Raw genomic sequence first — 55,267 nt, 5'->3', positions numbered from 1 at the left:
AGCCAGTGCCGCCCCTTCCATGTCGTAATCGTCGGCGCCGGCGCTGCAGGCGTCGAGCTCGCCCTCGCGGTGCGCCACCGCGGCATGCGCGAGGGCTGGTCGCACCTGCGCGTGACCCTGGTCGGAAGCGATGCGCTGCCGCTGGACGGCGCCCCCGCGCGTGCGCGCCGCGCGGTGCAGGGGCTGCTGGCGCAGCGCTGCATCGGCTGGCTCGGCGCGCGCCGCGCCACGTGCCTGCGCGCCGGGCAGATCGATCTCGACGACGGCGGCGCGCTGCCGTTCGACCTGTGCTGGACGGCGGCCGGCGCGGCCGCCCCGCGCTGGCTTGCGGCGAGCGGGCTCGCCCTCGATGCCGACGGCTTCGTGCGCGTGAATGCTGCGCTGCAGAGCGTGTCGCACCCCGCGGTGTTCGCGGCCGGCGACGTGGCCGCGCATCCACAGCCGCTGCCACGCTCGGGGGTCCACGCGGTGCGCGCGGGGGCGCCGCTCGCGCGCAGCCTGCGCGCCTGGTGCGCCGGGCAGGCACTGCCTGCATGGACGCCGCGTGTGCGCGCGCTGAACCTGCTGAGCACCGCCGACCGGCGCGCCATCGCGCTTTGGGGACCGTGGAGCTGGCACGGCACTTGGCCATGGCGCTGGAAGGACGCGATCGACCGGCGTTTCGTCGGCGCCGCGGGCCGGTGAAAGAAGCGTCCGTGCAAGTTCCGGTGTTTGTCCTACACACCCTTGCGCAGGACCGTCGCAAGGTGATCGGCCCCGCATTTTTTTGGGCTGATCGACTGGAGACACCATGATCACGATGGATGGGCAGCATGTGCAGAGCGGCACCGGCGAGACGGTGACCTACGAAATGAGCCTGATCCATGGCCTGGAGTCCAGCACCTACAGCGCCCGCGTGCTGCTCGCGGGCAACGTGCGGCACGAGCTCGAGGGCGGGACCGTGGTCGGCCCCGACCCCGATGCACGCACCGCGAGCGCAAGGCAATCGGTGCTCGCGCAGGTGGACAACCTCGACTTCGAAGCGCTCAACCGCCCGCTGAAGCCGCTGCGCGAACGGGCCTAGCCGCTGCCCCCGCTGCCGCTGCCGGTGCCCGTCGTGGGCGCCGCATCGGCCGCCCGGCCGAAGCGCGTGCGGTCGCGCCAGATCTCCACCAGCGCGACGGTCAGCGCCAGCACCAGCGGACCGATCACCACGCCGGGCGCACCGAACGCCACGAGGCCGCCCAAGATCGCGACGAACACCGCGAGTGTGTGCAGCCGCAGCCGGTCGCCGACCAAAATCGGATAGAGCAGGTTGTCGATCAGCGCGACCACCACCGACCCCCACAAGGTCAGCACCAGCGCCTTCTCCCAGCTGCCTTCGAGCAGCAGGAACAGGGCCGCGGGCACCCAGACGGCCGCCGCGCCCAAGAGCGGCAGGATCGACAGCAGGAACATCACCGTGCCCCAGAGCAGCGGCGCCGGCAGGCCGAGCCACCAGAACATCAGGCCGCCGAGCAGCCCCTGCACCGCGGCCACCAGCAGCGTGCCGAGCACGCTCGCACGCACCACCTCCGAGACACGCTGGAACATGCGATCGGTCTCGGCGCCCGTGAGCGGCAGCAGCGTGCGCACATACGCGAGTGCCTGCTCGCGGTCGCGCAGCAGGTAGAACAGCGCGAAGAACGTGACCAGCAGCTGCACGCCGGCCCAGAGCGATCCCGTGAGCAACCCCGACACGCGCGGCGCGACCTGCTTGGCGAGTTCTTCGCCCGACGGCGCCTGCCGCGCCACCCAGTCGACCACCGGCGCCAGCGCCGGCTGGGCCTGTACCGCCTTGTCGACGCGGCTTCGCACGGATTCGGAGCGCAGGCTGTCCCAGCCTTCGACCGCACTGTCCACTGCCGTGGGCGCAAAGGCCACCAACGGCGCGACCACGAGCGCGCACAGCAGGCCGGTCACCAGGCCGGCGCTGAGGTTCGGCTTCTGGAAGCGATCGCACAGCCGCCGGTGCAGGCGCGCACCGAGGATCGCGAGCGTCAGCGCCCACGCCATCGCGGGCATGAAGGGCTCGGCCATCTTCCAGCACAGGTAGAGCGCCAGCGCGGTGACCGCCATCAGCAGCAGTGCTGACGTCCTTGCGCGCGTGAACCAGCCGGTGTCGCGGCGCGGCGCTGCGTTGTCGGGGACGGGCGAGCTGGACGTTGGAACGGTCATGGGCGACGGGCTCGTGGAAAAAACGGGAGCAGCATAGCGGTGCCGGCCCGTGTTTAACAACTTGGCTAGATATTCGCAGCCAAAGCGCATTTCTAACATCTGAAAAATCTTCTGCTCCGAAAGCCGGGAGCGGGAGGGCCGCGTGTAACCTGCAAGGTCCAGAGCGCCTGCAAGGGCCACAGCCTCAAGGCTGCGCCCGCGGGCGAATGCCCGTCGAAGAACGGCGTCATCGGCGACATCACGGCCGGGAGTAAGCCATGCGCACGGCGTTTGCCTTGCGGCCGGGCACGGCGCCCGGCTTCATGCCGGTACCGAACTGGACGCTGCTGGAACAGCGGCACAACAAGCTCGCGCTCTGGCTCGCGCTCGACGCCGAGGAGCCGCCGTCGCCCGTGCAGGCGCTGGCCGCGCCGCAGACGGTGATGGTGTGGCGCAAGGACCTGCAGCCGCATTTCCGCAGCATCGCCGCGGACGAGCGCGATGCGCTGCAGATGCTGCACGGCGGCAGCCGCTTCGCCGACCTGACCGCGGGCCGCTGGCTGCAGCGCTGGCTCGACGAGGAACTGCTCGCGGCCGTGACCGGGCGCTGAGCCGGGCGCCAAATCACAACGCGGCGTGCTCGGCGACAAATTCCCTGAACCAAAGCTGGGCAGGATGCGCGTCGCTGCGCCTGTGCCAGATCAGGTCGAATACGACCTCGGGCAATGCAACAGGCGGCGGGAACAGCACCAACTTTCGACCGGCTGGCGAATGCAATGCAACCCGCTTCATCACCGTGGCCGTCATGCTTGTTCGAGCCACGATCGCCGGCACCGCGAACATCTGCGGCAGCGTCAACGCGATCTTGCGCTTCTTGCCTTGTTGCGCGAGAGCTTGATCCACGAGCCCGTACAGCTCTCCTTCGGGAGACACGAGAACATGGAACAACTCAAGGTAGGTCTTCATGCTCACTGGTGCATCCTTGGCGCTGCGCATTCTGGCCGCCGGATGGCCGCTGGCGACGATCGTGACGAACTCGTCCCGGAGCACGGGGCGCGTCAGTATCCGGCCATCGGCATGCGTAGGTGGCACGCCGATGGCCGCGTCGATCGCGCCAGCATCCAGCAAGTCGACCGCATGATCCCGGTTGTTGAACGCATGCACGTTCACCGATATGCCCGGCGCCTTCTTTCCAAGCGCCTGCAGCAGTGAAGGCAGCAGCACGAAGGCCGGGTAGTCCGACAGCCCCAGCTTGAACGTCAACGACGCCGTCCCGGGCACGAACTCGGGCTTCTTCACCAGCTTGGTTTCGATCTGCTGCAAGGCCTGCGAAATTGGTTCGGCCATGTCCCGTGCTCGCTGCGTCGGCAGCAAGCCATCGCTGCTGCGCAGGAACAGCGGATCGCCGAAGAGCGTGCGCAGCCGCGACAGCGCCGCGCTCATGGCCGGCTGGCTGACCCCGACCTGGGTGGCGGCACGGGTCACGTTGCGCTCGTTCATCAGGGCGTCGAAGGCCACGAGCAGATTCAGGTCGATGCCATGGAAATCCATAGGACGAATAACTCTATATATGGCTTATTTGTTGGACGCATCTTACTGCCCTGCACAGAATTGGCGTCGTCACGAATCACACATCCACGGGCAACACCATGAGCACATCCAGCATCGACCTCTCTGATCGGCTTCGCGCGGAGCGCCTGGCGGTCGAAACTTTCTACCGCGCCTTCAGCGACAGGAACCCCGATCTGGTGGACGAAGTCCTTGCGCCCACTTGGGACGACATTCCGCTGGCGCCTGGGCAAGGCCCCGGACCGGAAGGCATCAAGCCCATCATCCAAAGCGTCGTGCAGGCATTCCCGGACGTTCGAATCACTGTCCACGACATGGTCCAGGAGCCCGGCAAGATCGGCGTTCGCGCCGAGATCAGCGGCACCCATCAGGGAGAACTCTTCGACATCGCCCCCACGGGCAAGAAGGTGAGCTTCCGCCTGCACGAGTTCCACACGCTCGACGGCAAGCGCGTGACCACGACATGGCACATGGAGGACTGGTTCGGTCTGTTCCTCCAGCTCGGGCAGTTTCCGCCGCAAGCCAGGAAGGAATGAAGTCATCCATGAAAACCGCTCTTGTCCGTGCCTTCGGCGGCCCCGATGTCGTAGCGATCGGCGAAGCCCGTCTGCGCGATCCACAGCCACACGACGTCGTCGTTCGCGTCGAAGTGGCCGGCATCAACCCGCTGGACCTGAAGATCATCGCTGGCTACATGCAACAGGTCTTCCCGGTCGAGTTCCCCTATGCACCGGGCACGGACTTCAGCGGCGTGGTCGAGGCGGTCGGCGCGCAGGTGACTGGCCTGAATGCGGGTGACCGCGTGGTGGGGCGTACCGCGCCCAGCACGGGAGGCGCGCTCGGCAGGCGTCTGGTGACAGCCGCCGCGGATCTGTGCGTCATCCCGGCAGAGATGAGCTTCGAGCAGGCGGCAGCCATGCCAACTGCATTTGGTGCCGCCTGGCAAGGCCTCTTCGACGTTGGCCGTCTGCAGCGCGGGCAGCGGGTTCTGATTCATGCGGCGACGGGTGGTGTCGGCAGCATGGCCGTCCAGCAGGCCCATCATGCGGGCGCGCATGTTGTCGCCACGGCGTCTGCCAGGAACATCGAACTGGTGAAGAGTCTGGGTGCGGACGAGGTCATCGACTACCGCACCCAGGACTTTTCCCAGGTGCGCGACATCGACCTGGTGCTCGACACCATCGGCGGCGAGACGTTGGAGAAGTCGTGGTCGGTGCTTCGCACCGGTGGGCGTATCGCCAGCCTGGTGGCGTTCGGCATCCAGCCCAAGGACGGACACACGGGCGAGTTCGTGTTCTTCACGAGCGCGACCCCCTTTTTGCCGGAAGCGATCCGACAGTTCCAGGCCGGGCAGATCCAGATCATCACCGACTCGATCTTCCCGCTGGACGAAGCGCGTTCGGCGCTGGAGAAGCTGGCCACTGGACACGCGCGCGGCAAGGTCCTCATCCACGTGGGCAGCTGATTCCCGGCGGCTCGCCGCGCAACACGGATGCCGTGCCCATATCAGGTTTCAAGCCTTGCGTGATTTGCGCGAAAGGCTTGAAACCGGCCCTTTTTCGGCCGCGCGCGGCGTGGCAGCCTGCCCGCGGCAGTCGGCGCACTGCCCGTAGAGCGTCAGCTCGTGCCCGTCGACGCGGAATCCCTTCGGTGCCATGGCCGAGAAGTTGCCCGGGCAGGCGTGCACGTCGAACACGCGCGCGCACGTGCGGCACTGGAAGTGATGGTGATGGCCGTGCCGCGTCGACTCGTAGCGCGGCGCCTCGCCCGGCAGCTCGACCGCGCGGATCTCCTCGGCTTCGGCCAGGAGCTTGAGGTTGCGGTAGACGGTGGCGATGCTCAGCGCCGCCACCTCCTGCTGCGCGGCCTCGAGGATCTCCTGCGGCAGCAGCGGCCGCGCCGAGCCATCGATCACGCTGCGGATCGCGGCCTTCTGGCGCGTGCCGCGTTGCACCACGGCGGACGCCGCCGCGGCGCGGGCTGCTGGAACGGGTCGGGACGAAGAAGAGGCGGCCATCGGGGCTGAACGGGGCGAGAAGGAAAGCGAGTCTATCCCGCTCGGGCCGCTGCGCCAGGACGAGAGGAAATGAACCGCTATTGCGATTGCAATATCATTACGTTCCGCTCACCCCTTGCCGACCATGAACACGCGCCCGAAGAAATCCAGACCTCGCCTCTCCCTCCCACTGGCATTGAGTGTCGGCGTCGCCTGTTCGGCCGGCGCCGCTGCCGACGACAGGCCGGTGCAGACGCTCGGCGAAATCAGCGTCACCGCCGACGGCGAGGACAACGCGCCGCGGCAGATCCGCCGCACCCGCGTCACGAACGACAGCACCGGCCTGCCCGCGGCGCTCAGCGTCATCACGGCCGAAGAGATCGGCACGCTCAACGTGGGCCGCGACATCTCCAACGTGTTCCGGCGCGTGCCCGGCGTGGTCGCCAACAACATCGACCAGGGCGACACCGGCAACGGCTTTCGCATGCGGGGTTTTGCCACGCAGGGCACGCATGGCGCCGACACCGCCGTCTACGTCGACGGCGTGCCGCAGAACATGCCTTCGAGCCAGGCCGGCGCGGGCCACGGACCGGCCTTTCTCGAATGGCTCACGCCCGAAATGATCGGCCGCGTCGACGTGATCAAGGGACCGATCTCGGCACTCTACGGCGACCAGAACCGCGCCGGCGCTGTCAACATGGCGACGCCGACCGTTGCAGTGCCTTCGAGCGTGGCGCTCTCGCTCGAGCGCTACGGCGGGCGCCGCGCATCGCTGGTGCTGTCGTCGCAGCCCTTCGGCGAGATGCAGTCGCTGCTCGTCGCAGACAGCTACCGCACCGACAGCTTCCGCTTCGCGGGCCGGACCGAGCGCGACAACCTGTTCTGGAAGCTCTCCAGGCGTGTCGGCGACGGGCTCTACAGCCTGCGCGTCAACCACTACCGGTCCGAAAGCGCGGCGCCCGGCTACCTGCTGCTGCCCGACCTGCAGCGCGGCGCGCTGGACCCGCGCGCGACCCAGTTCAACCTGCCGGGCTACGGCAGCGGCCAGCGCACGGGGCTGGTGTTCAACCGCACGCCGGCCACGGGCGAGGCGGGCTGGTCGGCCACGGCCTATGCCGAGCGCTTCGAGCGCGTGCGCGGCATCGCGAACAGCAGCGTGCAGCACACGGTGGGTTCGGACGACCGGCATTTCTATGGCGGCCGGCTGGCGCAGAACTTCGTCTTCGGCGAGCACGCTTCACTGGTGGTCGGTGGCGAGCTGCGCCGCGACAGCGGCGATGCCGAGCGCCGCATCTGGCGCAACGGACAGCCGACAGCGAACTACATCAACGCCCAGAAGCTCGACCTGCTGACCTACGGCCTGTTCGCCCAGGGCCAGTACCAGCTCGCTCCCGGCTTCAAGCTGCTCGGCGGCGTGCGGCGCGATGCGTTCGACTACGACATCGGCAACCGCAAGCTGCCGGGCGCCTCCACGTCCTACGACGACGCAGTGACGACGCCGAAGCTCGGCGCCGTCTGGAGCATCACGCCCACGCTCGATGTGTTCGCCAACCTGGCCGAAGGCTTCCGCTCGCCGGCCGCTGAGCAGATCAGCAGCAGCGGCGCGACCGGCCCGCTCGGTGCCGCCGGCGGCACGGTGTTCGACGTGGCACCGTCGAAGGTGAAGTCGCGCGACCTCGGCTTCAGCTTCAGCCCCTCGCCCGACTGGACCACCTCGGGCGCGGTCTACCACACGCTCAACCAGGACGAGATCGTGGCGCAGCCCGACGGCTCCTTCAAGTCGGTCGGCGAGACGACGCGCAAGGGCTTCGAGTTCGAAACGCGGCTGCGCTTCGGTCCGCGCTGGTCGGCCTACGGCAGCTACGGCCGCATCATCGAGGCGCGCGTGAACAACCCGCTGCCCAACACCGGGGCGCGCCTGTCGGTGCCCGAGCACCAGGTGAAGCTCGGGGTCGAATACCGCCAGCGCCTCGGGGCGGGGCGCCTCACGCTCAATGCCGACGCCTACCTCACGGCCAAAAATCCGTACTACGTCGGCACGCCGCAGACGCAGCTGCGCATGATGCCGACCTACACGCGCTACGACCTCAAGGCCACCTACGACCGCGACCAGTTCCAGTTCAGCGTGTTCGCGGTGTTCCAGCCGCACCGCTACGCGAGCGACATTGCCTACGGGTCGGCCGCGGGGCTGCTGCTTTCGCCGCAGCCGCGCACGCAGTTCGGCGCGTCGGTGCGCTACTTCTTCTGAAGGCCGCGATGACCGCCGGCGACGAACCCATCCTCGCGCTGCGCGCGCTCACGGTCGAGCGCGGTGGCCGGCGCACCATCGACCGCCTTGACCTCCATGTGCCCTCGGGTTGCGTCTTTGCGCTGCTCGGCGGCAACGGCGCGGGCAAGACCACCACGCTCGACGTGCTGCTGGGCTTCGTCGTGCCGGCCTCGGGCGAGGCGCGCGTCGCAGGCTTCTCGCCCACCGGCGATGCGGCCGAGGTGCGCCGCAGGCTTGCCTACCTGCCCGAGAACGTGGCGCTCTACCCGTACCTGAGCGGCGTGGAGAACCTGCAGTACTTCTGCACCCTCGCAGGCATCGAACTGGCGCGCGAACCCGCGGGCGCGCTGCTGGCGCAGGCCGGCCTGCAGCTGCAGGCGCACGGGGCGCGCGTGTCGACCTATTCCAAGGGCATGCGGCAGAAGGTCGGGCTCGCGATCGCCCATGCCAAGGCGGCGCGGGCGATGCTGCTCGACGAGCCGACCTCGGGCCTGGACCCGGGTGCCGCGAACGATTTCGCCGAGCGCGTGCGCGCCGCGGCCGACGGCGGCATGGCGGTGCTGATGGCCACGCACGACCTCTTCAATGCGCGTCAGGTCGCCGACCGAATCGGCATCCTGCGCGAAGGCAGGCTGGTGGCCGAGTTCGACGCGCACACCGTGAACCATGCCGAACTCGAGCGCGCCTACCTTGCGCACACGCGCGGCGCAGGGGTGCCCGCATGATGCTGCTCGCGGTGGTGCGAAAGGAGCTGCGGGCGCTGCTGCGCGACGGACGCTTCGCGGTGCTGGCGCTCGCAACGGGACTGTTGCTGGCCGGCCTGCTCGCCGTGTCCGCGCAGCAGCACCGCCGGCTCGCCGCCGAGAAGGCCGAGATCGCCGCGGTGGTTCGCAGCCAATGGGATGCGCAGGGCGAGAAGCATCCGCACCGCGGCGCGCATTTCGGGCTTTATGCACTGCGGCCGGACTCGCCGCTCGCGGGCATCGATCCCGGCCTGGAGCCCTACCTCGGACAGGCGCTCTGGCTCGAGCCCCACCGCCGCAACATCACGCGCTTCCAGCCCGCGGCCGACGAAGCGCCGTCGGTGCGCTTCGGGCAGATGACGCCCGCCTTCGCACTGCTGGCACTGATGCCACTGCTGATCATCGCGCTCGCCTACGACGCGGTGAGCGCCGAACGCGAGAGCGGCACGCTGCGCATGCTGCACAGCGCGGGCCTGCGCGGTGGCCGGCTTCTCGCCGGCAAGCTCATCGCGCTGCTTGCGGTGGTGGCACTGATGCTGCTGGCCGCACTCGGCGGCGGGCTGCTGCTCGCGGCGGGCAGCGCTGCCGTCCCCGGCATCGATGCGCTCGGCCGCGGCGCCCTCTTGGCCGGCTCGTTCCTCGTCTACTACGGCGTGATCGCCGCGCTGGCGCTCGCGGTGTCGGCCTGGCTCCCGACCCGCCGGGCCAGCCTGTTCGTGCTGCTGGGCCTCTGGGTCGCCTTCGTCTTCGTCGTGCCGCGCCTCGGCGCCGCAGCGGCCGCGCAGGCCGTGCCGCTGCCCACGGCCGAACGCTTCTGGAGCGACATCCAGCGCGACTACACGCAGGGCCTGCCGGGCGACGCCGACCTGGCGGCGCGCGGCAAGGCGCTCGAAGCCGAGCTGCTGCGCCGCCACGGCGCCACGCGGCTCGAAGACCTGCCGTTCAGCGTGGCGGCGGTGCGGCGCCTGGCGCGCGACGCCTATGCCGATCGCGTGCACGCGCTGCACTTCGACGCGCTCTGGGCGCGCTATGCGCTGCAGGAGCGCTGGCTGCGCGCGGCCGGGGCGCTGAGTCCTGCGGTCGCGATGCGCGCCATCTCGATGAAGATGGCAGGCACCGACCTCGCGCACCAGCGCCACTTCGAAGAGGCCGCCGAAGCCTACCGCCGCCGCGTCAACACGGCCATCGACCGCTGGGACGCCGACCACACGCGCGGCCTCACCTCGTTCGACGACCGCTACGCAGATGATTCGCTGTGGCGCTCGGTCGAGCCCTTTCGCTATGCGGCGCCGGCCACCGGCTTCGCCTGGAAGGCCGCGCTGCCCGACATCGCGCTGCTGCTGGCCTGGGCGCTGGCCGCCGGTGCGCTCTGCATCGCGAGCCTGCGGAAGCTGAAGCCATGAAGGCCGCGATGCAATGCGTGCGGGCCGAATGGCGCCGCCTGGTTCGGCAGCGCTCCAACCTCTGGGTGCTCGCCGTGTTCGCGCTGCTGCTCGGCGCGAGTGCGGTGTGGTCCGGCCTCGCTGCACGGGAGCATCGGGCAGCGGCCGCGGCGCAGCAGGCACATTGGGAACAGCGCCGCGTGACGGTGCAGGCACAGGCCGGGGCCTCGCGCGATGCCGCGAAGGCCATGATGGACGCGTTCCAGTTCGCGCGCGGCGACGCGCCGCCGGCCACGCTGCCGGCGCTCGGCGGCCTCGCGCTCGGCACTGGCGGCTTCGAACTGCTCGCACCCGACGCCCGCGTGACGGTGGAAAGCCGCCACACCGACGCGCGCAAGGCCGAGCGCCTCGGCAACCCGCTGCTCGAGGGCTTCGGCCTGCCCGATTTCTCCACGGTGCTCGCCCTGCTGCTGCCGCTCGCCATCCTCGCACTCGGCCACGGGCTGGTGCAGGAGCAGCGCGAGCACGGCCAATGGCGGCTCGTGGTGGCGCAGTGCGCGCGCCCCGGTCGTGTGCTGGCCGTGGCGCTGGCCCTGCGCGGCGCCGCGGCATGGTGCGTGGCGGCAGCCGCTTCGGCGCTCGCTTTTGCGCTCGATCCCGGTGCCACGGCCCAGGCCCTGCTCGGCTGGCTCGCCGCCGTGGCGATGTTCTGCGCCTGCTGGACCGCGCTGGCCGGCCTGTTCAACCTGCTGCCGCTGTCCTCGGGTTCGGCCGCGCTCGGGCTGCTCGCGTGCTGGCTGATGTCGACCTTCGCGGTGCCTGCGGCCCTGGCCGCATGGGCCGACCGCGAGGCGCCGATGCCTTCGCGCCTGGCCGCCATCGCGGCCGTGCGCCAGGCCCAGCAGGAGGCCGAAGTCCATATGGACGAGCATCTCGCCGACTGGTATGCCGCGCACCCCGAAGCCGTTCCGGCGGGGCGCACGAGCCACACCTGGCCGGTGTCTTTCCTGCCGCGCTATCTGGCGCAGGAGCGCATGGTCCGGCCGCTGATGCTGCACTTCGATACGGTGCGCGCGCGCCGCTTCGCGTGGCTCGCCGACCGGAGCTGGCTCTCCCCGAGCCTCGCGCTCGCGGTGCTCGCCGACCGACTCGCCGGCATCGACGCGCCGCGCCACCTGCAGCACGTCGAGCGCGTGAATGCCTACGAGGACGACTGGCGCGACTTCTTCGTGCCGCGCGTCATGGCCTACCGCGGGCTCTCGGCCGGCGACTTCGACCGGCTGCCGCGCTTCGAGCCAGTGGCGGACGGCCGGCCTGCCGGCATGTACCGGCCGATCCTGTGGCTCGGGCTGCTGGCGCTGGCACTGTGCGGCTGCATCGCGCTCGCACGCCGGTCGCTCGAAAAACCCTAGCAGCCGTCGTCGGCATCGGATGACACGCGCATGCGCCCAAACGCCGCATGGCGAACGCACGCGGCTGGCTACGGTGGTCTCTTCTTCAAGGAGTGCACACACATGACCACCAACGACGAACACGCCAGGCTCTGGGACATGATCAAGGACACGCGCTACGGCATGCTGACCCATCGCCATGGCGATGGCCAGCTGCACAGCCATCCGCTGACCACGCAAAGCAAGGGCATCGACGAAGCCTCGACGCTCTACTTCTTCGTGCCGAAGAACGGCGACATCGCGCGCCATGTGGCCAGCGACCCCAGCGTGAACATCGCGTATGCCAACACCGACGACGACCACTACGTCTCGGTAGTGGGCCGCGCCATGCTGCGCGACGACCAGGCCCTCAAGGAGAAGCTCTTCAACCCCGCAGCCAAGGCTTGGTTCCCGGGCGGTGTGACCGACCCGAACCTGGGCCTGCTCGCGGTCGAGATCGTCGGCGCCGAATACTGGGACGTGAAGGAAAGCAAGATGGTGCAGCTGCTGAAGATGGCTAAGGCGGCCATTACCGGCAACGAGACGCCGTCGCTCGGCGAACACAAGAAGCTCGACATGCGCTGAACCTGCGGCGCGTTGACGCGCCGATCTTTCGTCGACATACTACCGGGTATCTTTTTATGGAGATGCCCGCCGATGAACCGATTCGCCCGCCGCCCGCCTGAGCACGCCCTGGCATGCGCGTACTGATCCTCGGTGCGGGCGGATTTCTCGGCGCAAGGCTCGCGCGCCGGCTCGCAAGCGATGCGCGGCTCGGCACGCAGCCGATCGACGAACTCGTGCTGTCCGACCTGCGTCCGGTGCCCGCGCCGGCCGATGCCGCCTGCAAGATCGTGACGGTGCACGGCGACCTGCGCGACAGCGCGCTGCTCGACAGCCTGTTCGCGCGCCCGCCCGACGCGATCTTCCACCTCGCCGCCACGCTGACCGTGGACGCCGAGACCGATTTCCGCCGCGGCCTCGAGACCAACCTGCTCTCGCTCATTGAACTGCTCGAGCGCTGCCGCGTGCAGCCCGCCGCGCCCCTGCTGCTGTTCGCGAGTTCGATCGCCACCTTCGGCGGCACGCTCCCGCCGGTGGTGGGCGACGAGGTGCGCCAGGCGCCGAGCACCTCCTACGGCACGCACAAGGCCGTCACCGAACTGCTGCTGGCCGACTACAGCCGGCATGGCTTCGTCGACGGCCGCGCGCTGCGGCTGCCGATCGTGGTTACGCACCCCGGGCCGCCGAGCGGCAGCATCTCCGACCAGGTCGCGTCGCTGGTGCGCGAGCCGCTGCGCGGCCAGCGCACCACCTGCCGCATGGCGCCGGACAGTGCGCTCGCGCTGGCCTCGGTCGACAAGGTCATCGAGGGCTTTCTGCGGCTGGCCGCGCTGCCGGCCGAGGCGATCGCCGGCCACCGCACGATGAACCTACCGGGCCTGTCGGTGACACCCGCGCAGCTCGTGGAGGCGGTCTCGCGCCGGCTCTCCGGCGGCATCGGCGACCGCGTCGCATGGCAGCCCGATGCGCAGGTCCAGCGCATCGTCGACGGCTGGCCCGCGGGCTTCACGTCGGAGCGTGCGCTGGCGCTCGGTTTCAAGCCCGACGACTCGGCGGATGCGCTGGTCGCGGCCTTTCTCGCACACGAAGGCGTACAAGCATGAGCGCCGCACCTGACCAACACCCGGTCTGCATCATCGGCGCCGGCTCCTCGGGCATGGCCGCCGCGAAGGCATTGCATGCGCGCGGCGTGCCGTTCGAAGGCTTCGAGATAGGCTCCGACATCGGTGGCATGTGGCGCTACGAGAACGACAACGGGCTCTCGTCGGCCTACCGCAGCCTGCACATCGACACCAGCCGCGGCAATCTCGGCTACCCCGATCATCCGATCCCCGAGAGCTATCCCGACTTTCTCTCGCATGCCGAAGTGCTCGAATGGCTCGAGAGCTACGCCAGCCGCTTCGACCTGAAGCGCCACTTCCGCTTTCGCACCACCGTGACGAACGTGGCGCGCACGCCCGACGGCCTGTGGCGCGTCGAACTGGCGGGCGGCGAAGCGCGCAGCTATCGCGCGGTGATCGTCGCGAGCGGGCATCTCTGGGACCCGCGCATGGCGGCCTTTCCCGGGCACTTCGACGGCGAGCAGCTGCATTCGCACCACTACCGCACGGCAGAAGCCTATGCGGGCAAGAACGTGCTCGTGGTGGGCATCGGCAACTCCGCGGTCGACATCGCGGTGGACGTCTGCAAGAACGCGCGCCGCACCTTCCTGTCGACGCGGCGCAGTGCCTGGATCCTGCCGAAGTACATCATGGGCCGGCCCGTGGACCGGTGGTCGGCTCTCTTCGCGCGCACGCTGCGCCTGCCCACGCCGGTCACGCGCACGCTCGTGCGCTGGCTCTCGTACCTCGTGGTGGGCGACCAGGCGCGCTTCGGCGTGCCGCGGCCCGCGCATGCGGTCTGGCGCGAGCACGCCACGCTGAGCCAGGAGCTGCTGCCCTACTGCGGCCACGGCTGGATCCGCATGAAGCCGAACGTGCAGGCGCTGCAGGGCGAGCGCGTCGCATTCGACGACGGCAGCAGCGAACCCGTCGATGCCATCATCCTCGCGACCGGCTACCGCCCCAGCTTCGCCTTCCTCGACCCCGCGCTGTTCGAGGTGGGCGAAGACGTACCTCCCCTCTACCGCCGCATGGCGCCACCGCACTTGCCGGGCCTGTTCTTCCTCGGGCTGGTGCAGCCGGTGGGGCCGACCATTCCGCTGGTCGAGGTGCAGTCGCGCTGGCTCGCCGCGCTGCTCGGCGGCGCGATGCGGCTGCCGGCCGAAGCGGCCATGGCGCGCGAGATCGAGCACCATGCCGCGGCCGTGCGGCGGCGCTACGTGGGCACCGCACGCTATGCGCTCGAGGTCGATGCCCGCAGCTACGCGAAGCAGCTCGCACGCGACATGGCGCGCGGCGAGGCGGCGGCATGACGACGGAACTCACCGCCGCCCGGCTCGAGATCCTCGAGGCCGCGGCCGAGTGCTTCATGGCGCAGGGCTTCCACGCGACCAGCATCGACGTGGTCGCACGGCGCATGGGCGCGACCAAGGGACGCGTGTACCACCACTACCAGTCGAAGGTCGATCTGTTCTTCGACGTGCACCGGCTCGGGATGGACCTGCTCTTCCACGCGGTCGAACCCGCGCAGGGCGCCGGTGGCGACCCGCTCGAGGTGCTCGCGGCGATGATGAAGGCGCATGCGCTGGCGCTGTTCGTGCATCACACCTTCGCCAGCGTGGTGGTGCAAGGCGTGCAGCTGCACCGCTTCGGCGCGCTCACGCCACGCCAGCGCGAGGAGCTCGACGCGCTGATCGCGTCGCGCGACCGCTTCGAGAAGCTCTTCAAGAAGCAGCTCGCCGCGGCGAAGAAGGCGGGGCGCGTCGACGGCGACCTCGACGTGTCGATCGCGGTCAAGACGCTGCTCGGCGGATTGCAGTGGTCGCTGATCTGGTATCGGCGCCGCGACGACGACGACGAGGTCGCGCTCGACCGGCTCGCGCAGCGCATGGTCGACACGCTGGTGCTGGGGCTGGCCGCCCGGTAGCGGCCCAAGGGCCGCCCGAGCCGGCCACCCGTACCTCATTCGCGCAGCACCATCGTCTCGAGCGCCGGATCGGCGGCGATTTCCGCATCGCTGAACGGCGGGACCACCAGCTGTTTGCGCGAGAACAGCGCCAACTGGTCATCCCGGTGCGGCGATGCCGGATCGCCCGACTGGCCGGATGCCAGCATCACGCGCGCATCGAGCCGGCCCTCCTGCCAGGTGACGACATGCATGTACGCGGTACCGGCCACGATGTCGCCGAAGCCCTCTTTCGTGAGCGGCGCACCCTGCAGCGCGTTGAGCACACCCTGCTCGCCCGAGCCGCCGTGCAGCGGCACGCGGCCCTGCGACGCAGGCCGCGCGAGCATGCGACCCCAGAGTTCGTCGCCGCGGAGGCCGAGCGCATCGAGCGACTGCGCCGCCTCGCGCAGCGCCGCCACGATGGCCGCACGCACGCCGGGCGCCGTCGATACCGGTCGAACGCGAAACGGTTGCGCGGAGTCGTAGGGCTCCGCATGCAGCCCCGGCACGGCGGCGAGCCGCGGCGCGAGTTCGTGGAACAGCAGCGCCCCGCGGCTTTCCGCATTGTGGCGCCGGTCCCATGCCGACAGGATGGCGCAGGCCGACTGCACCTGCGCGTCGCCCATGGCGGTGCCACAGGCAGCGAGCACCGCGTCGAGCAGGGTCTCGGCCATGTAGCTGCGGTTGCCGAACACCATGTCCAGCGCTTCGGCGCTGTCGATGCGGCCGTCGGCCAGGCCGTCATCGATCTGGCGCTGCGACATCAGCGTGCGCGGCCCTGGCGGCAACTTCGGGCTGCCGAGCAGCAGCGAGTAGCCGTCGAGTTGCCGGCCCACCACCGAGAGGCTGTAGCTGTCGTTGGCGTTCTGCACGATGCCGCGCGTGGCGAGGGCGGGAATCCGATCCGCGGGTGCCAGCCTCGCGCGGCCCTCGGTGTCGCGCACCGCGCAGGCACTGCGGCTGCCGTCGAGAGCGGCCGGCACGGCCGTCTCGTCGGGCGGCGGCATGGTGGCGCAGCCGCGGAGCGTCGCATCGTCGATGTCCAGCAGCGGCCCCGATTCGATGTACAGCGCGCCGCCCTGGCTGTCGCCGGCGATCAGGTGCGCGGTGATCCCTCGGTTGGCCGCCACCGCCTGCGCAAACCCAGCGACGTCGCGCGCCTTGGCCGCCGTGAGCATCTGGTCGAGGGCGCGCGCATTCGCGGTGCCCGGATCGGTGATGGCATGCCAGCCGGCCGAGCGGCCGGGCGCGGCCGGCAGCCGGTACAGCGGCCCGAGATGCGACACCGGCACGCGGTAGTGCTGCAGGCGCACGCTGCCGTCGTCCTGCCGCACGCGCAGCGCGATGGTCTTGGCAACGAGCGCGCGGCGCTGCCCGTCGACCGTGTACCCCGGCGCCGCGCCGTCCTGCACGTCGAGCGCGACGAGCAGCGGGTAGGTCACGGTCGACGGTGCCTCGATGCTCCACGCCAGGTGCTGCGTGAAGCCCGAGAGCGGCAGCGGCAGTCCGAGGAAATCGGCGCCCATCACGTCGAGCTCGCCCGGAATCGTGAGATGCATTTGGTGCATCAGGAGCCAATGGTCCTGCCACACCGTGTGCGGGTTGGCGACCATGATCGCGCTGCCGGTGCCGGTGGCGTCGGCGCCGAAGGCCCAGGCGTTGCTGGCCATGCGCTGCGCGGGGGGGCGGTCTGCGGCGGCCTTCGCGAGCGGCGGCGCGCCCAGCTGATCCCACGTCGACGCCGACGCATACGGCGCCACCGCCAGCGCTTTCCAGAGCGAGTTGACCTGCATCACGGCCCGCACCACGTCGCTGGCCTTCATCGGCGGCGGCGCCATGCCCTTGCAGGCGGTTGCGGCCGCCTCGATGCCGATGTCGCGCAGCCGGCGGTTGAAGCCGGCCGCATAGCCCTCGGCGAGCGCGCGGGCATCGGCCGACAGTCCCTGCCATGCCGCCTCGACCTCTTCGTCGGACAGCTGCACACGATAGAACAGGTCGCTGTCCAGATTCGGCGCCTGCAGGAACGCCACCAGCGCCATGCCGTCGGGCCCGAAGCGCTCCGAACGCTCGCCGCGCAGCGTCAGCACGCGTTCGGCCAACAGGCACAGCTGGTCGCGTGCGACCGCGTAGCCGTAGCCATAGCCGAGCCCGCCGTGGTCCGCGGCCTTCACGTGCGGCAGGCCGTATTGCGTCCAGCGCACCTCGGCGCTGAACCTGTCTTCGGGCGCGGGCGGTGCGACAGGGAAAGAGCCGCCGCGCCCGCCGCCGTCATTGCCGCCGCCGCATGCCGCGATCGCGCCTGTGACGGCGAGGGCGCATGCCGCCACACGCAGCCAGCCCGCTTTCACTGCGCGCCCCCCGACGGCGCATGGCTCTTGCGCGCGATCACCTGCATCTCGACCCAGGCCTTCGGCACCGCGATGCCCGCGAGCATTGCGGTGCCGGTGGGCTTGCAGGGCAGCACGTCGGACAGGGTCGCCACCACCGCGCCGAGGTGCTCGGCGCCCGCGACGATCAGCGTGTAGTTGACGATCTGCTCCAGCCGGCCTCCGCAGGCCTCGAGGTAGCGCGCGATGTTGCGCACCATCAGCCGGGTCTGGTCTTCGGCGCTCTCGGCGAGCTGCTGGGTGTCGTAGTCCATGCCGATGGTGCCCGAGACGAAGATCCAGTCGTCGTCGAACATCGCGCGGGTGTAGGGCGCGTTCACGAAAGGCAGCGGGAATTCGGCGGTCTGCATGCGGTGTCTCTCTTTCGGTCGATGAAGGGGATGGGCGAGGATTCAGGCGCGCGTCATCTCACGCACGATGGCGTGGGCATGAATCTCGGTGGTGTCGAAGAGCGGCACGTCGCAGTGCAGCCAGGGCCGCGTGCCGCTCAGCTCGGTGCAGCCCAGCACCACGCCCTCGGCACCGCGTGCGATCAGCGCCTGGCAAAGGGCCGAGACGGTCCGGCCTTCTTCCGGCGTGGCCTGGCCGTGCGCCAGCGGGCCGAAAATGGCGGCGTCGAGCGTGCGGCGTTCGTCCGCGTCGGGCAGCACGAGTTCGAAGCCGGCGTCCTTGGCGAGCATCTGGCCGAAGAAAGGCGCATCGAGCGCGAAGCTCGTGGCCAACAGGCCCAGGCGGCGCAGCTTGGGGTGCGCGGCGGCGATGGCCGCGGCGGTCTCGCGCGCCACGTGCACCAGCGGCACGCCGGCCGCGGCCTCGACCTCGTCGGCGGCGAAGTGGCCCGTGTTCGCCAGGATGGCGATCAGCTCGGCGCCCGCGGCGCGTGCCTGCTGCGCCGCGGCCTCCATCTGCGCCCTCGCCTCGCCCGGCCGCCCGGCCGCCATGGCCGCGTGCACCGGCGCGAAGTCGAGCGTCACGATCACGCAGCGTGCCGAATGCAGCCCGCCGAGCTGCCGCTGCACCCCTTCGTTCAAAAGCCGGTAGTAGCTGAGCGTGGAAGGCCACGCGACGCCTCCGATCAGGCCCGCGGTTTTCATGCGCACCGCGCCCTCAATCGAGCTTGAAGCCGAGTCGACGGATCACCGGCGCGTAGCGCACGATGTCGCCGTCGATGCGGCGCGCGAGCGCCTGCGCACTGGTCTCGGCGGCGGGCTCGAAGCCGAACACCAGCAGCTTCTGCACCACCTCGGGGTCGCGCAGCGCGCGGTCCACGCCTTCGCTCACGCGCTGCACGATCTCGGGCGGAAGCCCCGCGGGGCCGACGATGCCGAACCACACCGAGAAGTCCACGCCCTTGTAGCCCAGTTCGTCGAGCGTGGGCACGTCGGGCTGGCCCGAGAAGCGCTTCAGCGAGGTGAAGGCAAGGATCTTCGCGCGGCCGCCCTGCACGAACTGCACATAGGGGGCGATGCCGTCGAAGGCCGCGTCGATGTCGCCCGCGATCGTGGCCTGCGCGACCTCGGCGCTGCCCTTGTAGGGCACGCGCGTGGCCTCGATGCCGGCAGCGTGCTTGAACTCCTCGAGCGCCATCTGCGAGAGGATCGCGGCCGCGCCGATGTTCGTCTTGCCGGGCTCGGCCTTCGCGCGCTTCACGAGCGCATGCACGTCGGCCACCGACCCCGGCGCGCCCGCACGCACGATCAGCGCGTTGGGCGAGGTGATCGCCAGCGCCACCGGCGTGAAGTCGCGCCGCGGATCGTAGGGCAGGCGGTTGTAGAGCGTCGGGTTGAGCACGAAGGTCTGGTCGATGGACCACATCAGCGTGTAGCCGTCGGGCGCCGCCTTGATGAGGTCGTTCGCGCCGATCAGCGTGTTGCCGCCCGGCTTGTTGTCGACCACCACCTGCTGGCCCAGGTGCACCTGCAGCTTCGCGGCGATGAGGCGCGCCGTCACGTCGGCGCCGCCGCCCGCGACGAAAGGCACCACCAGCCGGACGGGCCGCGCGGGCCAGGCCTCGGCCGCGCGAAGCGGCGTTGCGAGCAGCGCCGCTGCGGCGGTTGCAGCCAATGCCAGGAAACGGCAGACACATCGAACATTCATGCCTAAACTCCGCGAAAACCAAAGTGTTGCAACGCTAACGCCCGATGGCCGGGTTTTCTATGCCGATCCGTTCGCAGACTGTGCCGATTCCTTCGCCGGCCGCGGGCCATGCGCTGCGCGAGGACGACTTCAACGCCGCGCTACTGCGCCTGCCGGTCGAGCGCCCGCTCGCGCTGCCCGGCCTGCACGACGGCGCCAGCCGCGCGGTGCGCTGGCCGCGCGACGGCGGGCGCATCCTGCGGCTGCGCACCACGCCCTGGGAAGGCGCGAGCGCGCTGTACTTCGACTTCCGCCTCAACCAAGACCTCGACGTGCAGCTGCCGCCCGGCGACGAACTGCTGCTCACCTTCTTTCTAGCGGGCCATGTCACGGGCCAGATCGGCAGCGCGCAGGGACGGGCGCTCGAGTTCCGCGTCGACCGCGCGCTTCTACGCACGCCCAACCGCGATGGCGGCTACCTCATCCACGTGCCCGGCGCCTGCCACAACAACTTCGTGCAGTTCCGGCTGCGCCGCAGCCTGCTGCCGCGCTGGCTGCAGGCGTTCGGCGTGCGGCTCGGGGCACGGCAGCTGGCCGAGCTGGTCGAGCGCGACGACGGCCGCGTGCTGTGCAATGCGGCGCTCACGCCACGCGTGCGCGACTGCCTGGCGCGCATCCGCGACGAACCGGCCGACCATGCGGCCTTCGTGCCGCTGTTCCATGCGCGCGCCACCGAGCTGCTGACCTGCGTGCTGCTCGACCTGCAGCAGCTGCTGCGGCCGGCGCGCTCGGGCGCGGTCTCGGGCGATGGCGGCGACGAGGCTGCGCGGACGGTGCAGCGGCTGCGCGACCTGGTGGCCGAGGCGCCTTCGCGCGCCTGGACCGTGGACGCGCTGGCGCGCCGCCTGGACATGCGCGCCACCCGGCTCCAGGCGCTGGTACGCGCGGCCGCGGAGCGCACGGTGCATGGACTGGTGGTGCAAGAGCGGCTCTTGCTTGCGGCGCGGCTGCTGCGTGAGACCCGGCTCGACGTGAAGGCGATCGCGGCCGAAGCCGGCTGGGATTGCCACGGCCGGTTCACCGCCGCGTTCAAGCGCCAGCACGGCGTGGCGCCGCGCGCGTTCCGGCTGGGGTCCGCGGAGACCGCCGAAGCGGCCGCGCCCTGAGCCATCGCGGCTGCCGACTTTGGCAAGGCGCAGCGCCAGCGATTATTTTGCTGTTCTTTCTTCGAAAATCGCCCGTCTGATTCGTCCTGGAGTTTCACCGACCCGACCCAGCTGCCACCGATGCCGAAAGAGCATTCGCCGACCACGCACCGCCTCGCCGCCGCCCCGGCGCAAACACCATCGCCCAAACCCATGGCGAACCTTCACCGGTCCGCCCTGTGCTTCGGCCCCTTCGTCCTGGACATGGCGGGCGGCCAGCTCATGCGCGGCCCCGACCCGGTGGCCTTGCAGCCCAAGGTGTTCACGCTGCTGTGCGCGCTCGCGACGCGTCCCGGCAGCCTGGTGGCCAAGAAGACGCTGCTGCAGGAGGTCTGGCCCGGGCAGGCCGTGGGCGACGCCGTGGTGAAGACGGCCATCAACCAGTTGCGCAGCGCGCTCGACGACGATCCCTCGAAGCCGGGCTATGTCGAGACGGTGCCGCGCCGGGGCTACCGCTTCATCGCCGCGATCGAGGGCATGCCTTCGGCCGCGCTCGCGGGCATGCCTGCCGGCGAGCGCCATGCGGCCGACGGTCTGATCGGCAGGGAAGCGGCGCGCGAGGCGCTTTGCTCGGCCTGGCGATCGGCGCAAGGCGGCATCGCGCAGGTGGTGTTCGTGGTCGGCGAGGCCGGCATCGGCAAGACGACGCTGATCGACCATTTCGCGCGGCGGGCCGGCGCGGCCATGGTGGCCCGCGGCCAGTGCGTCGAACAGGGCGGACGGGACGAACCGCACATGCCGGTGCTCGATGCGCTCAGCGGACTGTGCCGCGAGCACCCCCGCGCCATCCCGCAGATCCGCCGCATCGCGCCGACCTGGCTGGCCCAGATGCCGTGGCACGCGAGCGAGGCCGAACGGCTCGCGTTGCGGCAGGAGATCGAAGGGGTCGGCATGGGGCGCGTGCTGCGCGAGTTTCGCGAATTGCTGAACCGCCTCGCAGGTTCCGGTCCGGTCCTGTTCATCCTCGAAGACCTGCAGTGGAGCGACCTGCCCACGCTGCAGCTGCTCGAGCAGCTCGGAAGCCAGCGCGAGCACGCGCGATGGATGCTGCTGGCCACGCTGCGTCCGGCCGATGCGCCGGGCGGTCCGATGGCAGCCGCCGACCTGCACGCGCGCCTGCGCCTGCGCGGCCTGGCGCGCGGCATCGAACTGGCGCCCTTTTCCGCCGACGACGTGGCCGCGTACATGGCCGCGCGCTATGCGCCGCGAGCCGTAGCGCGGGATGTGGCACTGCGGCTGCACGCGCAGACCGGCGGCCTGCCGCTCTACCTTGCCAGCTGGCTGGAGGCCGCCGACCGCGAGCACGCGCGCGACCGGGGCCTGCACCCGCTGGATGCCGGCACCGAACCGCCCGCTCGGTTGACCGACGGACTGGCCCACTTCATCGAGCGCCAGCTCGGCCTGCTCGATGCCGAGGACCAGTCGCTCCTCGAAGCTGCATCGGTCCTGGGCGTGGAGTTCTGGAGCGTTCCCCTGGCGTCGATGCTCCAGCGCCCGCGCCTGTCGGTGCGCGCGCAAACCGACAGGCTCGCCCGGGTGGGTCACTGGCTGGTGCCGTTGTCGGTCGAGCGCCTGGCCGACGACAGCTTCGACGCGCGCCACGGCTTTCGCCACGCGTTGCACCGGCATGTACTCTATCGCCGCATCGGCGAAGCCCGTCGGGCCGAGCTCCACCGGCGCGCCGCGCGGGCACTCGAGGAAGCGGGAAGGATCGGCATCCCGACGGCGCCGGCGGAACTGGCCGACCACCACGAACGCAGCCACGATCCGGCCGCCGCCGTCCGCTACAGCGCCGAGGCGGCGGCACTGGCACTCTCGCGCTTCGCGCCGCAGGAGGCCGTCCGCCTCTCACGGCGAGCGCTGGCACTGCTCGAGCACTGCAACACTCTGCCCTCCGCCGAACGCGACGCGCTCGAACTTGCGCTGAACGGCCATCAGGCCGTCGCCTTCGCGCAGTACCTGGGCTTTGCGGCACCGGAGCGCGAGCGGTCGCTGACGCGCGCACTCGCGCTCTGCGAACGTGGTGCCCCGGCGGCTGCGCATGGCTGGCCCCATGGCGGCCTCGGATGGGTTCATCTGGCGCGTGGCGACCATGCGCTGGCGCTTCGAATGGCCGAGCGCGTGAAGGAGATCGGGCAGCGCTTCGACGAGCCTGCGGTGGTGGTGTGCGCGATGAACCTGCGCGGCGTCGCATTGTCGTTCCAGGGCGCCTACGCCGAAGCCGTGGACTGCATGCGCGAAGGGCTGGCGATCTGCGCGTCGCAGGAAGCGCGCATTGCCGGAGCGCCGCTGCCGGTCGATCCGATGGTTTCGCTGCTCGCCAACTCGGCGCATCCGCTGGTCGCGACCGGCGACATCGGCACCGCACTGCGTCACCTCGAACGGGCGCGCGAGCGCGCCGCCCGGCTCGGTGCGCCGATGGCCAGCATGGTCGCTGCCTGGGGCGAAGCGACCGCGGCCGCCGCCATGGACGACACCGTACGCGTGGCGCGCATGCTGCCCACGCTGAAGGCGGCGGCGGGCGCCGACGACATCGGGCAGGCCGAAGGGCCCGCCCTCTGGTTCGCAGCCTGGGTCGCCGGGAAATCGCGCCGGCCCTCTGCAAGTGCGCTGCAGGAGGTGCGGTCCGCGCTCGCCCGGCACCAGGAACGCGGGATGCGCGCAGGTGCGAGCCAGGTGCACTTCTATGCGGCCGACCTGGCACTGTGCGCAGGGCGGCTCGACGAGGCCCGTGCCGAGATCGATGCCGGCCTGCACTGCGCCGAACAACTCGGCGAGTACGGCTACCTTGCCGATCTCCATCGCCTCGATGCCCGCTGGCACGCCGCGCACCGGCACGACGCCTGCGTGCGGCACGCGTTCGCACGCGCGCTTCGCCACGCGGAGGCATCGCACAACGCCTGGGCCGCGCTCGCGGTGTGGATCGATGCCTGCGAACGGCACGATGCCACGGCGTCGGACCGGAACGCACTGGCGCAGGCGCTCGCGCTCGTGCGCGGCGGCGACGGGCTCGAGCGGGTGTTGCGCGCCAAGGCCCTGCTGCGGGGCGACGGCAGCGCCCACACGCTTACCGTTCGCTGACCGCTCAGGCGCTCGCGCCCGCCTAGGCTCGATCTTTTCGCGCGCACCGCGCGGCGGCCAAGCCACTCCGAACCTCGAACACGCCATGCAGACCCCCGACATCCGCATCGACAGTGATGCCCCCGTAGCCAGCGAGCTCATGTTCTGGAGCATCGTGGGGCATGAGGGGCTGTCGCGGGCCGCTGTCTACGAGCTCACGGTGCTGTCGAAGAACGGCCAGGTGCAGCCGAAGGACGTTCTGGGCCGTGCCTTCGATGTCCGCATCGACTTCGTCGATGCCGACGATCGCCCGCACGCGCGCCATTGCCACGGGCACGCCGTGCGCTTCGCGCGCGAAGGCCGCATCGGCCGCTACCACCGATACCGCCTGACGCTCACGTCGTGGTTCTGGCTGCTGACCAAGCGCCGCAACTCGCGCATCTTCCAGGACCAGCCCCTGCTCGAGGTGATCGGCAGCGTGCTCGAAGACAGCGCGGTGCGCGGTATCCGGCGCACGGACGCGCATGGCGTCATCGGCACGCACGCGCCGCACCGCTATTGCGTTCAGTTCCAGGAGAGCGATCACGATTTCGTTTCGCGGCTGCTTGAAGCCGAAGGTGTCTACTACTGGTTCGATGCGCACGACGAACCCGGCCGCATGCACCTGGCCGACGCCAGCTTCGTCGCCCACAAGCGCCTGCCGGGGTCGCCGGTGCTGCGCTTCGCGAGCGAGTCCGGCGAAGCGCGCTTCAACGAGATCGCGCAATGGGTTTCGGCGCAGCGCCTCGACGCGGGCCGGCACGCCGCACGCGACAGCGACTTCAAGGCCATCCGCAAGAACCTCGGCGCGGCGATCGACGCCACCGACGCGCACGCGCTGGCCGACTTCGAGGAGTTCGAGTATCCCGGCGACTACTTCAACGCCGAGGACGCCGAGACGATGGCCCGGATCCGGGGCGAGGAACTGATCGCGCGCCGCGATCGCCACTGGGCCGTCACGCACTGGCCCGACGTGGCCGCGGGCCGCAGCTTCGTGCTCGAAGGCGATGCGCCGGAGCTCCCGCGCGGCGAGCATCTGATCGGCGCGTGCAGCTTCGTCGTGAGCCACCCGGGCTACGAGGGCATCGGCGACCCGCACTTCGGCACTTCGCATGCCGAGCGCCTGTGCGCGCTGGCCGCCGGCGACGCGGTGAACGAAGGCGCCGGCGGCACGCTCGCCGAGCTGATCCGCAGCGATCCCTCGCTGCAGCGCACCGGGCGCGGCCTCTGCATCTTCTTCTTGACGACGCTGCCGATGCAGCTGCCGTTCCGGCCACCGCGGCTCACGCCGCGCGTGGCCATGCCCGGACCACAGACCGCCATCGTGGTCGGCCCCGCCGGCGACGAGCTGCATGTGGACGAGCACGGCCGGGTGAAGGTGCACTTCCATTGGGACCGCTACGACCAGAGCAATGAGACATCGACCTGCTGGGTGCGCGTGTCGCAGCCTTGGGCCGGCAAGGGCTGGGGCGGCTACTTCGCGCCGCGCATCGGCCAGGAGGTGATCGTCGATTTTCTCAACGGCGACCCCGACCGCCCGGTGATCGTGGGCCGCGTCTACAACGACGACCAGCCGATCCCGTACAAGTCGCCGACGCAGAGCGGCTTTCGCACGCGCTCCACGCCCGGTGGCGACGCGAGCAACTACAACGAGATCCAGTTCGAGGACCGCAAGGGCGAGGAGCTGCTGTCGGTGCATGCGGAGCGGGACATGCGGCGCGTGGTCGAGCGCGACGACACCACGGGCATCGGGCGCGACCAGCGGCTGCGGGTTGATCGCGACCAGCATACTCACGTGCAGCACGACCAGACCCTGCGGGTGGACAACGACCGCCAACTGCATATTCGCAAGAACGAGTCGCACCAGGTCGACCTGACGCAGCGCACGAAGATCGGCGAAGAGCAGCATGTTCACGTGGTGTCGAACCAGATGACGCAGGTGGACGGCGAGCAGTCGACGGTGGTCAAGGGCAACTTGTTCACCCATACGCAGTCGTCGCGGCAGGACATGACGGACGGTGACGAACGGCGTCTTGTGAAGGGCAACCAGACCATCGTGGTCGACGGCGACCTGGGCTACAAGGCCACGAACATGACCTTCGAAGCCGAGCACATCGATTTCAAGGTCACGGGTGCGAACTCGATGGTGCTGGAGTCACCCGATGGGCCGTACACCATCATGGCGAACAAGTTCACGCTGATGAGCAACACGGATGCTTCCATCCTGGCGGTCGGCAAGATCAACCAGACCTCGATCGAGAACAACACGACGGTCTACGGGTCGAACAGCAGCGGCTACATCGGCAACGCGAGCGAGACGACCATCGGAATGAGCCGCAGCACCACGTTGGGGCTGGTCATGGAGTCGACGATCGCGCCCGTCGTGAGCAACACCCTCGGCCTTGTCTATGAGGCATTCGCAGGGCTGAAGATGTCTGCCAGCGCTGGTGCCAACGTGGAACTGAACGCGATGAAGCTCTACCTTCCTGCGGGAACGGCGAACGCCAACCCGAAGGACCTGATGACACCCGGGTGGACTCAGAGCTCCATCGCTGGTGTGGTCATCGGCAGCGGACTCGGAATCTTCACGACCACTTACGGTGGTGGGGAAGTCTCAAGCCAGAACCACGAGGCCACGAAAGAACTGCGGGAAGCAGCCGTCGCGGCAGCCCGCGCCGGCCATCCTGGCTTGGCGGCACGACTTCGGCGTCTGGCGATGCCTGGGCACAGCGTCGATCCGTTGACTGACGGCAAGGCTCCCACAAGTACCAGGGCAACCCGTGGGGATGACTTCACCGACGACTACAAACGCTACGAGGTCAAGCTCAGGGAGCCCGGCGAGGAACCCAGGCGCATCGATATCGAATACGACGACGGCATCGCGACATACGCCGAAGAAGAGAAGCTATTCATGCTGGACCAAAAGGACGACTATGACGCCGCGCTGCGGGAAGAATACGAAGCGCATGAGGCCGCGCTGCGCGCCGCCGAATCGGAGTCGCCGCTCCAGAGTTCAGAAGGCAACATTTCGTCCACGCCCCCGCCCGACGAGGAGCCGGAAGGTGGGGTGTCGCCATGAGACGTGCCAACATGGCCATGTGGCCCTGACAAACACCATGCAGGTCATCAAACCCCAGGCCCTCGGCCTCTCCTTCCGCCCCATGGAGTTCCGCAAGCGCTTCGGCCTGTGCGTCTCCGGCTACCTCCACGTCCCCTTCGCCCAGGCCGCGCGCGGCACGCTTTGGGCCGAGCAGTCGATGTGGGACTTTCTTGCAAAGGAGATGGCCCAACCCGTCATCGACGAAGGCATCGTCAAGCTGCACCCCGAGTTCCTCGTGCACGGCCATGCCTACTCGCCCGCGGCGGACACGCGCGCGGTCGCCGTCCGCGCGCGCATCGGCACGCGCAGCAAGACCGTGCTGGTCTTCGGCGATCGCCAATGGGACGGGCGCGACCCGACTGTGCCGCAGCCGTTCTCGAAGATCGCGTTCGACTGGGCGAATGCCTACGGCGGGCCCGACTTTGCCGCGAATCCCTATGGCCGAGGCCGTACCGTCGTCGACGGCATTCAGGTTCTTCCCCATCTCGAACTGCCCAGCGACCGCCTGCTGGAAAGAGACCAGGCGATTGCGCCCGCAGGCTTCGGCCCGCTCGACCTCGATCATCCGCAGCGTGCCGCCTGGCGCGGCACCTACGATGAAGACTGGCTCACACAGCATGCGCCCGGCTTCGCGCCCGACACCGACTGGCGCTTCTTCAACCTCACGAGCCAGGACCAATGGTTCGACGCGCCGCTCGTGGGCGACGAGGACTTCGCCTTCGACCACATGCATCCCGACACGCCGCATCTCGAAGGCCGCTTGCCGGGCCTGCGCGTGCGGGTGTTCGCAGGACGCCGCGCCTCGCATGAAGCACCGGCCGCGGACGGATCGGCGGCGCTCGAAGAAGTTCCGATGCAGCTGACGACCGTGTGGTGCTTCCCGCACGCCGAGCGCCTTGTGCTCGTGTTCCACGGACTGGCACAGATCGCGCACGACGATGCCGCCGACATCACCCGACTGGTCGGTGCGGTCGAGCGCATCGGCGAACCGCGTGATCCGCAGCACTACCTCGACACGCTGGACAAGCGGTCGACCGGCCGGCATGCCGCGCTCCATGCGCTCGACGACAGCGCACTCCTGCCACCCGGCATCCACACAACCGATCCCGCCACCGAAGCTGCGCAGGCCGCGCTGCGCACCGACGGCCTCCAGGAGGATGCGCAGTACCGCCGCGCCGCGATCGACGTGGACATGGCGCGCGACCAGGTGCGCGCCCAGGGCAAGGATCCCGATGCGCTGGGGCTTCGGCTGCCGCCGCGCCAGCCGCCGCCCAAGCCCGAGGAGATGCCCGCGTTCATCGCACGCACCATCAAGAACATCGAGGCCCAGGAGTGGGCCGCCTTGGAGGACACCGTCACGCTGCTAGAGAACGCCAAGGAATTCGCACGGAAGCACAAGGTCGATCTGAAGCAGTCGCAACACCGCGGGCCGCCCCTGTTCAGTGCGCGCGACGAGATCGCCCGGCTCGAGGCCGCGCATGCACGCGCTGGAAAGCCCTTCGAGAGCGCGGACTTCCTGCCCCAGCTGCAGCAGGCCGAAGCTGCTCACCGCTCGAACTATCTGCAATCGGCGCATCGCCAGCCGCCGGCGGATCCGCTGCCTGCGGCGCAGGCCGCCGAGCGCCGTCGCGAAATGCAATGGATGCTGGCCCACGGCTTTCGACGCTGGCTCGGCTTCGATCTGACCGGTGTCGACCTGTCCAATCTCGACCTGCGCGGCGTGGACATGACGGGTTCCTGGCTCGAAAGCGCGAACCTCACGAACACCAACCTGACGGGCGCGGTGCTGCGCTTCTGCGTGCTCGCGCACGCCTGCCTGGAAGGCGCCGTGGCCATCGAGGCGCAACTGCAAGGCAGCAACCTCGGCGGTACGCGGCTCGCGAACGCGGTGTTCGACCGTGCCGATCTCACGGGAGCGCAGCTCGGCGGTACCGCGCTCGTCTCCACGCAGCTGCGCGAAGCCGTCATCGACAAGCTGCAGTCGATGGACACGACCTGGGGCCCGGCCGACTGGAGCGGCGTGCGCGGCGCCGGCCTGCTGTTCCACAAGCTCGACCTGCGCGGGCTGGTGCTCGACGGCGCGCATCTGACCGGCTGCCAGTTCCTCGAATGTCGCCTCGAGGGCGTGCGCGCGCATGGCGCGGACTTCAGCGGCACCACCTTCGTGGGATGCCGGATCGACGGCGCAGGCCTGGCCGGCGCGAACCTGTGCGGGAGCACCTTCGTCGATGCATGCACTTTGCGCGGAGCCGACATGTCGGGCGCCCAGTTGGTCGGCGCCAACCTTGCCGGGTGCGACCTCGGCACCGCAAGGCTGACCCGCGCGGTGCTCGACGGCGCGCACCTTGCGCACGCGCGCTTCGACCAATGCGACGCCAGGCTCGCGAGTGCACGCGGCACCCAGCTGTCGCATTCGCACTGGTCCGGCGCCGCGCTGTCGGGCGCCAACCTGCGCGAAGCGATCCTGCAGCATGCCGATCTTCGCGGCTGCGATTTCCGCAACGCCAATCTGTTTGGTGCCGATCTCTCGCGCGTCCTGCTCGATGGCAGCGCGCGCTTCGATGGCGCCCTGCTCGAGCGCGCCCGCACGCATCCACGCCTCACGCCCGAGCAGCAGGCGGCCGCAGCCCTTGAGGCCGAGCGGGCTTCGGTGCAGCCGGGAGAGCAGCCGGCATGAACGCCACCCTCCTGATGCTCGCGGTCCTGCTCGGCGAGGCGCTGGACGGCAAGGACTTTCGCAAGGGCGACTACGCGGGCGCCCGCATCGGGGGCGGCGTTTTCTCGCGCACCCGGCTGAACGAAGCGGACCTGCGCGGCGCCGATGCGCGCGAATGCGTTTTCGAACGCTGCGACCTGCGCGGCGTTCTCTTCTCCGGCGCCAACCTGCGACGCGCGGTCTTCAACCAGTGTGAACTCGACCATGCGGACCTGCGCGATGCCAACCTGGAAGGCGCCGTGTTCTCGGGTTGCCGCGCCACCCACGCGCAGTTCGCCGGCAGCGCACTGTCGATGGCCGCATTCACGGGGAGCACGCTCGACCACGCCGGCATGGCGGGCGCGCAGCTGCAGTCGAGCAGCTTCAGCACCTGCAGTCTTGTCGACGTGAACGCGGACGACACGCACTGGGCGCACGCTGCGGTGATCGAATGCGACGTGACGCGCCTGACCTGGCACCGGGCGACGCTGCGCCGGGTCGTTTTCGACAAGACCTCGCTCGTCGGCAGGTCGTTTCGCGGTCTCTCGCTCGAGGCCTGCCAGTTCAGCGGGGCCGCGCTGTCGAACGCTGACTTTCGCGAGGTGCCGCTGAAGCAATGCAGCTTCTTGCGCGCCCAGATCGAAGGGGCCGACTTCTCCGGCGCACAGGCAACCGGCGCGATCTTCTGCGGCGCTTCAGGCTCCGGCGTGGGCTTTGCGAGCGCGAACCTGGCGCAGGCGCTGTTCACGGGCGCAACGCTGCCGGGCGCGCGTTTCGAGCGGGCCAACCTTTACCAATGCCATTTCGCCGATGCCGCTTTACCGGGCGCATCGCTGCGCGCTGCCGACCTGAGCTACGCCGACCTCAGCGGTGCGGACCTGCGGGGCGCCGACGGACGGGAAGCAACACTCGTGCGCACCCTGCTGCATGGCGCGCGCACCGAGGAGGCACGGCTGCCGGACCGGGTGCGCGCCATCGAGATCGACGAGGCCCGCGCCCGAGCCGATGCCTGGATGCCCATGGCCGCTTGAACGAATGACACGCGATGAAAGACGGAACCCTGCGATGCTGAATTCACTGACCCTCGAAAGTCCCTCCTCGGCCGCGCGCCAGAAGGAGACCGCCGCCACGTTCGTGGGCGTGGTCGTCGGCGTGTATGGCCACCAATGGACGGTGGCGGAAGACGGCGCGCGCCGTGCAGCGCGCCGCGCCGCCAGTTGCCTTCTGAAGCCCGAGGCCGGCGACACCGTCGCTGGCCTGCGCGGCGCGGATGGCGAGCAATGGATCACCGCCGTGCTCGAACGCGCGGCGGACACGCCGCAGACCTGGCACTGCGATGGCCCGGTCCGCCTCGAGGTGGAGGGCGATCTGACGGTGACGAGCAACGCAGTGGACGTCCGGAGCGCGGCGTTTGCGGTCAGCGCCGAGAACGTGGCGTTCACTGCCGACGAGACGCGCTTCGTCGGAGAACGCATGAAGTTCTTCGGCCGGCAGGTACAGCTGGTGGGCGAAGCACTGCAGACCGTGTTCGAGCGGGTCAGCCACTTCAGCCGCAGCCACCTGCGCCGCACCGAAGGCCTGGACCGCGTGCATGCGGACCACTTCGAGCAGGAGGCGACGCACGTGCTGCGCATGAGCGCCGAGCACACGCTGATCGACGGCGAGAAGCTGGTCAAGGCGCGCGGCGGCCAGATCCATTTCGGCTGAGAGCGCCCATGTTTGCCAACTGCCAGTTGATGGGCACCGACATGGCGTTTCCCGACGTCTGCATGACGCCGGCCGCGCCATCGCCGATTCCGGTGCCCTATCCCAACATCGCGATGGGGCCCATGGCCATCCCCAACTGCCCGACCGTGCTCATCATGGGCGGCCCGGTGCACAACCTCGCCACCACCATCCCGATGACCAACGGCGACAACGCCGGCGTGCTGCTGGGCGTGGCCTCCGGCACGGTGATGGGCCCGAGCCGCCACACGACGGGCGCGAACACCGTGCTGTTCCACGGCATGCCCGCGACGCGGCTCACCAGCACGACGCTGCAGAACAGCACCAACGCGATGGGCGCGCGCATCGTGCCGAGCCAGACGCTGGTGCTGATCCTCGCGCCCTAGGGCGAAGGGCTCAGGCTCGGAAAGACAGCGGCTTCTCCAGTGCCTTCTCGAGCGATTTCCTGTGCCGGCGCAGTGCCGACTTCGAGGGCAGCTGCCCCTTCAGTTCCTTGAGCCTCGCCATCGCCCGCCCGCCCGCCGGCGTGCGCCGCGCATACAGCAGCGCGACCGCGAGCCCGATGCCCGCGACCGCCGCGCCGCCCCACACGGCGGGGCTGTGCAAGGCGCGCGAAAGGCGCGATCGCTCGCCGTCCCGGCCCGGTTGCTGGGAGCCGGTGGCGGCGCTTTCGAGCGGGGTCAGGGGCCGCGCGGTGTTGGGGTCCTCCTCGCCTCCGAGCATGGCCTGGGAGATTTCCAGCGGCGTGAGCTCTTCGGCGGTCGGGCCCTCGAGGGACTTGGCTTTCGTGTCGACGCTCATGGGGAAACCTTTCTGTCTCTGTTGGACGGTGATGTTGCAGTCGCCTCAAGCGTCGCCTACCGCTGCCGGACGAGCCTACGGCGGCCAGCGGACATTCGCGTAGGCCAAACGCGCAAGCGCGGGCGCAGGGCTGACCTCGTGCTGCCGACAGCACGATGATCAGGCCCCGCATTGTGTTGAAGGCAGCCTGGCGGCCGCTACAGCGCGGGCTGCTGCGCGGCCGCAGGCGCGCGTGCCTGCCCGACCGGCTTCAGAAAATCGAAGCGGCTTGCCACCGGCGACGAATCCGGCAGCACATAGACCACGCCACGCCGCGTGCCGAGCGCAGGCTTCACGTAGGCATCGTAGAACGCTGCGGGCACGTTGATGCACCCGTACGAAATGCGGTTGTCGGCGACGGTGCGCGATGCCAGGCGTTCGAGCCGCCGGTCGGCCGCATTGGTGGTGCGCACGCGGTGCATCGACACGGCGGCGTCGTAGTCGACCCACACGATGTCTTCGCCGTGCGTGTTGCGCCCCGGTTCCGACGCGAAGCGGCCGGCGGGGGTGGTGCGTTCATGGGGGCGGACCTGCGCCATCGGCCTTTCGCCGATGCCGGGCACCGATTCATCACCGCGCGCGAGGCCGAGCAGCACCGGCGAGGCGCCGATCAGCCTGCCCGCAGGGTCGAAGACGAACACGCTCGCGGCCTTCTTGTCGACGATGGCGAAGGCCTTGCCGCCGTTGTCGCGTGCCGCGACCGCTGCCTTCGCCATGCGTTCGGCATCGGGTGTGAGCGGTGCAGCCGGCACAGGCGGGACCCGCCCGCCCGCAACAGCCGCCGCAGCTGCGAAGGCCAGCAGCAGCGGTGCCAGGTGGCGCACTGCCATTCGGCGCCGGCTGGCGATCGGCATCGCGATGGTGTTCATCTGCGGCAAAGCTGAAATAGCGGCCTTAGTTGCGGTCCGCACGGGCCGGGCGCATCGGATCGGCCTGGGCCATGTTGGTGCCGCCGCCGCTGTTCATCGTGCCGGTGCCGCCGGTCGTGCCGCTGCCCTGCGACATGGTGGTGCCCGACGACGTGCCGCCGGCGCTACCGCTGTTGTTGTTCTGTGTCAGCACGCCGGTGGTGCCCATGGGCGTGCCGGTCTGGCTTTGCTGCCCCGCCCCGGTGGCGGGGTTGGGCGAAGCAGTGGTCGGCGGGGTGCCTTGAGCGAAGGCGACGCCTGCTGCGGCGCCGAGTGCGAGGGCTGCGATCAGATGGGTAGAGCGATTCATGACGAGTCTCCTGGAGAGTCCGGACGGGCCGGATGGTTGAGGGAAGATTCCGCCGGACCGTTTGCCCGACTGAGGCCAACTTAGGCGACCACGAAAATCCCCAGGTCAGTTCGCAGCGCTGTGTCCTGTAGGAGCTTGGAGCGCGCTTGCGCCGTCACCATCCCGGTCGGCGAAGGCCTGGTCCCACCCGATGCGCAGGTCTGTCTTGCAGGGTCAGGGTCATGCCAGGCTGGCCAGCAGTGCACCACCAGACCGCATGGCAGCAGGCTGCCGGGCCATCAGCTCGCCCACCCAATCGATGAATGCGCGCAGCTTCGCGCCGACGTGCCGGTTCGGCGGGTACACGACGTACATCGGCATCGGCTCGATGCGCCAGTCCTCGAACAGCGGCAGCAGTTCGCCGACAGCCGCATGGGGCGCGGCCATGTAGTGCGGCAGCCAGAGAATGCCCATGCCTGCGACACCGACCGCCAGGTAGGCGTTGCCGTCGTCCACCGCGACAGCATGCCGGCACCTCACTTCGACGTGCTCGTCGCCGCGCCGAAGCGCGAGGGACGCAACCTTGCCGCTGCGCGTGCTCAGGTAGCCGACGATGCGGTGGTGCGTGCCTTCGAGCTCGCTCGGATGCGCGGGCCGGCCTGCGAGCCTCAGGTAGGCCGGCGCCGCATAGACGCCGAGTGCGAGCGCGCCGATGCGTCGCGCCACCAGCGACGAATCGCTCAGTTCGCCGCCGCGCACCACGCAGTCGACGTTATCGCCGATTACATCCACCATGCGGTCGCTCGCGCCGAGCTGAAGCTCGATCTCGGGATGGCGCGCATGGAAGTCCGGCAGTGCGGGCGCCAGCACCATCCGCGCGAACGGGCTCGGCACGTCCACGCGCAGGCGCCCGCTCGGCGACGCCGAGGCGCCCGACAGGCTGGTGTCGGCATCGTCGAGGTCGGCGAGCAGCCGCACCACACGCTCGTAGTAGGCGGCGCCATCGGCCGTGACCTTGACCTGCCGCGTCGTGCGGTTCAGCAGCTTCACGCGCAGTCGCGCCTCGAGCTGCTGCACCTGCTGCGTCACCGTGGTCTTGCTCATGTGAAGCGTCTGCGCCGCCTTGGTGAAGCTGCCGGCCTCCACCACGCGGGCAAAGGCCCGCAGTGTGTCGAATCTGTCCATGTTCATGCCTCCGAACGATTGTTTGCTGCAAGCAAACAATCATTGTGCGACCTGCCTGTTTATCTCGCGGCGCCACCTGCGTAAGGTCGACCCCATCGCACTTTCAACCTACTCCCAACCTTTTCACGAAGGCTGTTCCATGTCATCCACACGCGACGTTGTCTTTCCCGCCGGCCGCCAGGCGCTCTACGAGCGCAACCGCTACTCGCCCGCGATCCGCTCCAATGGCTTTCTGTTCGTCTCCGGCCAGGTAGGCAGCCGCCCCGACGGCTCGCCCGAGCCCGATCTCGCCGCGCAGGTTCGCCTGGCGTTCGACAATCTCAATGCGATCCTCACGGCCGCCGGCGCCAGCTTCGCCGACGTGGTCGATGTGACGATCTTCATCGTCGATCCCGCCTCGAAGTTCGAGACCATCTGGAAGGCCGCTGCCGACCATTGGGGCGAAGCGCCGCACCCGACGCTCACGGGCGTGGGCGTGACCTGGCTCTATGGGTTCGACTTCGAGATCAAGGTGATTGCGCGCCTCCCGGCAGGTCCTTGTCCAGCATGCAATCGATGAACGCGCGCAATGCGGCCGGAAAGTGGCGCCGGCTGGGGTGATACAGAAACAGGCCCGGCCGCACTATCGACCAGTCCGCGAGCACCTGCACCAGCCGCCCCTCGGCGAGATGTTCATCGACGCGCCCGCGGTCGAACGCGTACACGATGCCCAGGCCCTGCAGCGCTGCGGCCACGCCGAGGTCCGAATGGTTGGTGACCAGGGGGCCGTCCACCGCCACCTCGATGCGCTTGCCTTTCTTCCCGAACTCCCAGCGGTAGGCGCTGCCGTCGACCTGCAGCCGCCAGTTGATGCAGGCGTGGCGTTGCAGGTCGGCCGGCGCGCGCGGTGTGCCGCGACGCTGCAGATAGTCGGGCGAAGCCACGGCGACCATCTTCACGTCCGGCGTGAGGCGCACGGCGATCATGTCTTTTTCCAGCCGCGCGCCCACGCGGATGCCGGCATCGAACCGGCCGGCAACGATGTCGCTCAGCCCGTCGTCGACCACGATGTCGAGCGCCACTTCGGGGTGCGCGCGATGGAACCGGGCGAGCCGCGGCGCGATGACCTGCGACGCGGCCATGGCGAGCGTGTTGATGCGCAGCGTGCCGCGCGTCTGCCCAGCCGCTGCGCTGGCTTCGTCCACCGCCTCGGCCATGTCGCGGAACAGCGGCGCGATGCGCGCATGCAACCGCGCGCCGGTGGCAGTGGGCGCCACGCTGCGGGTGGTGCGGTTCAGCAGCCGCGTGCCCAGCCGCGCTTCGAGCTGGCGAATGGTCTGGCTCAGCGCCGAAGGCGAGAGACCCAGGTGCTCGGCGGCACGCGCAAAGCTCGCGCGTTCCACCACCGCGGCAAAGGCCTTGAGCTCGGCGAAATCGGATCCGCGCATTCTGTATCGTCCTCTACATAGCTCCTGAAGATTCTAGGAGATTCACTAATCTATCCCGAGCGCGCATCCTGAGGGCTTCACCACCAAGGAGTCGTCACCATGAGCACCCTGATCCTTCCCGAACCGATCGCCGCCTACTTCGAGGCCGATCGACTGAATTCCGAAACCCTGATCGCATCGCTGGAGCTCACGGCATGAGCTTCGACCTTCAGCTGAAAGGCCAGCGGGCGCTGGTCACGGGCGGCACCAAAGGCGTCGGCGCCGCTGTCGTCGAGGTGTTGCGCGCGGCCGGTGTGGAGGTGATGGCCACCGCCCGCGCTGCGCCCGTGCAACCGGCCGAGGGCGTGACCTATCTCGCCGCGGACCTGTCGACAGCGGAAGGCGCGGCGGAGGTTGTACGCGCAGTGCGCGAGCGCTGGGGCGGCGTCGACATCCTCGTCAATGTGGTCGGCGGTTCCAGCGCGCCTGGCGGCGGCTTCGCTGCGCTGGACGATGCGCAGTGGTTCGACGCGTTGAACCAGAACCTCATGCCAGCCGTGCGGCTCGACCGCGCATTGCTGCCTGCGATGCTGGCGCAAGGCGCCGGCGTCATCGTGCACGTCAGCTCGATCCAGCGCCTGCTGCCTCTGCCGGAATCAACGACCGCCTATGCGGCCGCGAAGGCGGCGTTGTCCACCTACAGCAAGGCCTTGTCGAAAGAGGTGACCCCGAAAGGCGTGCGCGTGCTGCGCGTGTCGCCCGGGTGGGTCGAGACCGAAGCGTCCGTCGCGCTGGCTCAGCGGCTGGCCACGCAGGCCGGCACCGACTACGAAGGCGGCAAGCAGATCATCATGCAATCGCTCGGCGGCATTCCGCTCGGGCGGCCTGCGAAGCCGCAGGAAGTCGCGGACCTGATTGCCTTCCTGGTGTCTCCGCGGGCGGCTTCGATCTCGGGTTCGGAGCACCTGATCGACGGGGGGACGGTGCCGACGGTGTAGGCGCGAAGCCGCACACGGCTCAGCGCGCGCCTTCGATCCGCGTCACAACGATCTTCCCTTCCACCTTTTCCGCATCGAACCGCACCTTGTCGCCCACCTGGAGCTTCTCGAGCAGCGCCGCGTCCTTCACGCCGAACACCATCGTCATGGGCGGCATGTCGAGGCTCTTGAGCGGGCCATGCTTGATCGTGAGTTTGCTGTTCTCCTTGTCGATTTTGCGGATCTCGCCGTCGGCGAGTTCGGCAGCAACAGCACCGGACACCGAGGCGATCACCAACAACGACGCGGCGAATGCCTTGCGGGTGAAATCACCCCAAAAATTCTTCATCATGCTTCTGTGCTCCTTCATCTGATCGATCACTTGGCTGCGGCACCAGCTGCCGCCACCTTGCCGACATTCACGGCCCCTTTCATGCCTGCGTCGTAGTGCCCCGGCTGCAGGCACCCGAAATCGACCTTGCCGGCCTCGGTGAAGCGCCAGACGATCTCGCCGGTCTTGCCGGCGGCCAGGGTCACCATGTTCGGCTCGGCATGTTCCATCTCGGGGTTCTTCTTCATCGCCTCGTAGTGCGCCTCGAGGTCCTTCTGGGTGCCGAGCACGAGTTCATGCTTCAGCTGCCCGGCGTTGCGGACGACGAAGCGCACGGTGTCGCCCTTCTTCACGCGGATGTCGGCTGGCGAGAAGCGCATGTTGTCGGTCATGTCGACATGGACGGTTCGCGTGGCCCGGGCCGCCACGCCGGGCCGGCCGATGGCGTTGCCGGCGTCGTGCCCATGGCCGCCGGCGTGGGTGCCGGCGGCCATGGCGCCTGTCGCCGCCAGGGTGGCGAACAAGATGGTGGTGTTGCGCAGGATGTGTTTCATGGTGTCCTTCGGGAGTGGGTAGTCAAAAACAGGAAAACAAGGATCAATGCCCCGCATGCCCGCCACGTGGCTTGCGCACCTGCACCTCGATGTCGGATGCGGGCATGTTCCGCGCGGGCATCGCGGCGGCGCCGGCGTGGCCGCCGTGCCGTTGCAGTGGTGGTGGCGGCGCCTCGGCGCCTGCGCCGTCGAGTTCATAGGCCACGGTGCCCTGGGGATGCTTGAACCACCCGGGGTTCGCGTAGTCGCCGGGCTTCTGGTCCTTGCGCACCTTGACGACGCTGAACATGCCGCCCATCTCGACCGAGCCGAACGGGCCCTGGCCGGCCATCATGGGTGCGGTGTTGTCGGGCAGCGGCATCTCCATCTCGGCCATGTCGGCCATGCCGCGCTCGCCCATGACCATGTAGTCGGGCACGAGCCGCGTGATCTGCCGTGCCACGTCCTTGTGGTCAAGGCCGATCATCGTGGGCACCTCGTGGCCCATCGCGTTCATCGTGTGATGGCTCTTGTGGCAATGGAAGGCCCAGTCGCCCTCCTCGTCGGCCACGAACTCGATCTGCCGCATCTGGCCGACCGCCACGTCGGTGGTCACCTCGTGAAAGCGCGTGCTGCGCGGCGTGGGGCCGCCGTCGGTGCCGGTCACCAGGAACTCGTGCCCGTGCAGGTGCATCGGGTGGTTGGTCATGGTGAGGTTGCCCATGCGGATGCGCACCTTGTCGTTGAGCCGCACGTTGAGCGAGTCGATGCCGGGAAAGATCCGGCTGTTCCACGACCAGAGGTTGAAGTCCAGCATCGTCATGATCTTGGGCGTGGCGCTGCCGGGCTCCACGTCGTACGCGTTGAGCAGGAACACGAAGTCGCGATCGACCTTCTCGATCAATGGATGCTCGCCCTTCGGGTGCGTGACCCAGAAACCCATCATGCCCATCGCCATCTGCGTCATCTCGTCGGCATGCGGGTGGTACATGAAGGTGCCGGGGCGGCGCGCGACGAACTCGTAGACGAAGGTCTTGCCCGGCCGGATCGGCGGCTGGGTCAGGCCCGAGACGCCGTCCATGCCGTTGGGCAGGCGCTGGCCGTGCCAATGCACGCTGGTGTGCTCGGGCAACCGGTTGGTCACGAAGATGCGCACGCGGTCACCTTCGACGACTTCGATGGTCGGGCCGGGCGACTGGCCGTTGTAGCCCCAGAGGTTGGCCTTGAAGCCGGGCGCCATCTCGCGCACCACGGGCTCGGCGACGAGATGGAACTCCTTCACGCCGTTGTTCATGCGCCATGGCAGCGTCCAGCCGTTGAGCGTGACCACGGGGTTGTAGGGCCGGCCGGTCGCCGGCACGAGCGGCGGCATGGTGTCGGGGCGGGTCTGCAGCACGGGCTCAGGCAAGGCGGCCATGGCGACCTTGCTCACGCCCGCGGCGGCGATGGCACCCGCGAGGAAATTGCGTCTGTTGGTCATTGGATTGGTCGTTCGAATGGTTCAGTGGGCGGGGCCGGCAGGCGCGGCAGTGCCCGCCGATGCGGCCATGGCCGTCGTGGCGCCGGGTTTGCCGATCAGCGATGCGGCGAGCGCCGCATCGGCCAGCCAGAACTGCTGCTGCGCGTTGATGGCGCCGGTCACGCTCGCGATCTGGTCACGCGCCTCGGCGAGCAGCTCGAACACGCCGATCAGCATGCCGTTGTAGCGAAGCACGTTCTCGTCGGCCATGGCCTGGCGCAGCGGCACGATCTCGTCGCGGTAGTGCCGCGCGATGTCGTAGGCGGTGCGGTAGGCCGAGTAGCCCTCTCGCAGCTGCGACGAAGCGCCGCGCACGGCGGCGTCGTAGCGATGGGCCGCGGCCAGCGAGCGCGCATCGAGCGCATCGCGCTGCGCCGAGCCCCAGTCGAACAGCGGCAACCGGATGTCGAGCTCGAAGCCGCGCCGCGTGCTGCGGTGGCCGTCGGCATTGTCGAACACGGTGTCGCGCCGCCCGCCCACCTCCACGTCGATGAAGCTCGACAGCAGGTTGAGGCCCTGCGACCGGCCCGCCACGTCGAGCTGCGCGCTCGCCAGCTGCACGTCGAGCCGCTGCGCGGTGGCAGTGGCGGCCACCTCGCCCGCTTCGCGCGGCGCCTTCGGCAGATCGGGCAGCCGTTCGGGCAGCGCCAGCCTGGCGGCCTGTGCGTCGTCGAGGCCGAGCACGCGCACCAGTTCCTCGCGCGCGGCAGTGGCGGCATGCTGCGCCGAGGCCAGCTGCGTGGCCGCGTCGGCATAGAACACCTGTTGGCGCGCACGCTGCAGCTTGCTGAAGTTGCCGATGCGCTGCATGCGCCGTGCGAGCTCCGCACTGGCCTCTGCGGCGCTGTTCACCTGGCGCGCGTAGTGCAGCAGCTGCTGTGCGGCCACGGCGCGCACCCAGGCCTGGCGCACCTGCGTGACCTGGTCGACCACCGCACCGGTGAGCTGCACCCTGGCCGCGGCCGACTGGCTGCGTGCCATCGACAGCCGCTGCGGCAGCAGGATCAGGTCGACGAGCCCGATGGACAGCAGCCGCCCGAGTTCGAGCTCGCTGTCCATGCGCATGCGCTCGAAGCTGAACACCGGGTTCGCGATCCGGCCGCCCTGGTCGGCCGCGGCCATGTCGGCCCAGCCCTCGGCGACGAGCGCCTGCACGGCGGGGCTGTTGGCCAGCGCCAGCCGCACGGCGTCGTTCTGCGACAGCGGGCGGGACAGCAGGTCTTCGGCCAGCGCTGCACGGCGCTCACGCTGCGCGGGGGTGCGCGCCAGTTCGAGCTGGCCGTGCGTGAATTGGCCGGCCTGCGTGTTGGTGTCCTGCAGGGCCTCGTCGATGCCGACCGAGGCGCAGCCGGCCAGCGCGAGCACCGCGAGCGCGGCCGCCACGGGACGCAGCGGCAACAACAGCATGCGACTCATGGCTGCTTCTCCTTCGACGGCGCGGGGTCGTGGCGATGGTGATCCGCATGCGGATCGGGGGGCGCGGTTTGGCCCGCGCCGCCCGCTTCGGACGACGGCTCGGCTGCTTCCCTGGCATAGGCGCGCCATCCGCCACGGCGGTGGACCGTGTCGTTGGCTTCCTTCCAGGGAATGGGCTTCTCGTCGGCGAAGGCTTGGTAGCCCTCGAATGCGCTCTGGTAGCGCGGGATGGCGGTTGCGGGAGCGGGCTGTGCCACGGCAGCGGACGCCGCCGCCATGGCGGAAAAGACGGCCAGCCAGGCGGCCGGCAAAGAATGGAACATGGAGTCGGTCCTCGCGCGTTCAGGAACGGAATGCGTCGGCGCGGCCCGCGAAAGCGGCCGTGCGCGGATGACGCAGGCGATGCAGGCGCTCGCCCGTGGTCCGAACGGACCGCGAGCGCGCGCGAATCAGCAACGCTTCAGGCGCGAGGAGGTCGGTCGAGAAGGCGCGGCGCGACCGTGGCCAGCGCGGAGGGCGGCTCGGTCAGGTCGGCGCGGGGAAGACCCTGGAACACGACGAGTTCCAGCGTGCAGGTGAGCGCGGTCGCCTGGCAGGCGCCGCAGTTTCCGCACTTGTGCGCGGCATCGTCGGATGCATGGATGGACCCTGTCCCGGCATCGTCTGCCGCGGACGCGTGCATCGCATGGGCGTCGTGCGAGGCAGCGGGTGCCGCGCTCGCCACGCTGCCATGCTCGGATTCGCAGAATGCCATGGCCGCCGCCGCATAGGCCTGGAAAGGCACTGCGAGCGCGACGAGCCAGAAAACGAAGAGGCGGACCCTTTGCATGCTGCCTATTCTAAGAGGCCTGAGAGACAAGCTTGCGCCGGAGGCCGCTCGCGGGTCTCAGCGCGGGCCGAGCCGCGAATAGGTGTCCCAGTTGGGTTGCGATCGCGCGGCCTCCAGCTCGGCTACAACTTCCTGCCGCGACTTGGCGGGCCCAACCTTTGGCGTCGCACGCACGCCCCAGCGCAGCATGCCCGCCCATTGGGGGCTTTTTTGCGCGGCGGCCAGATCGGCAGCAGCCTCTGCGCTCGTCTTCGGCTTGCCCGCGGCGGCTGGGTGATAGACGATGCCCGCTTCGGTCGGTGCGAAATGCGATGGCCCGTCGGCGAACGCCGTGAGCGGCACCGCGGCCATGCTGCCGAAGCCAAGGGCCAATGCGAGAGAGAGGGTATGGCGGTTCGTCATGAGGAGTTTCCTTCGGTCGATGTCAGTAAGAGACGCATTCCTGCGATCGCCGGCTGCCCTTTTACAAACCGGCGATGCGAGCCTTTCGACTTGCACGGCTCAACTCTAGAAATCGCATCCGTCGATCACCCGTCATTTGCATTACAAAGAAGTAATCTGCGCCTGCCCTGCCTGCGGCTACCATCCCCGCCATGCGAATCCTGGTCATCGAAGACGAACCGAAGCTCGGCGACTACCTGCAGAAAGGGCTCTCCGAAAGCGGCTTCGTGGTCGATCTCTCACGCACCGGCATCGAAGGACGTCCACTTGCGCTCGATGGCGAGTACGACCTGCTGGTGCTCGATGTGATGCTGCCGGGCATCGACGGCTTTGCCGTGCTGGAGGGCGTGCGCAAGTCCAAGGCCATGCCCGTGCTGATGCTCACGGCGCGCGACGAGGTGGCCGACAGGGTCCGCGGGCTGCAAAGCGGTGCCGACGACTACCTGGCCAAGCCGTTCGCGTTCTCGGAACTGCTGGCCCGCATCCAGGCGCTGCTGCGGCGTGGCCAGCTTCGGGAAGTCTCCGCCTACGTCCTCAAGGACCTGACCCTCGACATTGCGGCGCGCAAGGCCAACCGCAGCGGCCAGCGCCTGGACCTCACGGCCAAGGAGTTCGCGCTGCTGACGCAATTGATGCGCCGGCAAGGCAACGTACTCTCGCGCACGCAGCTCGCGGAACTGGTGTGGGACATGAATTTCGACAGCGACACCAACATCGTCGAAGTGGCCATTCGCCGCTTGCGCAGCAAGCTCGACGATCCGTTCAGGGAAAAGCTCCTGCACACCGTGCGCGGCATGGGCTACGTGCTCGAAAGCCGCCAGGGTCCCGATCGGTGAGCACGCGTTCGATCGAGCGCTCGCTGTCGCGCTGGTTCGCGGCCCAGACACTGGCGGGATTGAGCGTGGTGTGCATCGCGATCTACGTGGTGACATCCTGGAGCTTCCAGGTCAAGCAGGAGAGCGAGTTCGAACGCCAGTCCGAGCTGGTGTGGCACCTGATCCAGGAATCCCGCGACAACCCCGGCGGCGACAGCTTGCGCCACAAGCTCGACGACTTCTTCGCCACCCACTCCGAAATCAGCCTCGTGCTTCGACAAGGCGACACGGTCATCTACGCCTCTCAACCGCGCCGCACGTCGGCGCTCTGGCAATGGATGCCCGGCACGGGACAACGGCACCCTTCCGAGGCCGGCACCATGCAACTGCAGCTCGCCATCGACGTTCAGGAAGACCGGCGGTTGCTGACGCGCCTCGCCTGGACACTCGTCGGCGCGGTGGTGTTCGGTGCCTTGCTGGTCGCCTGGACCGGCTCGCTGCTGGTGCGCCGCGGCCTCAAGCCGCTGCAGACGCTGGTTCAACAGACCGCGGCCACAGGCCCTGCATTTCCAGGGCGTCGCATCGACCCCGCGCCCTACACCTCGGAGATCAGGCCCTGGGTGGTCCAGTTCAACGCGGTGCTCGATCGCGCCGAACAGGCCTACCAGCAGCTCGAAGCCTTCAATGCCGATGTCGCGCACGAACTGCGCACCCCGCTCGCGAACCTGACCGGCATGGTCGAGGTCGAACTGGCGCGGCCACGCTCGGCGGAGGAGCTGCACGAGGTGCTCCTGTCCGTGCTCGAAGAGGCGCGGCGCATGTCCACCATCGTGGCCGATATGCTCTTCCTGTCGCATGCGGACCGCGGCGCCGTCGCACGGCGCTCGGTGCCGGTCAGCCTGGCGCAGCAGGTGCGCACGGTGCTCGACTTTCACGAGGCGATGCTCGAGGCCTCGGGCCTGTGGGTCGAGCTCCGGGGCGACGCACAGGTCGGCATCGACGCAGGCTTGGTGCGGCGGGCGCTGTCGAACCTGTTGAGCAACGCAAGCCGCTACGCGATACCGGGGTCCAGCATCGCAGTGACGATCGACGAGGATGCTGACGGTGTCTGGATCAAGGTTGCGAATCGCGGCGAGCCGATTCCGGCCGAACTGCTGCCGCAGCTCTTCAAGCGGTTCTATCGGGGCGAGCGCTCCCGCACCGCATCGTCCGAGCACCACGGGTTGGGCCTCGCGATCGTGGCGGCGATCGCGCGCATGCATGGTGGACAGACCTGCGCATCGTCGTGCTCGGGCGTGACGGAGATCGGCTTTTCGCTGACGGCAGACGCGGCACGGCAACTGCCGCGCGTGGTTTAGCATCGCCAGCCTTCCCACAGACTGGCGACAGAACCATGGCGCGACAACGCATCAGCTCAGGCTCCACCTTCGAGGAACAGATCGGCTATTCGCGCGCCGTGGTGGCGGGCGACTGGGTCTTCGTCTCGGGCACCACCGGCTTCGACTACGCGACGATGACCATCGCCGAGGGCGTCGTCGCGCAGGCCGAGCAGTGCCTGAAGAACATCGTGTCGGCGCTGGCGCAGGCCGGCGCGACCATAGACGACGTGGTGCGCGTGACCTACGTGCTGCCCGACGGCACCGACTTCGAGGTCTGCTGGCCCGTGCTGCGCAAGTACTTCGGCAGCGTTCGCCCGGCCGCGATGATGATCTCGGCCGGGCTCGCGGACCCGCGCATGAAGATCGAGATCGAGGTCACGGCATTGAAGGGCTCGGGCTGACCCGCAGCCTGAACGATCAGGGCGCCATGCCCACCAGCCGAAGCAGGTTGCCGCGCGCCACCGCTTCACGCGCGGCCGGCGCGAGCTGGCGCAGCAAGTTCTGCACACTGGCGAACTTCATCGCCTCCAGCGGGGCCGAGCGATGGCTCGCATCGGTGCCGACCATGAAGCGGTGCGGCATGTCCTCGATCAGCCGCAGCCACTCGGGCCACACGTTCTCGTGATCCCGGAGGATCGTGTAATCGGGCGAGCGCGGATGCCGCGGCCAGGTGCGTGCGCTGAGCTCGTAGTGGAGGTTGGGATGGCGCTCGAGCATGCGCCGCGCCAGGAACAGCGGCGTGTAGCCGCCATGGGCCCAGATTACGTCGACATCGCGAAAGCGCTCGAGCATCTCGCCCAGTTCGGCCATGCGGGTCGACTCGACGTGCACCATCACCGGCACCTTGTGCTTGCGCGCGAGCGCCATGATGCCGGTCATCATCGCGCCGGTGGGGCTGAAGTCGGTCTCGGCGAAGCCGGCCGACGGAAAGTGCGCGGCCGAGATCTCGCCGATGCCCTTGAACTCGCCCGACGAGAGCAAGGCATCGAGTTGCGCGAGCAGCGACGGGTCGTCGCTCTCCCAGGCGGGCCGGTAGGCCGTGCGCTCGGGCGAGATCGACGCGAACGGGATCAGCCGGCCCGGATGGCGGCGCGCCGCTTCCAGCACCGTGTCGTTGCTGCTCCGGCCGCCCCAGAACACCACCGCATTCGTGGCGCCCCAGCGCGCCATCAGCTGCAGCTGCATGTCCGGGTCGTTCAGGTGCACGTGCGCATCGGCGAACGGGACTAACTCCGGGTCCGCACCGGAGAGCGGCTGGGCGCATGCGGGCAGTGCAAGCGAAAGGCAGGCGGCGGACAACAGTGCGACAGCAAGGCGCATGGGCGGCGAGATCAGATGAAAACGACGCACGCATGATGCCGCAACGCGCGGCTTTTCAGCGCTCCCCGTCGAGCTTCACCCCCGCTTCGCGGATCACCTTGCCCCACATCGCGCGGTCGGCCGTGATGAAGGCCGCGAACTCGGCCGGCGTGTTGCAGCGCAGTTCGCCGCCGTAGTCGCGCCACTTGCGGGCGAGCTCGGGCGACTGGCAGGCCTTCTGCATCGCGGCGCTGAGCTTGTCGAGCACCGGCTTCGGCGTGCCTGCGGGCGCCAGGATGCCCTGCCACGCGATCGGCGCGTAGTCGGGCAGGCCGGCCTCGGCGAAGGTCGGCACATTGGGAAAGCTCGCCGACCGTTCCTTGCCCGTGATGGCCAGCAATTTGAGCTTGCCGGCGTGGATATTGCCGGCGGCCGCGGGCAGGCCGTCGAACATGAGCTGCACCTGCCCGGCCAGGAGGTCGGTGTAGGGGCTGTTGCTGTTGTAGGGCACGAGATTCGTCTTGACGCCTGCGGCGCGGTTGAACCACACGGCCGACAGGTGCGAATAGCTGCCGATGCCCGCGGTCGCGACCGCCACCGAATCGGGCCGTGCCTTGAGTGCGGCGATCAGCGCGCGCGCGTCCCGAGCCTCGACGCCCGGCGCGGCGATCAGCCCGGTGTTCAGCACGCCGAGCAGGCTCACGGGGGCGAAGTCCTTCTCGGCATTGAATGGCAGCTTCGCATAGAGATGCGGCACCACAGAGAGCGAACTGGTGGTGCCGATGTAGAGCGAGTAGCCGTCGGCCGGCGCCTTGGCCGCGGCCTCGGTGCCGATGATGTTCGAGGCACCGGGGCGGTTCTCGACGAAGAAGCTCTGGCCGAGGAGCTTCGTGAGTTCGGCCGCGATCTCGCGCGCGTTGGCGTCGGGCCCGCTGCCTGCCGGGAAGGGGGCAATGATGCGCACCGGCTTGGCTGGGTAGTCGGCCTGCGCGGCCGCGGTCGCGCCGAGCGCCGCAAGCGCGACGCCTGCCAGCCAGCGCATGGCCGGCATTGTGGTCCTAATCGAAAGCTGCATGGTTTGTCTCCGTATGGGAATGCGTGCGGGGCGCACGGGCCGGATGATGGAATCAAACATTCTAATTGTCAAAATACGATAATCACGCTATTATTTATCCATGCGGCAGTGCGAATTGCCGTACTACTTATCGCATGGAGACATTCGAATGACATCGACCAGCACCCCCGGCCTGCAGTTCAGCCACATCGGCCTCTACGTCACCGACCTGCCGCGGATGGCGCGCTTCTACAAGCAGGCGCTGCGCTTCACGCAGACCGATGCGGGCGATCTGGGCGCGGTGCAGCTGGTGTTCCTGAGCCGCGATCCCGGCGAGCACCACCAGCTGGTGCTGGCCACGGGCCGGCCCGCCGATGCCGGCTTCAACGTGGTCAACCAGATCTCGTTCCGCGTGCCCGACCTCGCGGCGCTGCGCTGGTTCCACGAGCGGCTCATCGCCGAAGGCGGCACCGACATGCATCCGGTCACGCACGGCAACGCGGTCTCGCTCTACGGCCGCGATCCCGAGGGCAACCGGCTCGAGCTCTTCATGGACACACCCTGGTACTGCGAGCAGCCGCTGCGCGAGCCGGTCGACCTCTCGCTGCCCGACGCTGAGATCCTGGCGCGCGCCGAAGCCATCGCCAAGCGCTTTCCAAACTTCATGCCGCGCGCGCAATGGCAGGCCGAGGTGGCGCGCCGCATGGCGCAGGACCAGCAGCGTGGTTGAGCCCGCGCAGCGCTGCCACGACGTGGCAATCGTCGGGCTCGGCCCCACCGGGGCGGTGCTTGCGAACCTGCTCGGTGCCGCGGGGCTTTCGGTGCTGGTGCTCGAGAAGGAACGCGAGGTTTTCGCGCTGCCGCGCGCGATCCATTTCGACGGCGAGGTGCTGCGCATCCTGCAGGCCGCCGGGCTGCGCGAAGAGGCGTTGGCCATCGCACGGCCCGGCGAGCAGGGCATGCATTTCGTCAATGCCGCGGGCGAGACCATGCTGATCCGCGGCGGCACCGCCGCGCTCGGGCCGCACGGCGGCGCCAACAACTACTACTTCCACCAGCCCGAGCTCGAGGCCGTGCTGCGGACAGGACTCAAGCGCTTCGCCAACGTCGAGGTGCGGCTCGGGCATGAGCTCGCCGGCATCTCGCAGGACGCGGACGGCGTCACGCTCGAGGTGCGCGACCTGCTGCACGAGGGCGCGCGCACGTCGCGCGTGCGGGCGCGCTATGCGGTCGGCTGCGACGGCGCGCGCTCGCCGGTGCGCCGCCACATGCAGAGCGCCATGGTCGACCTCGGGCTGCGCCAGCCGTGGCTGGTGTTCGACGTGGTGCTGCGCGAGTCGGTCGACCTGCCCGGCCACACGGTGCAGTACTGCGATCCGGCACGCCCCATGACCTATTGCAACGTGGTCGGCAACCGGCGCCGCTGGGAGATCATGGTGCTGCCCGGCGACGACCGCGAGGCGCTGGTGCAGCCCGCATCGCTCTGGCGGCTGGTCGCGCCCTGGCTGCAGCCCGAGCAGGCGCGGCTGGAACGCGCGGCCATCTACACCTTCCATTCGGTCATCGCCCAGGGCTGGCGCCAGGGCCGGCTGCTGCTCGCGGGCGACGCCTGCCACCAGACGCCGCCCTTCCTCGGCCAAGGCATGTGCGCCGGCCTCCGCGATGCGGCCAACCTGGGCTGGAAGCTCGAGGCCGTGCTCGCGCAGCGGGCCCCGGCCTCGCTGCTCGACACCTACGAGTCGGAGCGCGCGCCGCATGTGCGCGCGCTGATCGAGATGGCGGTGCGGCTCGGCGACATCATCCAGACCACCGATCCCGTGCGCGCGGCCGAGCGCGATGCGCGGTTTCGCGCCGGCCGGCCCGAGGTCTTCGAGCTGCCGCCGCAGATGCTCGGTGCCGGCGCCTTCGAGCCGGCGCCCGGCACGCCCGCCGGCCGCCCGTTTCCGCAGCCGCGCCTGGGCGACGGCCGGCTGCTCGACGAGCTGCTCGGACGCCGCAGCGCCGTCATCGGCCGCGCCGACGCGCTCGCCGCCGCGGCACCCGCGACCGCCGAGCGCTGGCGGCGCAGCGGTGCGCTCGTGATCGATCGGCCCGAGGCGCCGATCGGCGATTGGCTCGACGCCCATGCGGCCCATGCGGTGATACTGCGGCCCGACCGATATATCGTCGGTGTCGCGCGCACGGGGGCCGATCTGGATCGCATTTCGCAATACCTCCCCGTCGCGCCATGAAACCCTGGAGGAATTGGCGTGCCGGAAAAATCCATGTCCAGCCTGGGACGGATGCTGGGCGTGCTCGACCTGTTCGACGACACGCATCTCACGCGCACGGCCGAGGACATCGCGGCCACGCTCGACGTCTCGCTACCCACGGGCTACCGCTATGTGCGGCTGCTGCTCGAGGCCGGGCTGCTGCAGCGCGTGGAAGATTCGCACTACGCGCTGGGGCCGCGCATCATCCTGCTCGACCACTACATCCGCAAGGCCGACCCGGTGCTGCGCGAAGGCGTTCCGGTGATGCGCGAACTGGTCGCGGCCACGGGCTTCGACTGCGTCGCCTCCGGGCTCTTCGGCATGCAGGTGCTCGACACGCACCGCGAGATGGGCGGCGTGCCCGCCACGCTGGCCTACGGCCGCGGGCGGCCGCGGCCGCTCTTTCGCGGCGGTGCGCCCAAGGTGCTGCTCGCTACCTTCGCGCCGGCGCAATTGCGCAAGGTGTTCGATGCGCGCCACGACGAGGCGGTGCAGAGCGGCCTGCCGGCCGAATGGAGCGAGTTCCGCCGCCACTACGCGGCGATCCGCAAGGCCGGCCACTACGTGTCGATCGGCGAACTCGAGCCACAGCTCGCGGCCGTCGCCGCGCCGATCCGCAAGGCCGACGGGGGCGCCTGGGCGGCGATCTCGCTGGTCTTCGACACCTCGCGCCTCGCCATCGTCGATCTCGAAAAGCTGGTCCACCTCGTCACCGAAGGCGCGTCGCGCATAGGAGGTCGGCTGGCGTAGGTGCTTCCTTTCAACCTTCCCCACCAACCTTCCTCACGGACAGACCATGAAATTCATCAGCTACCAATACAACGGCACCGACAGCTACGGCGCGGTGACGGGCGAAGACCGCGTCGTCGACCTGCGTGCGGTCTTCGGCGCGCGCGCCGCCGATCTCAAGGCGCTGATCGCGGCAGACCTGCTCGGCGAAGCGGCCGCGGCCGTCGCCGGTGCGCGCGAAACGCTGCCGCTGAACGCGCTCGGCCTGCTGCCCGTGATCCCGAACCCGGGCAAGATCGTCTGCGTCGGCCTCAACTACGGTGAGCATGTGCGCGAGACCGGCCGCGAAGTGACCGAGAAGCCCACCCTCTTCCTGCGCGTGGCCGAGTCGCAGGTGGCGCACGGCGAAGACATCGTGCTGCCGCCGGAATCGTCGAAGCTCGATTACGAAGGCGAGATCGCCGTCGTCATCGGCCAGGGCGGACGCCGCATCGCCGAGGCCGATGCCTGGAACCACATCGCGGGCTACGCCTGCTACAACGACGGCAGCCTGCGCGACTGGCAGTCGGCCACGCCGCAGTGGACCGCCGGCAAGAACTTCTGGCGCACCGGCGGTTTCGGCCCATGGCTGGTCACGCGCGACGAGATCGCCGACGGGCAGGTCATGACGCTCGTGACGCGGCTCAACGGCCAGGAGATGCAGCGCACCACCACCGACAAGCTGATCCACAGCATCCCGCGCCAGATCGCGCACATCTCGGCCTTCATGCCGCTGGCGCCGGGTGATGTGATCGTCACCGGCACGCCGGGCGGCGTGGGCGCCAAGCGCACGCCGCCGGTGTGGATGAAGGCTGGAGACGTGGTCGAGGTCGAGGTCGATGCGATCGGCGTGCTGCGCAACGGCATCCGCGCCGAGTGAGCCTGTGAGCGCGGCGCGGCATCGCGGGCAGTTAGCATCTCGAGAGAACCGATGCTCCACCCCGAGGAACGCGCATGGCCAAGCCCCACACCACCGTCCCTTCCGCCAGTCCTTCCACCGACAGCGAGCCGGCCGCTTCGGCGCTGATCGACCGCAAGATCGCCGAGCTCGGCGACTGGCGCGGCGCGACGCTCGGCCGCATGCGCGCACTGATCCGCGAGGCCGTGCCCGAGGTGGTGGAAGAAGTGAAGTGGATGGGCACGCCCGTGTGGTCGCACCACGGCATCCTGTGCACCGGCGAGACCTACAAGGCCTGGGTCAAGCTGACCTTCGCCAAGGGCGCGTCGCTCGACGATCCGGCCGGCCTTTTCAACGCGAGCCTCGACGGCAACATGCGCCGCGCGATCGACATCCGCGAAGGCGAGTCGGTGGATGCGGTCGCATTCAAGGCGTTGGTCCGTTCGGCGGCCGCGCACAACGCGTCCAAGGTCAAGGCCAAGACCGCGACGAAACCCAAGACGGCATAGGCGCAGCGCCATGCACCACCTGTTCAACGTCTTCGGCCAGATGGTCCGCGTCGAACGCAGCAGCGACGGCGGCGCGTGGCGGCCCTGGCTCGTAAGCCCCGAAGGCAAGCGCCGGCCGATGGAGCTCGCGATTCCTCCCGAGCTCGCAGCCGGCGAGCTCGGGCAATATCTCTACGACATTTACCACGAGAACGCGACGCCGACGAACGGCGATGTGTTCGAGGTGACTGCGGGCGCACCCTCGGGCGCATCGCCATGAGCCTTTCCATCGAGCCCGTTGCCGAGGCCCACTTCGGGGGCCTGCACGCCGCACTCGACGCGGTCGCGCGCGAGAAGACATACCTCGCCTTCACGCAGGCACCCCCGCGCGAGGCGGCCTTCGAGTTCTACCGCTCGGTCATCGCCGGTGGCGACTGCATGTTCGTCGCGCTCTGGAACGCGCAGGTCGTGGGCTGGTGCGATGTGCTGCCGGTGCGCGGCGAGGCGCGCGCGCACGTCGGCACGCTCGGCATCGGGCTGCTGCCATCGTTCCGGCGGCGTGGCATCGGCGAGCTGCTGTTGAAGACCGCGATCGCGGGCGCCTGGGCCCGCGGGCTCACGCGCATCGAACTGAGCGTGCGCACGGACAACGCGAGTGCCAAGGCGCTGTACCAGCGGCTCGGTTTCGCCACCGAAGGACTGCTGCGGCGCGCCACCCGCGTGGACGGCCGCTACGAGGACAGCCACGCGATGGCGCTGCTGCGCGAGGATGACGACTCGCCGGCCGGGCCGGGATGACGCTCGCCCCGATGTCGAGCCGCCCTGCTCCCGAACGCCTCGGCCTCATGATCGCAGCACGACGTGGCGCGCCACCTCGACGGCCTCAGCTGGTCTGCAGCGCCGCCGACTGAGCGGGACTGGCCGGATCCCGTTGCCATCTTCGGCCGGGCGGCCGCCTCTTCGACCGCCTCTTCGACCGCCTCTTCGACCGCCTCTTCGACCGCCTCTTCGACCGCCTCTTCGACCGCCTCTTCAGACGTCCAAAGTACTCGTCTGACGCGGTCGAATGCCAGAGGCCTCGGGTTTTCCCCCTCCTGTTGTCTGGGGACGTTACGGCGTTCCGTCCTGCTTCGTAACGTAACGACAACCCACGCAACCGGCTCAAAACCGCTTGAAAGCGTGATCTTTTGCGCATTTTTGGCCTTTTGAGGGGGTCTTTGAACACGGCACGCAACTTGCCCCTGTGTTCGGACTATTCACCGAGGAGGCCCTCATGGCTGTTGCTGACAATTCGAATTCTTCTTCTGCCCTGGCGAGCGACAGCAAGGTCGCTCCCGTAGTGATTGCACAGAGCGGGCAGACGCCCGTCATGTCCGGCGGTGTGGCGCCTGTGGTCGCCGGAATGGCGCCGGAAGCCCGCGGCATTGGCTCGATCACCGAGGCCACGCCAGGAACCATGGTGATCCGCGACGGCGTGCAGATGCCCGTGAACGGATCGCAAGCGCTGATTCCCGGCGACCGCGTCATCGTGCCCCAGGACGGCACTGCCAATGTGATCTTCCCCGGCTCGGCCTCCAACAAGGCCCCGCTCGCCGGCGTCCTCACCGGCGGCACCGACGCCACCATCGGCTCGACCAAGCTGCCTGGCGGCCTCGAGCAGGTCAATGTCGACGTGGCGGCCGGCGATCTCCAGATGACACCGCCCGACAGCGACGCCGATGCTGCAGCAGTCGCAGTGACGAAATCCGTGCCCGCAGCTGGCGGCATCGGCCTTGGCGAGTTCGCGCTCGGCGCACTCGGTGCCGTCGGCCTTGGCGCTGCGCTGGGCGGCGGCGGTGGCGGCAGTGACGGCGGCTTCGTTCCTTTCTTCTCCGGCATCGGTGGTACGCCTCCCCCGGGCGGAGGTGAGGACACCGATGCGGACGCTGATTCCGATGCGGACGCTGATTCCGATGCTGACGCCGACGCCGATGCCGATGCCGATGCCGATGCCGATGCCGATGCCGATGCCGATGCCGATGCCGACGCCGACGCCGACGCCGACGCCGACGCCGACGCAGATGCTGATGCTGATGCCGACGCAGATGCAGATGCAGATGCAGATGCCGATGCCGATGCAGATGCCGATGCCGACGCCGATGCCGATGCAGATGCCGATGCGGACGCCGATGCGGATGCGGACGCCGATGCGGATGCGGATGCGGATGCAGATGCGGATGCGGATGCGGATGCAGATGCCGATGCCGATGCGGATGCGGATGCCGATGCGGACGCTGATGCAGATGCGGACGCTGATGCAGATGCAGATGCGGACGCTGATGCAGATGCAGATGCAGATGCAGATGCGGATGCGGATGCGGACGCTGATGCAGATGCGGATGCAGATGCAGATGCCGATGCCGATGCCGATGCCGATGCCGATGCGGACGCTGATGCAGATGCGGACGCTGATGCCGATGCAGACGCAGACGCAGACGCAGACGCAGACGCAGATGCAGACGCAGACGCAGATGCAGATGCCGACGCCGATGCAGACGCCGACGCCGACGCCGACGCCGACGCTGATGCAGACGCAGACGGCGACGCCCTCCTCAATCCGGGCGACGACCTCCTCGGCGGCATCATCGGCTCGACCGGCGACGGCCTCGGCCTGGGCGACTCGCTCGATCCGCTTACCGGCGTCATCGACGAAACGACCGACCTGGTCGACAACATCCTGGCCCCAGTGCTGGGTGAGGAATTCACGCCCGACAATCCGAACCAGTTCGACCCGGTGGACGACGTGGCAGAGACCGTGCTCGACAGCGTCGGCGAAGCCATCAGCCCCGCGCTGGACGGCCTGCTCGGCGCTGGCGCCACCGATTCGCTGGTCGGCCAGGTCGACTACGTGACCGATGCGCTCCAGAACGGCCTCGACAACCTCGTGGGCACCGACGGCATCCTGAGCGGCGCCACCGAAGCGCTCGGCTTGGACGGCGTCGTCAACGACCTGGTCGGTGACGGCGGCGTGGTCGAGAACGTGGTCGAGGGCCTGCTCGGCGACAACAGCCTCGTGGCCGGCCTGGTCAGCGAAGAAGGTCTCGTGGGTGGCCTGCTCGCCGAAGAGGGCCTGGTCGGCGGCCTGCTCGCCGAAGACGGTGTGGTCGGCGGCCTGCTCGGCAGCGTGATGAACGACGACGGACTCGTGGGTGGCCTGATCGGCGATGACGGCCTGCTGGGCGGCCTGCTCGGCGGACCGCTCGGCGAAGAGGGCCTGCTGGGCACCCTGCTCGGCGACGACGGTGCGCTCGGCGGCCTGCTGGGCGACGAAGGCCTGGTCGGTGGCCTGCTCGGCGGCGACGGCGCCCTTGCCGGCCTGCTCGGCAGCGAAGGCCTGACCGGCGGTCTGCTGGGCCAGGACGGCGTGGTGGACAACCTGCTGGGCGCTGACGGCGTGCTGGGCGGCGTGCTCGCCGACAGCCCGCTGGGTGGCCTGCTCGGCGGCGAAGACGCCCTGCTTGGCGGTGTGCTCGATGGCGTGCTCGGCGACAACGGCCTGCTTGGTGGCCTGCTTGGCGACGGCGGTGCCGGCGGCATTCTCTTCGGCTCCGGCGGCCTGCTGGGTAACGACGGTCCGGTCGGTGGTCTGTTGAACGGAGACCTCCTCGGCGGCGACCTGCTGGACGGCGTGCTCGGCGAAGACGGCCTGCTCGGTGGTCTGCTGGGTGGTGGCCTATTGGGTGGCGACCTGCTCGGCGGTGACCTGCTGGGCGGCGTGCTCGGTGAAGACGGCATCGTCGGCGGCCTGCTCGGTGGCGACCTCCTGGGTGGCGACCTGCTCGGCGGCATCCTCGGCGAAGACGGCCTGGTAGGCGGCCTGCTCGGTGGCGACCTCCTTGGTGGCGATCTGCTCGGCGGCATCCTCGGCGAAGACGGCATCGTCGGCGGCCTGCTCGGTGGCGACCTCCTTGGTGGTGACCTGCTCGGCGGCGTGCTCGGCGAAGACGGCATCGTCGGCGGCCTGTTGGGCGGCGACCTCCTCGGCGGTGACCTGCTCGGCGGCGTGCTTGGCGAAGACGGCATCGTCGGCGGCCTGCTCGGTGGCGACCTGCTCGGCGGCGTGCTCGGCGAAGACGGCATCGTCGGCGGCCTGTTGGGCGGCGACCTCCTCGGCGGTGACCTGCTCGGCGGCGTGCTT

54 protein-coding genes (1 of these 54 running past the window's edge) are annotated in these 55,267 nt (G+C 69.3%); 33 read left to right on the top strand and 21 right to left on the bottom strand.

The window, feature by feature from the left end:
• Together AC3A6J_RS13180 and AC3A6J_RS13175 are read left to right on the top strand one after the other, a co-directional pair.
• Positions 1–684 carry the 3' portion of an FAD-dependent oxidoreductase gene (locus tag AC3A6J_RS13180; RefSeq protein WP_487860394.1) on the top strand. The gene continues 426 nt to the left of window position 1, outside the view, so the window shows 684 of its 1,110 coding nt (coding positions 427–1,110); its start codon lies beyond the left edge, outside the window; the stop codon is at positions 682–684.
• A 106-nt stretch (positions 685–790) separates the two neighbouring features.
• Positions 791–1,063 (top strand): hypothetical protein, encoded by a 273-nt coding sequence (locus AC3A6J_RS13175; protein WP_487860393.1) that lies wholly within the window; start codon positions 791–793, stop codon positions 1,061–1,063.
• Here AC3A6J_RS13175 and AC3A6J_RS13170 read toward each other — a convergent pair.
• Positions 1,060–2,196 (bottom strand): AI-2E family transporter, encoded by a 1,137-nt coding sequence (locus AC3A6J_RS13170; RefSeq protein WP_487860392.1) that lies wholly within the window; start codon positions 2,194–2,196, stop codon positions 1,060–1,062. The two genes, AC3A6J_RS13175 and AC3A6J_RS13170, sit on opposite strands and share 4 nt — an antisense overlap.
• A 257-nt stretch (positions 2,197–2,453) precedes the next feature.
• Between AC3A6J_RS13170 and AC3A6J_RS13165 the strand changes: the two genes are divergently transcribed.
• Positions 2,454–2,786 carry a hypothetical protein gene (locus tag AC3A6J_RS13165; RefSeq protein ID WP_487860391.1) on the top strand — a complete coding sequence of 111 codons (333 nt, stop codon included), beginning with the start codon at positions 2,454–2,456 and terminating at the stop codon, positions 2,784–2,786.
• Between the two features lie 13 nt (positions 2,787–2,799).
• On the opposite strand, the gene AC3A6J_RS13160 is transcribed toward AC3A6J_RS13165, so the two are convergent.
• Positions 2,800–3,726, bottom strand: a complete 927-nt coding sequence (locus AC3A6J_RS13160) for a LysR family transcriptional regulator (RefSeq protein ID WP_487860390.1) — start codon at positions 3,724–3,726, stop codon at positions 2,800–2,802.
• A 98-nt stretch (positions 3,727–3,824) separates the two neighbouring features.
• On the opposite strand from AC3A6J_RS13160, the gene AC3A6J_RS13155 reads away from it, so the two are divergent.
• Together AC3A6J_RS13155 and AC3A6J_RS13150 are read left to right on the top strand one after the other, a co-directional pair.
• Positions 3,825–4,280 carry an ester cyclase gene (locus tag AC3A6J_RS13155; RefSeq protein WP_487860389.1) on the top strand — a complete coding sequence of 152 codons (456 nt, stop codon included), beginning with the start codon at positions 3,825–3,827 and terminating at the stop codon, positions 4,278–4,280.
• An 8-nt stretch (positions 4,281–4,288) separates the two neighbouring features.
• Positions 4,289–5,209, top strand: coding sequence for an NADP-dependent oxidoreductase (locus AC3A6J_RS13150; protein WP_487860388.1), 921 nt, complete (start codon positions 4,289–4,291; stop codon positions 5,207–5,209).
• Between the two features lie 48 nt (positions 5,210–5,257).
• Here AC3A6J_RS13150 and AC3A6J_RS13145 read toward each other — a convergent pair whose 3' ends face one another.
• Positions 5,258–5,761: a Fur family transcriptional regulator gene (locus AC3A6J_RS13145; RefSeq protein ID WP_487860387.1), complete on the bottom strand. Its 504-nt coding sequence runs from the start codon at positions 5,759–5,761 to the stop codon at positions 5,258–5,260.
• 124 nt (positions 5,762–5,885) lie between these two features.
• On the opposite strand from AC3A6J_RS13145, the gene AC3A6J_RS13140 reads away from it, so the two are divergent.
• The 8 genes from AC3A6J_RS13140 to AC3A6J_RS13105 all read left to right on the top strand — a co-directional run bounded on the left by AC3A6J_RS13140 (position 5,886) and on the right by AC3A6J_RS13105 (position 15,155).
• On the top strand, positions 5,886–7,988 hold the full coding sequence (locus AC3A6J_RS13140; RefSeq protein WP_487860386.1) for a TonB-dependent receptor: 2,103 nt from the start codon (positions 5,886–5,888) through the stop codon (positions 7,986–7,988).
• Between the two features lie 8 nt (positions 7,989–7,996).
• Positions 7,997–8,734, top strand: coding sequence for an ABC transporter ATP-binding protein (locus AC3A6J_RS13135; protein ID WP_487860385.1), 738 nt, complete (start codon positions 7,997–7,999; stop codon positions 8,732–8,734).
• Positions 8,731–10,155, top strand: a complete 1,425-nt coding sequence (locus AC3A6J_RS13130) for an ABC transporter permease (RefSeq protein WP_487860384.1) — start codon at positions 8,731–8,733, stop codon at positions 10,153–10,155. The genes AC3A6J_RS13135 and AC3A6J_RS13130 overlap by 4 nt, the downstream gene beginning before the upstream one ends.
• A complete protein-coding gene (locus tag AC3A6J_RS13125) occupies positions 10,152–11,546 on the top strand; it encodes a DUF3526 domain-containing protein (RefSeq protein WP_487860383.1) in 1,395 nt (464 codons plus the stop codon). The genes AC3A6J_RS13130 and AC3A6J_RS13125 overlap by 4 nt, the downstream gene beginning before the upstream one ends.
• 102 nt (positions 11,547–11,648) lie before the next feature.
• Complete coding sequence (locus AC3A6J_RS13120) at positions 11,649–12,149, top strand: pyridoxamine 5'-phosphate oxidase family protein (protein ID WP_487860382.1); 501 nt, start codon at positions 11,649–11,651, stop codon at positions 12,147–12,149.
• Between the two features lie 113 nt (positions 12,150–12,262).
• Positions 12,263–13,231, top strand: coding sequence for an NAD-dependent epimerase/dehydratase family protein (locus tag AC3A6J_RS13115; protein ID WP_487860381.1), 969 nt, complete (start codon positions 12,263–12,265; stop codon positions 13,229–13,231).
• Positions 13,228–14,541 (top strand): flavin-containing monooxygenase, encoded by a 1,314-nt coding sequence (locus AC3A6J_RS13110; protein WP_487860380.1) that lies wholly within the window; start codon positions 13,228–13,230, stop codon positions 14,539–14,541. Before AC3A6J_RS13115 ends, AC3A6J_RS13110 begins: the two co-directional genes overlap by 4 nt.
• Complete coding sequence (locus tag AC3A6J_RS13105; protein ID WP_487860379.1) at positions 14,538–15,155, top strand: TetR/AcrR family transcriptional regulator; 618 nt, start codon at positions 14,538–14,540, stop codon at positions 15,153–15,155. The genes AC3A6J_RS13110 and AC3A6J_RS13105 overlap by 4 nt, the downstream gene beginning before the upstream one ends.
• A 35-nt stretch (positions 15,156–15,190) precedes the next feature.
• On the opposite strand, the gene AC3A6J_RS13100 is transcribed toward AC3A6J_RS13105, so the two are convergent.
• Genes AC3A6J_RS13100 through AC3A6J_RS13085 form a run of 4 tightly spaced genes read right to left on the bottom strand, consistent with a single transcriptional unit; the run spans position 15,191 to position 19,660 of the window.
• Positions 15,191–17,524 carry a penicillin acylase family protein gene (locus AC3A6J_RS13100; protein WP_487860378.1) on the bottom strand — a complete coding sequence of 778 codons (2,334 nt, stop codon included), beginning with the start codon at positions 17,522–17,524 and terminating at the stop codon, positions 15,191–15,193.
• Positions 17,521–17,913, bottom strand: coding sequence for a Rid family hydrolase (locus tag AC3A6J_RS13095; protein ID WP_487860377.1), 393 nt, complete (start codon positions 17,911–17,913; stop codon positions 17,521–17,523). Before AC3A6J_RS13095 ends, AC3A6J_RS13100 begins: the two co-directional genes overlap by 4 nt.
• Positions 17,914–17,955: 42 nt before the next feature.
• Complete coding sequence (locus tag AC3A6J_RS13090; protein ID WP_487860376.1) at positions 17,956–18,657, bottom strand: aspartate/glutamate racemase family protein; 702 nt, start codon at positions 18,655–18,657, stop codon at positions 17,956–17,958.
• A 13-nt stretch (positions 18,658–18,670) separates the two neighbouring features.
• Positions 18,671–19,660, bottom strand: coding sequence for a Bug family tripartite tricarboxylate transporter substrate binding protein (locus tag AC3A6J_RS13085; protein ID WP_487860375.1), 990 nt, complete (start codon positions 19,658–19,660; stop codon positions 18,671–18,673).
• 44 nt (positions 19,661–19,704) lie between these two features.
• Between AC3A6J_RS13085 and AC3A6J_RS13080 the strand changes: the two genes are divergently transcribed.
• The 7 genes from AC3A6J_RS13080 (at position 19,705) to AC3A6J_RS13050 (ending at position 31,849) form a co-directional block, all read left to right on the top strand.
• On the top strand, positions 19,705–20,805 hold the full coding sequence (locus AC3A6J_RS13080; protein WP_487860374.1) for a helix-turn-helix transcriptional regulator: 1,101 nt from the start codon (positions 19,705–19,707) through the stop codon (positions 20,803–20,805).
• 192 nt (positions 20,806–20,997) lie between these two features.
• Entirely contained in the window at positions 20,998–23,925 is a 2,928-nt protein-coding gene (locus AC3A6J_RS13075; protein ID WP_487860373.1) for an ATP-binding protein, read from the top strand.
• 85 nt (positions 23,926–24,010) lie between these two features.
• Positions 24,011–27,022, top strand: a complete 3,012-nt coding sequence (locus tag AC3A6J_RS13070) for a type VI secretion system Vgr family protein (protein ID WP_487860372.1) — start codon at positions 24,011–24,013, stop codon at positions 27,020–27,022.
• 37 nt (positions 27,023–27,059) lie between these two features.
• Positions 27,060–29,720 carry a DUF2169 family type VI secretion system accessory protein gene (locus AC3A6J_RS13065; protein ID WP_487860371.1) on the top strand — a complete coding sequence of 887 codons (2,661 nt, stop codon included), beginning with the start codon at positions 27,060–27,062 and terminating at the stop codon, positions 29,718–29,720.
• The gene (locus AC3A6J_RS13060; protein ID WP_487860370.1) at positions 29,717–30,769 is read left to right on the top strand and encodes a pentapeptide repeat-containing protein; all 1,053 of its coding nucleotides are present in this window, start codon (positions 29,717–29,719) and stop codon (positions 30,767–30,769) included. The genes AC3A6J_RS13065 and AC3A6J_RS13060 overlap by 4 nt, the downstream gene beginning before the upstream one ends.
• Positions 30,770–30,803: 34 nt before the next feature.
• Positions 30,804–31,445, top strand: a complete 642-nt coding sequence (locus AC3A6J_RS13055) for a DUF3540 domain-containing protein (protein ID WP_487860369.1) — start codon at positions 30,804–30,806, stop codon at positions 31,443–31,445.
• A gap of 8 nt (positions 31,446–31,453) precedes the next feature.
• Positions 31,454–31,849 carry a DUF4150 domain-containing protein gene (locus AC3A6J_RS13050; RefSeq protein ID WP_487860368.1) on the top strand — a complete coding sequence of 132 codons (396 nt, stop codon included), beginning with the start codon at positions 31,454–31,456 and terminating at the stop codon, positions 31,847–31,849.
• A 10-nt stretch (positions 31,850–31,859) separates the two neighbouring features.
• Here the strand turns inward: AC3A6J_RS13050 and AC3A6J_RS13045 are convergent, their stop codons facing one another.
• The 4 genes from AC3A6J_RS13045 to AC3A6J_RS13030 form a co-directional block, all read right to left on the bottom strand.
• Positions 31,860–32,264 (bottom strand): hypothetical protein, encoded by a 405-nt coding sequence (locus tag AC3A6J_RS13045; RefSeq protein WP_487860367.1) that lies wholly within the window; start codon positions 32,262–32,264, stop codon positions 31,860–31,862.
• Between the two features lie 197 nt (positions 32,265–32,461).
• Entirely contained in the window at positions 32,462–33,172 is a 711-nt protein-coding gene (locus AC3A6J_RS13040) for a L,D-transpeptidase (protein ID WP_487860366.1), read from the bottom strand.
• Between the two features lie 25 nt (positions 33,173–33,197).
• The gene (locus AC3A6J_RS13035; protein WP_487860365.1) at positions 33,198–33,521 is read right to left on the bottom strand and encodes a proteophosphoglycan ppg4; all 324 of its coding nucleotides are present in this window, start codon (positions 33,519–33,521) and stop codon (positions 33,198–33,200) included.
• 219 nt (positions 33,522–33,740) lie between these two features.
• Positions 33,741–34,685, bottom strand: coding sequence for a LysR family transcriptional regulator (locus AC3A6J_RS13030; RefSeq protein WP_487860364.1), 945 nt, complete (start codon positions 34,683–34,685; stop codon positions 33,741–33,743).
• Positions 34,686–34,824: 139 nt separating this feature from the next.
• Here AC3A6J_RS13030 and AC3A6J_RS13025 point away from each other — a divergent pair, with 139 nt between their 5' ends.
• Complete coding sequence (locus AC3A6J_RS13025) at positions 34,825–35,244, top strand: RidA family protein (protein ID WP_487860363.1); 420 nt, start codon at positions 34,825–34,827, stop codon at positions 35,242–35,244.
• Here the strand turns inward: AC3A6J_RS13025 and AC3A6J_RS13020 are convergent.
• Positions 35,192–36,112, bottom strand: a complete 921-nt coding sequence (locus AC3A6J_RS13020; RefSeq protein WP_487860362.1) for a LysR family transcriptional regulator — start codon at positions 36,110–36,112, stop codon at positions 35,192–35,194. The two genes, AC3A6J_RS13025 and AC3A6J_RS13020, sit on opposite strands and share 53 nt — an antisense overlap.
• Positions 36,113–36,306: 194 nt before the next feature.
• Here AC3A6J_RS13020 and AC3A6J_RS13015 point away from each other — a divergent pair, with 194 nt between their 5' ends.
• Positions 36,307–37,089 carry an SDR family oxidoreductase gene (locus AC3A6J_RS13015; RefSeq protein ID WP_487860361.1) on the top strand — a complete coding sequence of 261 codons (783 nt, stop codon included), beginning with the start codon at positions 36,307–36,309 and terminating at the stop codon, positions 37,087–37,089.
• Positions 37,090–37,108: 19 nt separating this feature from the next.
• On the opposite strand, the gene AC3A6J_RS13010 is transcribed toward AC3A6J_RS13015, so the two are convergent.
• The 7 genes from AC3A6J_RS13010 to AC3A6J_RS12980 form a co-directional block, all read right to left on the bottom strand.
• Positions 37,109–37,417, bottom strand: coding sequence for a copper-binding protein (locus tag AC3A6J_RS13010; RefSeq protein WP_487860606.1), 309 nt, complete (start codon positions 37,415–37,417; stop codon positions 37,109–37,111).
• A gap of 29 nt (positions 37,418–37,446) precedes the next feature.
• Positions 37,447–37,953, bottom strand: coding sequence for a cupredoxin domain-containing protein (locus tag AC3A6J_RS13005; protein WP_487860360.1), 507 nt, complete (start codon positions 37,951–37,953; stop codon positions 37,447–37,449).
• Positions 37,954–37,996: 43 nt separating this feature from the next.
• Positions 37,997–39,412 carry a multicopper oxidase family protein gene (locus AC3A6J_RS13000; RefSeq protein ID WP_487860359.1) on the bottom strand — a complete coding sequence of 472 codons (1,416 nt, stop codon included), beginning with the start codon at positions 39,410–39,412 and terminating at the stop codon, positions 37,997–37,999.
• Between the two features lie 21 nt (positions 39,413–39,433).
• Positions 39,434–40,867, bottom strand: a complete 1,434-nt coding sequence (locus AC3A6J_RS12995; protein WP_487860358.1) for a TolC family protein — start codon at positions 40,865–40,867, stop codon at positions 39,434–39,436.
• Positions 40,864–41,190 (bottom strand): hypothetical protein, encoded by a 327-nt coding sequence (locus AC3A6J_RS12990; protein ID WP_487860357.1) that lies wholly within the window; start codon positions 41,188–41,190, stop codon positions 40,864–40,866. Before AC3A6J_RS12990 ends, AC3A6J_RS12995 begins: the two co-directional genes overlap by 4 nt.
• Before the next feature lie 137 nt (positions 41,191–41,327).
• On the bottom strand, positions 41,328–41,696 hold the full coding sequence (locus AC3A6J_RS12985) for a hypothetical protein (RefSeq protein ID WP_487860356.1): 369 nt from the start codon (positions 41,694–41,696) through the stop codon (positions 41,328–41,330).
• Positions 41,697–41,753: 57 nt separating this feature from the next.
• Positions 41,754–42,098, bottom strand: coding sequence for a hypothetical protein (locus AC3A6J_RS12980; RefSeq protein ID WP_487860355.1), 345 nt, complete (start codon positions 42,096–42,098; stop codon positions 41,754–41,756).
• Positions 42,099–42,289: 191 nt separating this feature from the next.
• Between AC3A6J_RS12980 and AC3A6J_RS12975 the strand changes: the two genes are divergently transcribed.
• From AC3A6J_RS12975 to AC3A6J_RS12965, 3 genes are read left to right on the top strand one after another with little or no spacing between them, the layout of a single operon-like run.
• A complete protein-coding gene (locus tag AC3A6J_RS12975) occupies positions 42,290–42,973 on the top strand; it encodes a heavy metal response regulator transcription factor (protein ID WP_487860354.1) in 684 nt (227 codons plus the stop codon).
• Entirely contained in the window at positions 42,970–44,310 is a 1,341-nt protein-coding gene (locus AC3A6J_RS12970; RefSeq protein WP_487860353.1) for a heavy metal sensor histidine kinase, read from the top strand. The genes AC3A6J_RS12975 and AC3A6J_RS12970 overlap by 4 nt, the downstream gene beginning before the upstream one ends.
• A gap of 35 nt (positions 44,311–44,345) precedes the next feature.
• On the top strand, positions 44,346–44,732 hold the full coding sequence (locus tag AC3A6J_RS12965; protein ID WP_487860352.1) for a RidA family protein: 387 nt from the start codon (positions 44,346–44,348) through the stop codon (positions 44,730–44,732).
• A gap of 16 nt (positions 44,733–44,748) precedes the next feature.
• Here AC3A6J_RS12965 and AC3A6J_RS12960 read toward each other — a convergent pair whose 3' ends face one another.
• Together AC3A6J_RS12960 and AC3A6J_RS12955 are read right to left on the bottom strand one after the other, a co-directional pair.
• Entirely contained in the window at positions 44,749–45,651 is a 903-nt protein-coding gene (locus tag AC3A6J_RS12960; RefSeq protein ID WP_487860351.1) for an amidohydrolase family protein, read from the bottom strand.
• A 55-nt stretch (positions 45,652–45,706) separates the two neighbouring features.
• Positions 45,707–46,705, bottom strand: coding sequence for a Bug family tripartite tricarboxylate transporter substrate binding protein (locus tag AC3A6J_RS12955; protein WP_487860350.1), 999 nt, complete (start codon positions 46,703–46,705; stop codon positions 45,707–45,709).
• Between the two features lie 148 nt (positions 46,706–46,853).
• On the opposite strand from AC3A6J_RS12955, the gene AC3A6J_RS12950 reads away from it, so the two are divergent.
• From AC3A6J_RS12950 to AC3A6J_RS12915, 8 genes are all read left to right on the top strand, one after another.
• Positions 46,854–47,414, top strand: coding sequence for a VOC family protein (locus tag AC3A6J_RS12950; protein WP_487860349.1), 561 nt, complete (start codon positions 46,854–46,856; stop codon positions 47,412–47,414).
• Positions 47,407–48,915, top strand: a complete 1,509-nt coding sequence (gene mhpA, locus AC3A6J_RS12945) for a bifunctional 3-(3-hydroxy-phenyl)propionate/3-hydroxycinnamic acid hydroxylase MhpA (RefSeq protein ID WP_487860348.1) — start codon at positions 47,407–47,409, stop codon at positions 48,913–48,915. The genes AC3A6J_RS12950 and mhpA overlap by 8 nt, the downstream gene beginning before the upstream one ends.
• Positions 48,916–48,948: 33 nt before the next feature.
• On the top strand, positions 48,949–49,686 hold the full coding sequence (locus tag AC3A6J_RS12940; protein WP_487860347.1) for an IclR family transcriptional regulator: 738 nt from the start codon (positions 48,949–48,951) through the stop codon (positions 49,684–49,686).
• 46 nt (positions 49,687–49,732) lie between these two features.
• A complete protein-coding gene (locus AC3A6J_RS12935; protein ID WP_487860346.1) occupies positions 49,733–50,584 on the top strand; it encodes a fumarylacetoacetate hydrolase family protein in 852 nt (283 codons plus the stop codon).
• Positions 50,585–50,658: 74 nt separating this feature from the next.
• Complete coding sequence (locus AC3A6J_RS12930; protein ID WP_487860345.1) at positions 50,659–51,111, top strand: DUF1801 domain-containing protein; 453 nt, start codon at positions 50,659–50,661, stop codon at positions 51,109–51,111.
• Between the two features lie 10 nt (positions 51,112–51,121).
• The gene (locus tag AC3A6J_RS12925; protein WP_487860344.1) at positions 51,122–51,370 is read left to right on the top strand and encodes a DUF7661 family protein; all 249 of its coding nucleotides are present in this window, start codon (positions 51,122–51,124) and stop codon (positions 51,368–51,370) included.
• On the top strand, positions 51,367–51,888 hold the full coding sequence (locus AC3A6J_RS12920) for an N-acetyltransferase family protein (protein ID WP_487860343.1): 522 nt from the start codon (positions 51,367–51,369) through the stop codon (positions 51,886–51,888). The genes AC3A6J_RS12925 and AC3A6J_RS12920 overlap by 4 nt, the downstream gene beginning before the upstream one ends.
• Before the next feature lie 475 nt (positions 51,889–52,363).
• Positions 52,364–55,267: hypothetical protein (locus AC3A6J_RS12915; RefSeq protein WP_487860342.1), on the top strand; the 2,904-nt coding region annotated here is incomplete at its 3' end.

This window comes from Variovorax sp. Soil_C_39 (genome assembly GCF_057656815.1).
Note: the sequence above shows the minus strand (reverse complement) of the source record. Positions and strands in the feature narration are given on the sequence as shown.

Bases quoted from the DNA above. Each gene is read 5' to 3' on its own strand.
- AC3A6J_RS13015 (WP_487860361.1), top strand. From the start codon at position 36,307: ATGAGCTTCGACCTTCAGCTGAAAGGCCAGCGGGCGCTGGTCACGGGC.
- AC3A6J_RS12980 (WP_487860355.1), bottom strand. From the start codon at position 42,098: ATGACGAACCGCCATACCCTCTCTCTCGCATTGGCCCTTGGCTTCGGC.
- AC3A6J_RS12955 (WP_487860350.1), bottom strand. From the start codon at position 46,705: ATGCAGCTTTCGATTAGGACCACAATGCCGGCCATGCGCTGGCTGGCA.
- AC3A6J_RS13030 (WP_487860364.1), bottom strand. From the start codon at position 34,685: ATGGACAGATTCGACACACTGCGGGCCTTTGCCCGCGTGGTGGAGGCC.
- AC3A6J_RS13090 (WP_487860376.1), bottom strand. From the start codon at position 18,657: ATGAAAACCGCGGGCCTGATCGGAGGCGTCGCGTGGCCTTCCACGCTC.
- AC3A6J_RS12940 (WP_487860347.1), top strand. From the start codon at position 48,949: ATGTCCAGCCTGGGACGGATGCTGGGCGTGCTCGACCTGTTCGACGAC.
- AC3A6J_RS13040 (WP_487860366.1), bottom strand. From the start codon at position 33,172: ATGAACACCATCGCGATGCCGATCGCCAGCCGGCGCCGAATGGCAGTG.
- AC3A6J_RS13125 (WP_487860383.1), top strand. From the start codon at position 10,152: ATGAAGGCCGCGATGCAATGCGTGCGGGCCGAATGGCGCCGCCTGGTT.
- AC3A6J_RS13080 (WP_487860374.1), top strand. From the start codon at position 19,705: ATGGCCGGGTTTTCTATGCCGATCCGTTCGCAGACTGTGCCGATTCCT.
- AC3A6J_RS13055 (WP_487860369.1), top strand. From the start codon at position 30,804: ATGCTGAATTCACTGACCCTCGAAAGTCCCTCCTCGGCCGCGCGCCAG.
- AC3A6J_RS13035 (WP_487860365.1), bottom strand. From the start codon at position 33,521: ATGAATCGCTCTACCCATCTGATCGCAGCCCTCGCACTCGGCGCCGCA.
- AC3A6J_RS13070 (WP_487860372.1), top strand. From the start codon at position 24,011: ATGCAGACCCCCGACATCCGCATCGACAGTGATGCCCCCGTAGCCAGC.
- AC3A6J_RS13050 (WP_487860368.1), top strand. From the start codon at position 31,454: ATGTTTGCCAACTGCCAGTTGATGGGCACCGACATGGCGTTTCCCGAC.
- AC3A6J_RS12995 (WP_487860358.1), bottom strand. From the start codon at position 40,867: ATGAGTCGCATGCTGTTGTTGCCGCTGCGTCCCGTGGCGGCCGCGCTC.
- AC3A6J_RS13095 (WP_487860377.1), bottom strand. From the start codon at position 17,913: ATGCAGACCGCCGAATTCCCGCTGCCTTTCGTGAACGCGCCCTACACC.
- AC3A6J_RS13010 (WP_487860606.1), bottom strand. From the start codon at position 37,417: ATGAAGAATTTTTGGGGTGATTTCACCCGCAAGGCATTCGCCGCGTCG.
- AC3A6J_RS13160 (WP_487860390.1), bottom strand. From the start codon at position 3,726: ATGGATTTCCATGGCATCGACCTGAATCTGCTCGTGGCCTTCGACGCC.
- AC3A6J_RS12965 (WP_487860352.1), top strand. From the start codon at position 44,346: ATGGCGCGACAACGCATCAGCTCAGGCTCCACCTTCGAGGAACAGATC.
- AC3A6J_RS13075 (WP_487860373.1), top strand. From the start codon at position 20,998: ATGGCGAACCTTCACCGGTCCGCCCTGTGCTTCGGCCCCTTCGTCCTG.
- AC3A6J_RS13105 (WP_487860379.1), top strand. From the start codon at position 14,538: ATGACGACGGAACTCACCGCCGCCCGGCTCGAGATCCTCGAGGCCGCG.
- AC3A6J_RS12930 (WP_487860345.1), top strand. From the start codon at position 50,659: ATGGCCAAGCCCCACACCACCGTCCCTTCCGCCAGTCCTTCCACCGAC.
- AC3A6J_RS12975 (WP_487860354.1), top strand. From the start codon at position 42,290: ATGCGAATCCTGGTCATCGAAGACGAACCGAAGCTCGGCGACTACCTG.
- AC3A6J_RS13060 (WP_487860370.1), top strand. From the start codon at position 29,717: ATGAACGCCACCCTCCTGATGCTCGCGGTCCTGCTCGGCGAGGCGCTG.
- AC3A6J_RS13175 (WP_487860393.1), top strand. From the start codon at position 791: ATGATCACGATGGATGGGCAGCATGTGCAGAGCGGCACCGGCGAGACG.
- AC3A6J_RS12990 (WP_487860357.1), bottom strand. From the start codon at position 41,190: ATGTTCCATTCTTTGCCGGCCGCCTGGCTGGCCGTCTTTTCCGCCATG.
- AC3A6J_RS13000 (WP_487860359.1), bottom strand. From the start codon at position 39,412: ATGACCAACAGACGCAATTTCCTCGCGGGTGCCATCGCCGCCGCGGGC.
- AC3A6J_RS13140 (WP_487860386.1), top strand. From the start codon at position 5,886: ATGAACACGCGCCCGAAGAAATCCAGACCTCGCCTCTCCCTCCCACTG.
- AC3A6J_RS13170 (WP_487860392.1), bottom strand. From the start codon at position 2,196: ATGACCGTTCCAACGTCCAGCTCGCCCGTCCCCGACAACGCAGCGCCG.
- AC3A6J_RS13150 (WP_487860388.1), top strand. From the start codon at position 4,289: ATGAAAACCGCTCTTGTCCGTGCCTTCGGCGGCCCCGATGTCGTAGCG.
- AC3A6J_RS12950 (WP_487860349.1), top strand. From the start codon at position 46,854: ATGACATCGACCAGCACCCCCGGCCTGCAGTTCAGCCACATCGGCCTC.
- AC3A6J_RS13115 (WP_487860381.1), top strand. From the start codon at position 12,263: ATGCGCGTACTGATCCTCGGTGCGGGCGGATTTCTCGGCGCAAGGCTC.
- AC3A6J_RS13045 (WP_487860367.1), bottom strand. From the start codon at position 32,264: ATGAGCGTCGACACGAAAGCCAAGTCCCTCGAGGGCCCGACCGCCGAA.
- AC3A6J_RS13065 (WP_487860371.1), top strand. From the start codon at position 27,060: ATGCAGGTCATCAAACCCCAGGCCCTCGGCCTCTCCTTCCGCCCCATG.
- AC3A6J_RS12960 (WP_487860351.1), bottom strand. From the start codon at position 45,651: ATGCGCCTTGCTGTCGCACTGTTGTCCGCCGCCTGCCTTTCGCTTGCA.
- AC3A6J_RS12925 (WP_487860344.1), top strand. From the start codon at position 51,122: ATGCACCACCTGTTCAACGTCTTCGGCCAGATGGTCCGCGTCGAACGC.
- AC3A6J_RS12985 (WP_487860356.1), bottom strand. From the start codon at position 41,696: ATGCAAAGGGTCCGCCTCTTCGTTTTCTGGCTCGTCGCGCTCGCAGTG.
- AC3A6J_RS13130 (WP_487860384.1), top strand. From the start codon at position 8,731: ATGATGCTGCTCGCGGTGGTGCGAAAGGAGCTGCGGGCGCTGCTGCGC.
- AC3A6J_RS13025 (WP_487860363.1), top strand. From the start codon at position 34,825: ATGTCATCCACACGCGACGTTGTCTTTCCCGCCGGCCGCCAGGCGCTC.
- AC3A6J_RS13110 (WP_487860380.1), top strand. From the start codon at position 13,228: ATGAGCGCCGCACCTGACCAACACCCGGTCTGCATCATCGGCGCCGGC.
- AC3A6J_RS13120 (WP_487860382.1), top strand. From the start codon at position 11,649: ATGACCACCAACGACGAACACGCCAGGCTCTGGGACATGATCAAGGAC.
- AC3A6J_RS13135 (WP_487860385.1), top strand. From the start codon at position 7,997: ATGACCGCCGGCGACGAACCCATCCTCGCGCTGCGCGCGCTCACGGTC.
- AC3A6J_RS13155 (WP_487860389.1), top strand. From the start codon at position 3,825: ATGAGCACATCCAGCATCGACCTCTCTGATCGGCTTCGCGCGGAGCGC.
- AC3A6J_RS12920 (WP_487860343.1), top strand. From the start codon at position 51,367: ATGAGCCTTTCCATCGAGCCCGTTGCCGAGGCCCACTTCGGGGGCCTG.
- AC3A6J_RS13020 (WP_487860362.1), bottom strand. From the start codon at position 36,112: ATGCGCGGATCCGATTTCGCCGAGCTCAAGGCCTTTGCCGCGGTGGTG.
- AC3A6J_RS13085 (WP_487860375.1), bottom strand. From the start codon at position 19,660: ATGAATGTTCGATGTGTCTGCCGTTTCCTGGCATTGGCTGCAACCGCC.
- AC3A6J_RS12935 (WP_487860346.1), top strand. From the start codon at position 49,733: ATGAAATTCATCAGCTACCAATACAACGGCACCGACAGCTACGGCGCG.
- AC3A6J_RS13165 (WP_487860391.1), top strand. From the start codon at position 2,454: ATGCGCACGGCGTTTGCCTTGCGGCCGGGCACGGCGCCCGGCTTCATG.
- AC3A6J_RS13005 (WP_487860360.1), bottom strand. From the start codon at position 37,953: ATGAAACACATCCTGCGCAACACCACCATCTTGTTCGCCACCCTGGCG.
- AC3A6J_RS13145 (WP_487860387.1), bottom strand. From the start codon at position 5,761: ATGGCCGCCTCTTCTTCGTCCCGACCCGTTCCAGCAGCCCGCGCCGCG.